The 57,671-nt window shown below is 37.2% G+C and carries 50 protein-coding genes, 1 pseudogene and 1 riboswitch (1 of these 52 running past the window's edge); of the genes and pseudogenes, 35 read left to right on the forward strand and 16 right to left on the reverse strand.

The genetic code is table 11. From position 1 onward, the window contains the following. Positions 1–1,503 precede the first annotated feature (1,503 nt). Entirely contained in the window at positions 1,504–2,310 is an 807-nt protein-coding gene (locus AC3II9_RS13600; RefSeq protein WP_489156247.1) for an SDR family NAD(P)-dependent oxidoreductase, read from the forward strand. Between the two features lie 68 nt (positions 2,311–2,378). Here the strand turns inward: AC3II9_RS13600 and AC3II9_RS13605 are convergent, their stop codons facing one another. Beyond that, positions 2,379–3,317: an SDR family NAD(P)-dependent oxidoreductase gene (locus tag AC3II9_RS13605; RefSeq protein WP_489156249.1), complete on the reverse strand. Its 939-nt coding sequence runs from the start codon at positions 3,315–3,317 to the stop codon at positions 2,379–2,381. A 152-nt stretch (positions 3,318–3,469) separates the two neighbouring features. After that, a complete protein-coding gene (locus AC3II9_RS13610; RefSeq protein WP_489156251.1) occupies positions 3,470–4,303 on the reverse strand; it encodes a TetR family transcriptional regulator in 834 nt (277 codons plus the stop codon). Positions 4,304–4,701: 398 nt separating this feature from the next. Between AC3II9_RS13610 and AC3II9_RS13615 the strand changes: the two genes are divergently transcribed. From AC3II9_RS13615 to AC3II9_RS13645, 7 genes are all read left to right on the forward strand, one after another. Beyond that, positions 4,702–5,508 carry an SDR family NAD(P)-dependent oxidoreductase gene (locus AC3II9_RS13615; protein WP_489156252.1) on the forward strand — a complete coding sequence of 269 codons (807 nt, stop codon included), beginning with the start codon at positions 4,702–4,704 and terminating at the stop codon, positions 5,506–5,508. A gap of 37 nt (positions 5,509–5,545) precedes the next feature. Beyond that, positions 5,546–6,814 carry an MFS transporter gene (locus AC3II9_RS13620; protein WP_489156253.1) on the forward strand — a complete coding sequence of 423 codons (1,269 nt, stop codon included), beginning with the start codon at positions 5,546–5,548 and terminating at the stop codon, positions 6,812–6,814. Positions 6,815–7,174: 360 nt separating this feature from the next. After that, positions 7,175–7,507, forward strand: coding sequence for an aminotransferase yhxA (locus tag AC3II9_RS13625; RefSeq protein ID WP_489156254.1), 333 nt, complete (start codon positions 7,175–7,177; stop codon positions 7,505–7,507). 28 nt (positions 7,508–7,535) lie between these two features. Then, on the forward strand, positions 7,536–7,934 hold the full coding sequence (locus AC3II9_RS13630) for a DUF350 domain-containing protein (RefSeq protein WP_489156256.1): 399 nt from the start codon (positions 7,536–7,538) through the stop codon (positions 7,932–7,934). 18 nt (positions 7,935–7,952) lie between these two features. After that, entirely contained in the window at positions 7,953–8,408 is a 456-nt protein-coding gene (locus AC3II9_RS13635; RefSeq protein WP_489156258.1) for an RNA helicase, read from the forward strand. An 8-nt stretch (positions 8,409–8,416) separates the two neighbouring features. Further along, positions 8,417–9,640: a glutathionylspermidine synthase family protein gene (locus tag AC3II9_RS13640; RefSeq protein WP_489156380.1), complete on the forward strand. Its 1,224-nt coding sequence runs from the start codon at positions 8,417–8,419 to the stop codon at positions 9,638–9,640. Between the two features lie 351 nt (positions 9,641–9,991). After that, positions 9,992–11,692, forward strand: coding sequence for a methyl-accepting chemotaxis protein (locus AC3II9_RS13645; protein WP_489156260.1), 1,701 nt, complete (start codon positions 9,992–9,994; stop codon positions 11,690–11,692). A gap of 355 nt (positions 11,693–12,047) precedes the next feature. Here AC3II9_RS13645 and AC3II9_RS13650 read toward each other — a convergent pair whose 3' ends face one another. The 3 genes from AC3II9_RS13650 to AC3II9_RS13660 all read right to left on the reverse strand — a co-directional run bounded on the left by AC3II9_RS13650 (position 12,048) and on the right by AC3II9_RS13660 (position 13,421). Then, positions 12,048–12,365 (reverse strand): BRCT domain-containing protein, encoded by a 318-nt coding sequence (locus AC3II9_RS13650; protein WP_489156262.1) that lies wholly within the window; start codon positions 12,363–12,365, stop codon positions 12,048–12,050. A gap of 92 nt (positions 12,366–12,457) precedes the next feature. Continuing rightward, positions 12,458–12,820, reverse strand: a complete 363-nt coding sequence (locus AC3II9_RS13655; protein WP_489156264.1) for a DUF1722 domain-containing protein — start codon at positions 12,818–12,820, stop codon at positions 12,458–12,460. A gap of 178 nt (positions 12,821–12,998) precedes the next feature. Beyond that, positions 12,999–13,421, reverse strand: coding sequence for an Ohr family peroxiredoxin (locus AC3II9_RS13660; protein WP_489156265.1), 423 nt, complete (start codon positions 13,419–13,421; stop codon positions 12,999–13,001). A gap of 333 nt (positions 13,422–13,754) precedes the next feature. On the opposite strand from AC3II9_RS13660, the gene AC3II9_RS13665 reads away from it, so the two are divergent. After that, a complete protein-coding gene (locus tag AC3II9_RS13665; protein ID WP_489156267.1) occupies positions 13,755–14,375 on the forward strand; it encodes an NUDIX hydrolase in 621 nt (206 codons plus the stop codon). A 256-nt stretch (positions 14,376–14,631) separates the two neighbouring features. Here the strand turns inward: AC3II9_RS13665 and AC3II9_RS13670 are convergent. Continuing rightward, a pseudogene (locus tag AC3II9_RS13670) lies at positions 14,632–15,952 on the reverse strand (IS1380 family transposase). A gap of 653 nt (positions 15,953–16,605) precedes the next feature. Between AC3II9_RS13670 and AC3II9_RS13675 the strand changes: the two are divergent. The 3 genes from AC3II9_RS13675 (at position 16,606) to AC3II9_RS13685 (ending at position 19,709) form a co-directional block, all read left to right on the forward strand. Beyond that, positions 16,606–17,361 carry an N-acetylmuramoyl-L-alanine amidase family protein gene (locus AC3II9_RS13675; protein ID WP_489156268.1) on the forward strand — a complete coding sequence of 252 codons (756 nt, stop codon included), beginning with the start codon at positions 16,606–16,608 and terminating at the stop codon, positions 17,359–17,361. 1,037 nt (positions 17,362–18,398) lie between these two features. Next, entirely contained in the window at positions 18,399–18,803 is a 405-nt protein-coding gene (locus tag AC3II9_RS13680; RefSeq protein ID WP_489156270.1) for a phage holin family protein, read from the forward strand. Between the two features lie 438 nt (positions 18,804–19,241). Next, complete coding sequence (locus AC3II9_RS13685; protein ID WP_489156272.1) at positions 19,242–19,709, forward strand: hypothetical protein; 468 nt, start codon at positions 19,242–19,244, stop codon at positions 19,707–19,709. A 718-nt stretch (positions 19,710–20,427) separates the two neighbouring features. On the opposite strand, the gene AC3II9_RS13690 is transcribed toward AC3II9_RS13685, so the two are convergent. Both AC3II9_RS13690 and AC3II9_RS13695 read right to left on the reverse strand, forming a co-directional pair. Continuing rightward, complete coding sequence (locus AC3II9_RS13690) at positions 20,428–21,135, reverse strand: class I SAM-dependent methyltransferase (RefSeq protein ID WP_489156273.1); 708 nt, start codon at positions 21,133–21,135, stop codon at positions 20,428–20,430. Between the two features lie 93 nt (positions 21,136–21,228). After that, entirely contained in the window at positions 21,229–22,470 is a 1,242-nt protein-coding gene (locus AC3II9_RS13695) for an NAD(P)/FAD-dependent oxidoreductase (protein ID WP_489156275.1), read from the reverse strand. A gap of 190 nt (positions 22,471–22,660) precedes the next feature. On the opposite strand from AC3II9_RS13695, the gene AC3II9_RS13700 reads away from it, so the two are divergent. Both AC3II9_RS13700 and AC3II9_RS13705 read left to right on the forward strand, forming a co-directional pair. Further along, positions 22,661–23,206: a histidine phosphatase family protein gene (locus tag AC3II9_RS13700; RefSeq protein ID WP_489156277.1), complete on the forward strand. Its 546-nt coding sequence runs from the start codon at positions 22,661–22,663 to the stop codon at positions 23,204–23,206. 154 nt (positions 23,207–23,360) lie between these two features. Next, complete coding sequence (locus AC3II9_RS13705; RefSeq protein ID WP_489156279.1) at positions 23,361–23,645, forward strand: hypothetical protein; 285 nt, start codon at positions 23,361–23,363, stop codon at positions 23,643–23,645. A gap of 82 nt (positions 23,646–23,727) precedes the next feature. Here the strand turns inward: AC3II9_RS13705 and AC3II9_RS13710 are convergent, their stop codons facing one another. Further along, on the reverse strand, positions 23,728–24,219 hold the full coding sequence (locus AC3II9_RS13710; protein ID WP_489156281.1) for a hypothetical protein: 492 nt from the start codon (positions 24,217–24,219) through the stop codon (positions 23,728–23,730). Between the two features lie 665 nt (positions 24,220–24,884). On the opposite strand from AC3II9_RS13710, the gene mqo reads away from it, so the two are divergent. The 12 genes from mqo to AC3II9_RS13770 all read left to right on the forward strand — a co-directional run bounded on the left by mqo (position 24,885) and on the right by AC3II9_RS13770 (position 41,542). Next, positions 24,885–26,441: a malate dehydrogenase (quinone) gene (mqo, locus tag AC3II9_RS13715; protein WP_489156381.1), complete on the forward strand. Its 1,557-nt coding sequence runs from the start codon at positions 24,885–24,887 to the stop codon at positions 26,439–26,441. 778 nt (positions 26,442–27,219) lie between these two features. Next, the gene (locus AC3II9_RS13720) at positions 27,220–27,513 is read left to right on the forward strand and encodes a transposase (RefSeq protein ID WP_489156283.1); all 294 of its coding nucleotides are present in this window, start codon (positions 27,220–27,222) and stop codon (positions 27,511–27,513) included. An 11-nt stretch (positions 27,514–27,524) separates the two neighbouring features. Continuing rightward, entirely contained in the window at positions 27,525–28,280 is a 756-nt protein-coding gene (locus AC3II9_RS13725; RefSeq protein ID WP_489156383.1) for an IS3 family transposase, read from the forward strand. Then, the gene (locus tag AC3II9_RS13730; RefSeq protein WP_489156285.1) at positions 28,235–28,408 is read left to right on the forward strand and encodes an IS3 family transposase; all 174 of its coding nucleotides are present in this window, start codon (positions 28,235–28,237) and stop codon (positions 28,406–28,408) included. Before AC3II9_RS13725 ends, AC3II9_RS13730 begins: the two co-directional genes overlap by 46 nt. Positions 28,409–29,000: 592 nt before the next feature. Continuing rightward, positions 29,001–29,115: riboswitch (TPP riboswitch) on the forward strand. Positions 29,116–29,342: 227 nt separating this feature from the next. After that, entirely contained in the window at positions 29,343–31,118 is a 1,776-nt protein-coding gene (gene thiC / locus AC3II9_RS13735; protein ID WP_489156286.1) for a phosphomethylpyrimidine synthase ThiC, read from the forward strand. 359 nt (positions 31,119–31,477) lie between these two features. After that, positions 31,478–32,830 carry a PepSY-associated TM helix domain-containing protein gene (locus AC3II9_RS13740; RefSeq protein ID WP_489156288.1) on the forward strand — a complete coding sequence of 451 codons (1,353 nt, stop codon included), beginning with the start codon at positions 31,478–31,480 and terminating at the stop codon, positions 32,828–32,830. Positions 32,831–32,857: 27 nt separating this feature from the next. Beyond that, complete coding sequence (locus AC3II9_RS13745; RefSeq protein ID WP_489156290.1) at positions 32,858–33,328, forward strand: FixH family protein; 471 nt, start codon at positions 32,858–32,860, stop codon at positions 33,326–33,328. 547 nt (positions 33,329–33,875) lie between these two features. Further along, entirely contained in the window at positions 33,876–34,568 is a 693-nt protein-coding gene (locus AC3II9_RS13750) for a response regulator transcription factor (protein ID WP_489156292.1), read from the forward strand. Further along, positions 34,555–36,621 (forward strand): HAMP domain-containing sensor histidine kinase, encoded by a 2,067-nt coding sequence (locus AC3II9_RS13755; protein ID WP_489156294.1) that lies wholly within the window; start codon positions 34,555–34,557, stop codon positions 36,619–36,621. The genes AC3II9_RS13750 and AC3II9_RS13755 overlap by 14 nt, the downstream gene beginning before the upstream one ends. 295 nt (positions 36,622–36,916) lie before the next feature. After that, positions 36,917–37,945, forward strand: coding sequence for a spore photoproduct lyase (gene splB, locus AC3II9_RS13760; protein ID WP_489156295.1), 1,029 nt, complete (start codon positions 36,917–36,919; stop codon positions 37,943–37,945). Positions 37,946–38,510: 565 nt separating this feature from the next. After that, on the forward strand, positions 38,511–39,731 hold the full coding sequence (locus AC3II9_RS13765) for a GHKL domain-containing protein (RefSeq protein WP_489156385.1): 1,221 nt from the start codon (positions 38,511–38,513) through the stop codon (positions 39,729–39,731). Positions 39,732–40,228: 497 nt separating this feature from the next. After that, positions 40,229–41,542, forward strand: coding sequence for a sensor histidine kinase (locus AC3II9_RS13770; RefSeq protein WP_489156296.1), 1,314 nt, complete (start codon positions 40,229–40,231; stop codon positions 41,540–41,542). A gap of 50 nt (positions 41,543–41,592) precedes the next feature. Here the strand turns inward: AC3II9_RS13770 and AC3II9_RS13775 are convergent, their stop codons facing one another. Continuing rightward, complete coding sequence (locus tag AC3II9_RS13775) at positions 41,593–43,008, reverse strand: glycoside hydrolase family 18 protein (RefSeq protein WP_489156298.1); 1,416 nt, start codon at positions 43,006–43,008, stop codon at positions 41,593–41,595. A 179-nt stretch (positions 43,009–43,187) separates the two neighbouring features. Between AC3II9_RS13775 and AC3II9_RS13780 the strand changes: the two genes are divergently transcribed. Both AC3II9_RS13780 and AC3II9_RS13785 read left to right on the forward strand, forming a co-directional pair. Further along, positions 43,188–43,826, forward strand: coding sequence for an NAD(P)H-dependent oxidoreductase (locus AC3II9_RS13780; RefSeq protein ID WP_489156300.1), 639 nt, complete (start codon positions 43,188–43,190; stop codon positions 43,824–43,826). A 215-nt stretch (positions 43,827–44,041) separates the two neighbouring features. Further along, positions 44,042–44,266 carry a DUF1540 domain-containing protein gene (locus tag AC3II9_RS13785; protein ID WP_391376490.1) on the forward strand — a complete coding sequence of 75 codons (225 nt, stop codon included), beginning with the start codon at positions 44,042–44,044 and terminating at the stop codon, positions 44,264–44,266. A 150-nt stretch (positions 44,267–44,416) separates the two neighbouring features. Here the strand turns inward: AC3II9_RS13785 and AC3II9_RS13790 are convergent, their stop codons facing one another. Then, positions 44,417–45,049, reverse strand: coding sequence for a hypothetical protein (locus AC3II9_RS13790; RefSeq protein WP_489156301.1), 633 nt, complete (start codon positions 45,047–45,049; stop codon positions 44,417–44,419). A 204-nt stretch (positions 45,050–45,253) separates the two neighbouring features. Here AC3II9_RS13790 and AC3II9_RS13795 point away from each other — a divergent pair, with 204 nt between their 5' ends. The 5 genes from AC3II9_RS13795 (at position 45,254) to AC3II9_RS13815 (ending at position 50,465) form a co-directional block, all read left to right on the forward strand. After that, complete coding sequence (locus AC3II9_RS13795; RefSeq protein ID WP_489156302.1) at positions 45,254–46,069, forward strand: helix-turn-helix domain-containing protein; 816 nt, start codon at positions 45,254–45,256, stop codon at positions 46,067–46,069. Between the two features lie 144 nt (positions 46,070–46,213). Beyond that, positions 46,214–46,816: a CPBP family intramembrane glutamic endopeptidase gene (locus tag AC3II9_RS13800; RefSeq protein WP_489156303.1), complete on the forward strand. Its 603-nt coding sequence runs from the start codon at positions 46,214–46,216 to the stop codon at positions 46,814–46,816. 550 nt (positions 46,817–47,366) lie between these two features. After that, positions 47,367–48,431 carry a glycoside hydrolase family 5 protein gene (locus AC3II9_RS13805; protein WP_489156305.1) on the forward strand — a complete coding sequence of 355 codons (1,065 nt, stop codon included), beginning with the start codon at positions 47,367–47,369 and terminating at the stop codon, positions 48,429–48,431. 475 nt (positions 48,432–48,906) lie between these two features. Beyond that, complete coding sequence (locus tag AC3II9_RS13810; RefSeq protein ID WP_489156307.1) at positions 48,907–49,473, forward strand: sigma-70 family RNA polymerase sigma factor; 567 nt, start codon at positions 48,907–48,909, stop codon at positions 49,471–49,473. Beyond that, entirely contained in the window at positions 49,470–50,465 is a 996-nt protein-coding gene (locus AC3II9_RS13815; protein ID WP_489156309.1) for a DUF4179 domain-containing protein, read from the forward strand. The genes AC3II9_RS13810 and AC3II9_RS13815 overlap by 4 nt, the downstream gene beginning before the upstream one ends. A gap of 119 nt (positions 50,466–50,584) precedes the next feature. On the opposite strand, the gene AC3II9_RS13820 is transcribed toward AC3II9_RS13815, so the two are convergent. The 5 genes from AC3II9_RS13820 to AC3II9_RS13840 all read right to left on the reverse strand — a co-directional run bounded on the left by AC3II9_RS13820 (position 50,585) and on the right by AC3II9_RS13840 (position 56,072). Further along, positions 50,585–51,316, reverse strand: coding sequence for a HEAT repeat domain-containing protein (locus tag AC3II9_RS13820; RefSeq protein ID WP_489156311.1), 732 nt, complete (start codon positions 51,314–51,316; stop codon positions 50,585–50,587). A gap of 297 nt (positions 51,317–51,613) precedes the next feature. Then, on the reverse strand, positions 51,614–53,173 hold the full coding sequence (locus tag AC3II9_RS13825) for a YndJ family protein (protein ID WP_489156313.1): 1,560 nt from the start codon (positions 53,171–53,173) through the stop codon (positions 51,614–51,616). After that, the gene (locus AC3II9_RS13830) at positions 53,142–53,750 is read right to left on the reverse strand and encodes a DUF4166 domain-containing protein (RefSeq protein ID WP_489156315.1); all 609 of its coding nucleotides are present in this window, start codon (positions 53,748–53,750) and stop codon (positions 53,142–53,144) included. The genes AC3II9_RS13825 and AC3II9_RS13830 overlap by 32 nt, the downstream gene beginning before the upstream one ends. 1 nt (position 53,751) lies before the next feature. Next, on the reverse strand, positions 53,752–54,660 hold the full coding sequence (locus AC3II9_RS13835; protein ID WP_489156317.1) for a DoxX-like family protein: 909 nt from the start codon (positions 54,658–54,660) through the stop codon (positions 53,752–53,754). A 251-nt stretch (positions 54,661–54,911) separates the two neighbouring features. Continuing rightward, positions 54,912–56,072, reverse strand: a complete 1,161-nt coding sequence (locus AC3II9_RS13840) for a YhgE/Pip domain-containing protein (RefSeq protein ID WP_489156318.1) — start codon at positions 56,070–56,072, stop codon at positions 54,912–54,914. A 167-nt stretch (positions 56,073–56,239) separates the two neighbouring features. Here AC3II9_RS13840 and AC3II9_RS13845 point away from each other — a divergent pair, with 167 nt between their 5' ends. Next, positions 56,240–56,860, forward strand: coding sequence for a TetR/AcrR family transcriptional regulator (locus AC3II9_RS13845; RefSeq protein ID WP_489156320.1), 621 nt, complete (start codon positions 56,240–56,242; stop codon positions 56,858–56,860). Positions 56,861–57,038: 178 nt separating this feature from the next. After that, a protein-coding gene (locus AC3II9_RS13850) for a helix-turn-helix transcriptional regulator (protein ID WP_489156322.1) crosses the window boundary here: on the forward strand, positions 57,039–57,671 show its 5' portion. Its footprint extends 330 nt past the window's final position; the window shows 633 of its 963 coding nt (coding positions 1–633); the start codon lies at positions 57,039–57,041; the stop codon falls past the right edge of the window.

Genomic DNA, 57,671 nt, shown 5'->3' on the forward strand with positions numbered 1-57,671 from the left:
TTCATCGGTTGATGGGAGAGTAAAGAAGACATCTTTTGTACTTTAGAACCCCACTCATTCATGGGTGGGAGTGTCAGCAAAAGATAAAATGAAGTTTATCGCTGAGTTAAGAAAACGATGCCCTCATGTACAGTTTCCGGACAATCAAGAGTTCGAGTAACTAGCTCTCTTATGAGGGAAGAGAAGAACCCATAAAGATAAACAAATGCGAATGCTAGTAAATTGTAGCATTCGCGTTTTATTTTTCGTTGCACTCAGTTGTCATCTGATTTTTTACCATTGTATATATAAATCAACTTAAAACTGACGATATTCGTAGCGTCCATATCGTAACCTCTGTGCTTCCCAACTACCTACAATAAAGGAAAATCAAATATTTTTACCCCTGCTAATTAAAAAGTTGCTGTATCCGGTCAAAATAACCTGGTACGAGCAAAACCTTATCGTATCCGAGCAAAAGCCCGGGGTATCCGGTCAAAAAGCTACGGTATCCGAGCAAAAAATCGCCGTATCCGGTCAAAACAACCTGGTCCGAGCAAAACACTACGGTATGCGGGCAAAAGCCAGGAGTATCCGGTCAAAAAGCTACGGTATCTGAGCAAAAAATCGCCGTATCCGGTCAAAACAACCTGGTCCGAGCAAAACCTTACCTTATCCGAGCAAAAGCCCGGGGTATCCGGTCAAAAAGCTACGGTATCCGAGCAAAAAGTCGCCGTATCCGGTCAAAACAACCTGGTCCGAGCAAAACCTTGCCTTATCCGAGCAAAAGCCAGGAGTATCCGGTCAAAAAGCTACGGTATCCGAGCAAAAAGTCGCTGCATCCGGTCAAAAATCCCCAGTGCTAACAAGATTGTCCACTGAATAACAAATTGTATGAAATTTTGCGCAAGCTAAAAATATTAAATAATTTCGTTATCCTGATATTTTGAGTTTCTAACAATACAATTAAACTACAAATGTAGTATAATTGCTTTTTGTAAGTTTGAGTTTCTCATTACGTATTAATAATTTTAGATGGAGTTGTTCGAAGTTATTAATAATATGATGGAAATGAAACTTTATGCTTTTGCAGTTCCTCTGTAAATAGTAGGGATGATCCACATAAATCATCAGGGAGCTATTGCCAGTTGTAAAAAGAGACGAACTAGACAGATCAGATATTCCTTCGTATCAGACACCATAAGTATTTCTGTATCCGTTTATCCTATGTTAGGGAAATTATTCAGAATGTCCTGTTGTTTTTAAGGGTGAGTCGATTCGGTCCTATCATTTTTGAATTGGTTAATATACCATCCATTATTTAAGGTGGATGGCGCAGGTCTTTCTAAAAGTTGATTGATCCTGTTTGATGATTTATGCAAAATTCCGAAGAGAGGATGCCCAAAAATGATGCCCATTTCAGAGCACAGATCTAATTCCCATAGAAATGGCATCAGTTGATCGGGGTAATGAAACTAAAATTTGAATGGATGTTTATACATCACAAGAAAGGAGTGCTTATCAATGGGAAGAGTACAAGGTAAAGTAGCATTAGTAACAGGAGGGGCTTCAGGTATTGGATTATCTGCAGCAACATTATTGGCAAAAGAGGGCGCAAAAGTAGTCGTTGCTGATTTCAATGTAGAAGGAGCGAAGGAGGTAGCTGAACAAATTAACGCGCAAGGCGGAGAGGCTATCGGTATGTTCCTTGATGCAGGGAATGAAAATTCAATTAAAGAAGCAATCGAAAATACAGTAGAACATTTTGGTACAATTACAGTTCTATTTAACAATGTTGGTTTAACGAATCTTCAGAAAGATTTAGATGTAGTAAATCTGGATTTAGAAGAGTGGGACCGACTAATGAATGTCAACTTAAAGAGTGTATTAGTTGGTAGTCGCTATGCCATCCCGCATATGGCGAAAGCTGGCGGCGGTTCAATTATTAATACAGCATCGATGGCTGGATTCACAGGCGACGTTGTACGTTCTGCTTACGGCGCTTCAAAGGCGGCTGTAGTGAACTTAACGAAATACATCGCGGCTCAATACGGGAAAGACAAAATCCGCTGTAATGCGATTGCACCTGGTTTAATTTTAACACCAGCTGCAAAGCGCAACATGAGTCAACAAGTATTAGATATTTTCGCGAAGTACAATGCGTTACCATACCATGGTGAAGCAGATGATATCGGCTATACAGCAGTATTCCTAGCCTCCGATGAGTCTAAGTTCATCACTGGCCAAACAATTCAAGTTGAAGGTGGCCATTATATTGCCAATCCAAGTGCCCCTGACTTCCAAGAATTAATGCGTCAGGCACAAAAATAATCTTTCTATAAATAGAGTCCGAGTGAGTATTCAAATCACTCGGGCTTTTTTATATAAAAATTAACATCTTAGTTTTCCGTGAGGGCTATGCTTAACTTCCATATTTGTTCAACGTTTTGAGGATTGATGGCATAACTAGGATAACTAGTTGAACCGAATATATTTTTCAATTGTGTCAAGCCTTTTTCGGATGTGGCTGGTTTTACAATTTCTCTTTTATGATTGATCAGTTGGCCGGTTAGATCTTTAAATTCATCTGAGGTACAAATATGAAAATAGTTATCCGCCATGCCTGCTGGTAAAGGGTTCGTGAGGTTTTGTAAATGGGCAAATACTTTCCAAACGGAATGCATTTTTTCTATCGTTTCTTTTGATAGTTTGACACGGTTAATTTGAATGGCATTCACTTTAATCCCCATGTGTTTATATTCTTCTGCCAGTTTAAAGGTTAGCATTAATAACGCCATTTTCGAGTCTCCGTACATCTTATACGTACTATAAGCCCGCTTGCCTCTATACTCGCCACGCAAATTGTCGAACTCAATTTTTCTTTTTGGGTCAAAGAAGTTTTTAATATTTGTCGTACAAGCATGGAGAATTCTTGGGTCTGGTGATTTTGCTAGATAATCTGCTAATAAGCGAGTCATGAAAAAAGGGCCGAATGTATTCGTCGCAAAAGACAATTCGATACGCTCGGGACTAAGTTTATATTCTTTTTCGCCGTGATTTAAGTATGCGGCGTTATGGATCAGGATGTCCAACCTCGGGTATTTCGCTTTAAAAGCAGCACAAAATGTACGGATCGAATCAAAAGAAGAAACATCCAGTTCCATCAAATCTACATTCGTATTTTTAGTCGTTTCCATAATATCGTGTTGGACCACTGTACTAATGTTCAGATTGCGGCAAGCCATAATGACACGATATCCTTCTGTTGCAAATTTAAGAGCAGCTGCTTTACCAATACCAGAATTTGCGCCTGTAATAATTACAATTTTGTCTTGCATCGAGTACCTCCTGTTCTTTTATCCATATTAGGTCCTTCCACATATAAACATTAAAACAGTATAGGGGTGCTTTGCGTCATTTAGAACAAATCCCACTAGCTAACATAAGCGATTCAAAAGGGAGATTTTTATTTAAGTGAATGTATCGATAATTAACCAGTTTGTTCCTCATATTCTTTCGGATTTATAATTCTATAGACTTTTACATTGTCCTCATGTATTGAGATAAAATGATTGGATTGTCTTGTATTTAATCCTCTAATGCTACCTTTGTTTTTACCTATCAGTTGAGGGCGGCTACTACCGATCTTCCAGCAATATAGCTCGTTGTATCTATTAAAAAAGTATGCAAATTTTCCTCTTACACAAAGAGCATGTGAGCCATATAAGATTTTAGGTACTTTATAAGATGCTATCGTTTTTTTAGTTGGGTTTACGCACAGTAAAGGGAAATCTCTATAAGGAAAAAGCCATAATGAAGAAGACTTTCCTTTGCAGATAGCATAACAGTCAGCGATGGATGGTCTATGTAATAAGTCGCTATGATATCTAAACGTGGGCGTACCACTATATGAAAAAAGTACAAGTCCTTCAATTGAAATGCCACTTCCAAATACACCTTCGTCAAAATAACTAATCCAAATCCCTTCTTTGCTGGTCACTATATCTTCAATAGCATCTCCACAGTAAAAGGAGTTCTGAATTTTACCATCAGTATTTAAAATGTATAGATTGTCTCGTTTACTATTATTACGTGCATCAGCAATTAGAAAATGATTATAGTCAATCCATCTAATGAATGGATAATTACAATTGATATTAACGTGATTAAGAGTTATTTGAGTGTCGCCTATTTTTACTATAAGTTTGCTGTTCGTTTTGAATACTAATAATAATCCATAGTCGTCGTTCCAATCACAATCAATTAATTTCATATCGTGATTACTTGGTGATTTTGAGTACAAAATAGTTTCAATCATGTCCATGAAATCATCCCCTAAAGTATCATATGTAAATATTATACAACAGATAAGAGGGTGTCTCAAAATTCATTTTCAATTACTTTGAACTGCTTCCTGTCAAATAAATAATAAAAGCTGTCTTGTTAGTGAACTTCATTTATTTCATCATTAGAATAATCAGTTTGATATTTTAGTGGAATGATTAGTCAAAGACGACCTAACTCCTGTAGGAAAAGCGAAAGCGAGTTAGTTGTAGCAAAAATCAAGATATTCCAATACACTCGCTTGTCATAAAAGGTAAATCAATACGCGATGTATATTCATCAACTAATAAGAAAATATTGGAATCACAAATTCCGTGGATGTTTAAAAAAATTGGGTAAATTATATAGAGGTTTATTTTTGAAAGGAGTTTTAGAGCAATGGGAAGAGTACAAGATAAGGTTGCACTTATAACAGGTGGAGCGTCAGGTATAGGATTATCGACCGCGCTATTATTAGCGAAAGAAGGCGCAAAAGTAGTCATCGCGGATTTTAATATGGATGGCGCGAAGGAAGCGGCAGAAAGTATAAAAGCCCAAGGTGGAGAGGCTGTTGGGATATTTCTTGATGCGGGAGATGAAAAGTCCATTAAGGAAGCGATTGACTATACCGTTGAATATTTTGGTCACATAACGGTGTTATTTAACAACGTAGGACTAACAAATCTTCAGAAAGATTTAGATGTTGTGAATCTAGATTTAGATGAATGGGACCGGCTCATGAATGTGAATTTAAAGAGTGTGTTGCTTGGCAGTCGGTTTGCTATACCGCACATGATAAAAGCTGGTGGCGGCTCGATTATTAATACGGCATCGATGGCTGGATTTACCGGTGATGCTGTTCGTGCTGCATACGGAGCATCGAAAGCAGCGGTCATCAATCTGACAAAGTATATCGCTACGCAATACGGAAAAGATCATATTCGATGTAATGCAGTAGCGCCGGGGTTAATTTTAACACCTGCTGCCGAACGAAATATGGCGCCTGAGGTGTTGGATATTTTCGCGAAATACAATGCGTTACCGTATCATGGGGAACCAGATGATATAGGCTATACCGTTTTATTTTTAGCTTCGGATGAGTCTAAGTTCATCACGGGACAGACAATCCAAGTAGAAGGCGGCCATTATATTGCCAATCCGAGTATTTCAGATTTTAACGAATGGATGAGGAAGGCACATAACTAAGTTTCATGCAAAATATAAAGCAAATAGGAGAGCCCTCATGAGTCAAAATAAAACGAATGTTCACTATGCCTGGTGGGTTTTAGTAGGACTATGTATTATTGTCGGGTTAGGAAAAGGTGGTCTAAATAATTCCGCAGGGCTTTTTTTAACACCTGTTACAAAAGATCTTGGTGTAGGTATCGGAAGTTTATCGCTATATTTTAGTATATCAGCCATTGTGACGATTATCATTTTACCGATAGCTGGAAAATTAATGATGAAATATAATACGCGTTTACTACTAGTAATTGCTATTATTTTGCAAGCTGGCGCATTCGCCTTATTCGGTTTGATGAACTCGGTTTGGGGCTGGTATGTGTTAGCTATTCCACTGGCAGTTGGTGGAGTGGTCATTACCGTCATTGCAGGTCCTGTTTTAATTAATCAATGGTTTAAAAAGAGCAATGGACTGGCGCTCGGCATTTTAAGTGCTGCAGGCGGGGCACTTGGAGCAGTGGCACAGCCAATCGTGGGGAATTTGATTGCCAATCAAGGCTGGAGAGCATCCTATGTCATTGTGGGTATCGCGATTATTTTAATCGTTGTCCCTGTCGTATTCCTTCTTATCAGAAAATCCCCGAAAGATAAGGGGCTACTGCCATATGGGATAGAGGAAGCAAAAAACACGGGCGATACGAGTGCTAGCGAGGCAAGTAATAAAGGTGTCACGATGGCTGTAGCGAAGAAATCCTCGGCTTTTTATGCATTAGTACTCTTTTTCTTTTTAGTTACCTCAATCGCAAGCTTTTCAGTGCATATCCCCACGTTTTTAATGAACAAAGGATTTGATGTAACATTTGCAGGGAAGGTAATGAGTGGCTATATGATTGGCGTGCTCATTGGGGCACTCATTATTGGCTTTTTAAGTGATAAAATTGGGTCGAAAAATACAACAATGTTCACGATGATTGTCGGATTAGTAGCGGTCAGCTTGTTATTGTTCCTTGCTTCTAGCTCAACGATTATCATGGTAGCTGTTGGGCTTTTCGGGTTTATCTCTTCCTCTATTGGAACATTGGGGCCAGCCCTGACGACAAGCTTGTTTGGCAATAAAGAATACAGTCAAATTTATGCCAATGCTTCCATAGGACTAGCCATCTCGTCGGTCGTTGCATTGCCAGCATATGGCTATGTCTTTGATATTACCGGAAGTTATAGCTTAGTTTTATATGCCATTGTCCTTATGCTAATTATTAATATCGGATGTGTATTCGTTGCATTCAAAGGGAAAAAGAAGTTGGAGCAAGCAGGATTTTGGAATGAATAGATGCATAAAATAAGCATTGCACAAGTGGTTTGTCATAAACAATTCACTTGTGCAATGTTGCGTTATTGTGCATGAAGGATGGAATCTACTATGCTATGTTAATTTACGATATCCGAGCAAAAGCCGGCGGTAAACGGTCAAAAAGTTATGGTATCCGAGCAAAAAATCCCTGTATCTGGTCAAAATCCTGCAAGATGCAGGTCGATTTTTAAAGTCAATCGTTATGCTGGAATATTAAAATGAACTTATATATAACAGGGACTATCTTTGAAATTTTAATTTCCTAAAAATGATATTTCTGAATCTTTTTTACCGTTAGTTCGTAATAGTATGATGTGAATAGAGGAAGGAGGTGAAATAGTGGAGAAAACACGAAAAATAATGCTAGGCGTAACAACGACTGCACTGACAATTGGTCTTGCGGGGTGCGATTCATCAAGCGTCGATCTCCCGCCTCAACCGACTGATGGGAATTGTGACGATTGGGATTGGGACGACGAGCAAGGTGTGTGGGTATGTGATGATGATTCAACTTACCGCGGTCATTACTACTATGGTGGCCGTTATTATAAGGATAAAAATTCATTATTAATAAGTAGTGACTATGAAAAATATAAAAATAGTGCCTCATTTAAAGGGGGGACCCAGTCAAGCTCAGGGTTTGGTAGTGGCTCTAAAAGCTATGGTGGATAAAAGTTGAAAGTGAAAAGGGAGGATTTATGTGAATTTATATATTAATTTTTTAGCGTATTTAGGAGTTGCCTTGCTTCTGCTTGTTGTGGGAGTTGCATTATTTACCATTAGCACGCCAAAGATTAAGGAATTTAAGCTGATCGCTGAGAAAAATGTATCAGCGGCTATGCTGCTAGGTGGAAAAGTGATGGGGTTAGCGCTTGTTTTAGGAGCCGCTGCTGAATATTCCGTATCACTAGTGGATATGGCAATCTGGGGTGTCATCGGGATTGTTTCTCAAATCATTGTGTTTATTCTAGCAGAAGTGATTACGATTCGTTTTAGTATTCAAAAAGCGATTGAAGAAGATAATCGAGCAGTAGGGACGATGCTATTATCGTTATCATTAGCGGTTGGTTGGGTTTTAGCGAAATGTTTATCGTACTAACTTGAGGTGGGAAAGTCATTGAAACAATTAATTTACTATATCGATAAAGGCAATGGGCACTATGAGCCTTTCTATGAATATATGATTCCAAATGTAGGCGTGGATGAATGTTACGCAAGACAGCTATGTACATATTTTATTATGAAAGGAACCCAATATGAGCTAACGGCGAATGAGATGGATGGGGATCAAGAGATTTTAGTAGTGAAAGAGCTAGGAAGAAATTTGTCAGGGGAAGATGAAAGAAGCTTTCGAGGTGAAGGGATACATATTGAGTTTCGCAGCCCGAATGAGCGAGAAAATTATCGGTTATTTTCTCGTATTCCTTGCAACTCTCATTTCGAAGCGTTTCGCTTTCTGTTAAAGGATGTTGTAGATGTGCCAGGCATCGGGCAAAAGCTTGTTACCTCTACAGAAATTGATGAAGACCGCGGCGTATATGTCATATATGTGAAGGATTTAGAAGAGGTTTGACGGAACAAATGTATCATACAAAGAGACAGCGATTTTATGAGAAAATAGAAGGCTTTTGGGCAAATCTTTACGGAGAGGAATATGCACTTTATGATATGGCGCTTTTGACTGAAGCTGAGGTTGCTCATATCCGTCTGGTCAGTGAACGAGTTGGTGCTATATTTTTTAAAATGGGGTCTTTACTTCGAAAGGTGACTGATGAAACCCTACTTGACATGGGCTTTCCAAAAGAAACCCTTTCCTTTATTAGGCTAAAAACGCTTCCGGTCGAGAGTGTAATTTCCCGACTTGACCTGATCCCATATGGGGGTAGCTATAAGTGTATTGAAATAAATGCAGATACACCGACATTTATTAAAGAGCTATTTTCGATCAATGGAATGATATGTAACGAATTTGGCGTGGAAAATCCAAACGAAGGGATGGAGCCGCTTTTAAGAAAAACCGTTCATGACAGCGTATACGGTAGCACGAATAAGCACTCTCCTCATATCGTCTTTACGGCGCACGAGGATCATACCGAGGATTATGAGACGGTGTTGTATCTTCAACAGAGTGTACCATCCGCTAAGTTTACACCTCTTCATCAGCTACATATTCAAAAAGGCGTAGGGCTTTTTGATGAAGAGGGGAAGAAGATAGACATTTTGTACCGACAAACATTCCCAATCGAAAATTTGATACTGGATGAAGATCATGCCGGAAATCCAATTGGTTTATGGTTATTAGAGCTAGTTGAACAGAAAAAACTTGCTATTATCAACCCACCTTCCTCTTTTTTATTACAAAATAAAGTGGTGCAGGCTGTTATTTGGGGATTACATGAAGAGCAGCATCCATTTTTTACGGAGCAAGAGCATCAGTGGATTGATGCCTATTTCCTTCCCACATATCTTGAAGCGGCTGTTTTTTTACAAAAGGGAATGTCTTATGTGAAAAAGCCTGCCTTTGGGAGAGAGGGAGACACAGTAGAAATATTTGATCAAGCTGGTCAGTTAATGCATGCGGATCGTCAAAGGTCTTATTCGGCGTATACCCCTGTCTATCAGCAATACATCGAGCATCCTACCATTTCGTTTAACAGTGAGAAAGGAAAGCAGGCAGGTAACTTGCTGTTAGGAAGCTTTCTGTTAAACGGAAAAGCCTCAGCTATTGGGTACCGAGTTGGGGAGAGGATTACGAATAATCTTTCGTATTACTTGCCTGTCGGTTTAAAAGGAATAATAAGGTAGATCTTTGGTGAAATAATCTGTTTTGTCTACAATGTGAGTCTTATGTTGAAACACTATGATAAACCTTTAAGGAAAGTAGCTTGTTATGTATTACTCAAGTCTAATATTTAACTTATAGCGATCCGCCTATAGTTTTTATTGATGCAAAGATAGCTAGGTTTACTATTAAGAAACGCTCATGAATTTTCAGACATCTAATCGTAACAAGGGAAAAAAATTAATTACGCAGAAAAGGAAGATAGAGAGTATGTAGACGGTTCATACAATGTATTTTTAAATATGTAGCATTTTAGATAAAAATTTTTGAATTTACAATAATAGATTGATTACAAATGAATAAGAGGTAAAAGCATGAATAGCTTAAAAATGAGAATGGTAGTCGTATTTTCTGCGTTAATTTTACTAATGGGAGGTTCTATAGGCTTTTTTATGATGCAGTCCTCTTCTAAACTAGTGGTTCAATCTATTAGTGAGCAAGCGACTAAAATAGGTGAATATACTCTTAGTCAAGTGGATGTCGAAAAACATAGTGAGATTCAAAAAGACCAAAAAGAAAACGATTATTACAAACAATTACTAGAGACGTTTGAAGAAATAAGAGTAGCAAATGGGTTGGAATATCTTTATACCATGAGTAGAGAGAAAAAAGATAATGGATATGAATATTTTTATGTTGTAGGAGGGGACGATGTTGCTATAGGCGATGTTGAAGAGAATGGTGCAGAGTATGACAAAATGGTGCAAGCTTTTGAGACAGGTCAAACAAGTGAACCAGAATTAACCACTGATAAATACGGAGATTTGCTTTCAATCTACATACCTATTAAGGATAAGTCAGGAGAAGTTACTAGTGTAATCGGTGTGGATTACAATGCAACAGATATTTTCAATTTGGAGAAAAAGAATAAGCTGAAAATGGTACTACTTATAAGTGTTTTTTTGATTATTAGTACAATTATTATTTTTGTTTTTTCAAAAATATTAACGAAACCGTTAGAAAGCTTAACAAAACAAGCAAAGAAAATTTCCGAAGGAGACCTAAAAATACAGGTAAAAACGGAAGGTAAGGATGAAATCAGTGCGTTATCACGTTCGTTTGAAAAAATGGTTGTCGATTTGAGAGAGATTATTGCAGATATTAATTCGACAACGATGACAATGAATAGCACTACACAAGAGCTTAGTACATTTGTGAAAACAACTAAAGAAGCTTCGATGAATATTACACAATCGATGGATGAAACTGCCGCAGGAATAGAAAAGCAATCCGAAGAAGTGAATATTATTTTAGAAATGATGTCAAATATGATGAATTTTCTACATGAAGGTGTTGCTCAAGTAAAAAGAACTGTTGAACATGCTAAAATTTCAACGGATACAGCAGAAAAAGGCAAGGCATCAATGCGCGAGGCCACAGTTCAGCTCCATGAGTTAATACAAACTGTTGAATCTGCGACTGAAACGGTTCAAAGTTTAGCCAAGCGTTCTGATGAGGTAGGAGAAATTATTCATGTCATTTCTGATATAGCGAATCAAACCAATTTACTTGCTTTAAATGCGGCAATTGAAGCGGCAAGAGCAGGGGAAAATGGAAAAGGGTTTGCCGTTGTGGCGGATGAAGTTCGGAAGCTTGCTGAGCAATCTCAATCGGCAGCAAATAGAATTGTTGATTTGATAGAAGCTATTCAAAAAGAGACGAATGCGACAGTAGTAAAGATGCAACAAAACTTGAATGCTGTTCAAAAGCAAGAGCAACTGATTAATCAAGGTGACGAAGCTTTAAATGTGATTGTTAATATGGTAGGGCAAACGCAAAAGGATACGAATCAGGTGGAAGGCGTGTTTAATAATCTTCAAGAAAATTCTCAAAAAGTTTTGGAAGCTTTAGAAACCATCTCAGCTGTTATTGAAGAAAATACAGCGGTGACAGAGGAAGTCGCCATAGCTTCAAAAGATCAATCAACTGTAATTAGTCACATTGTCGAAAATATGCATAAAGTCGAAGAAATTTCAGAGGTTCTTAAACATAAAGTTGATAAGTTTAAATTATAAAGCATAGTTGAAATGTTCCTGTTTAGTGCAATATCAATGCCGCTTCGACGTCGTTACTTCCAGGTTTTGAATGGTGTTTGCGCAATCAACTCGCATAGACGGTAGCATGGATACTAAAGGACTTAGGTCGTTTTTGATATAGCGTGATATGTACGGGATGTTGAAAGGAGAGACATAGGTTAAATTTTTTTGCTTCAACAAAAGAATCCGTTTCGTCTAAATATTCTCCGTATTAACTTCTAAACGGTTGTCCTAGTTTTCCAAAATGAAATATGCGAAAAGGTATGTGAACAATGTTGTTTTGCATACCTTTTTGATGAGATGGGTTTTAGGAAGAGAGTGGTATATGTATTGTTTACATAGAAATAAGCCATATAAAATCATCCTCAGTAATCATTTGAATGTCTAAACCAAGGTGAATGAATTGTTCTGCTTTTACTTGTTTTGTACTGATGCTACGGCGTTGCTTGCCAAGAATTACGAAATCGGTTTCCTTTGTAACAGCCCCTTGTACAATCCCGCCACAAGCGCGCACTTTTTTCGCCGCTTCTGAACGTGTCATCGTGGAAAGAGCCCCTGTAAAGACGATTTGTTTATGATAAAAGGGATGTTTTAAGCATTCAGATGGGTCAGAAAGGTAGATGACTTCTGTGTTGTTCTTGTTTTGGTTCATGTTCGTTCTCCTAAAGTTATACGATCTAACTTATAGTCTTCGAGAGGATTAGAATAACAGACGCTAGTACATAAAAGAATATAGAATATGTTTTATTGTCCTTCGCGCTGTAAAATCGTACTTTCTCGTAAATAAGTGACGTTATATTGATTGGCTAATTGTTGTAACAAGGAAAGAAGTGTTGAGAAATCCTTCCTGTGTAGCAGTTGTTCGTATGTTTGCTTTTCTTCGGGTGTAGCTACTTTACGGAAATAGCCCCACATATGCTGGCACGCATTGCGCTTGCTACCTTCCGTTGGCGTTTGTTGTAGTGCAGCGCGGATTAATTGTTCAATTTGTGCATGGTCCTGCTGATCACGCATCGCTTGCCTGATTTGATTGTAATGCTTTTGGCTATGAAACATCACACGATATTTCTCTTCACGCCACAATTTTTCAGTTTGTTGACGGTTCACATAATCACCTCTTGAAAAATAGTTATTTGAAATGGTGTGCTACTTCAATTAAATATAAAACATCAATTAGACTAGTCGTGGACAATCGTATCATAAGTAAGTGAGGTTTTTATAGATATGTACTAAAATACAACATCATCTCGACCAATTTCGGTCGAGATGTGTCTTTCTCCGTTACCTATTGTACCTCTAATGAAAAATCCATATTTTTTCTTTTAGCTTCTGAGTATGGCCACACTTGGCTTGCTTTTTGAACTAAATCTTCTAATTGGCTTTTTTCGATATTGGTACCTGTTACTTGTAAGTGAATGGCTAGTTGATAGCCTTCACCAATGTCATCTTCGGATAAGCTGACAGTAGCTGTGACCTCGGAATCGAACTTAATCTGTTCCTTATTCGCTACAATTTGTAAAGCACTATCAAAGCAAGTGGCATAGGCCGCTGCGAATAATTGCTCAGGGTTTGTAGTATTATCTAATTTCTCTGCACTTGGACTTCCTGGGAGAGCAGTTTTCATATTAATCATGTTATCCGGTGACTGTACTTTTCCTTCTAGTCCGCCAAAAGCTGTTGCATTTGCAGTAAATAAAATATTTGACATCATTTCCATCTCCTTAAATTGAAATTTACAACCATCATTAATTTTTCCAAATGGAAGTATTAATATGTGCAAATTATAAAGATTAAAAAAGGAAATTTTAACGTGATGAGATTGCTTGAATTGTTTCGCTTACATATAAGGTTTTTTAATAGTTCTACAAAGTATTCTCCGTTGTAAGTGAGCCAGCTAATAAAACGAGAGTTCCTCACATATAATAAATCTCACCCAAAAGGAATTGGAAGTACTAAACTGCAGCATGCCGATATTCTTTATCCATTAACCTATTAATGATACGATAAGAAGAATAGAAAACTTTAAGGTGAGGGGAGTTTTATGTTCCTGGATAAATTAAAAAATCAATTACATCAACATCAATCCCTATTTATGGGAGAAGAGACCGCTTTTCGTTCAGCTATTTTGATTCCGTTAGTGCAAGTGGATGGCGAGTGGCATATTCTTTTTGAAGTACGTTCATTGACGATGCGAAAACAGCCGGGAGATATTAGTTTTCCAGGTGGTCGAATCGATGCAACGGATGCATCTCCACTAGCCGCTGCTGTACGAGAAACATCAGAAGAATTAGGTATTGGTCCAGACATGGTGAATGTTGTCGGGCAATTAAGTCCTTATATTGCATCTCCTTCCTTTGTTGTGTACCCATTTGTGGCAACGATTGATTATGATCAAACGATTCATTGTTACAACAAAGAAGAAGTAGAAGAGGTATTTACGGTGCCCGTTAGCTGGTTATTAAATCATGAGCCGTATATGCATTCAGTGGCCATTGAACCAACGCCTTCGTCGGACTTTCCCTTTGATAAAATTATGAACGGTGCGCAATATCAATGGAGAACTCGTGCAATGGAGGAATGGTTTTTTGATTATGGGCAGTATACCATTTGGGGTTTAACAGCTAGGCTTTTAAAGCATTTTATAGATCTTATAGAAAAGTAAGGGTGTTGGATAAGCGTTAGTTCAACATGCGCACCTATATCCACCACAGCGTAAATTAAGTAAAAAGTAAAACAAATAATCTCCAATTATTCATAGGAATCTAAAATCCTGTGAATTTTAGTAGATGTATAATTTGAAAGTTAGTTCTTCAGGGAAAAATAGCCGGATGAGTAAAGAGTTGAAGTGAGCCTAAGGAAAAATTCGATTTTTGGGCAGACTTTTCACTTGGTACGGGTTCGATTTTAAAAAAATGGATTTAGTTGAATTGAAGCTGTTGCACCTTGGTCAGTACATCCCAAAAGAAGTGTTCGTACACAAAACTCGAGTACATTTTAAAATAACAAGAACGTCCAGACTTCACTAATCTAATCGCCACCTTGATCAGGCGCGTACGAATCGTTTGAATTTGGATCCCTTTATGCTTTTTTTAGAAAACTGAGTGTGCGCAGCCAGTTCGTGAAGTTATAGGCCAGCACACACAACATCATGCGCGCTTCATTCACAATAAAATCATGGATTTTCATCTGGGAAAAGCCGAAGCCATCTTTCGCTTCTTTAATGAAGTTTTCCATCGTACCTCGCTGTTTATAGGACTGCACGATGGCTTGTGGTGAGAACGCATCACCGAGATTCGTTACAAAAAAGGAATGTGTAAAGAATAGTTCTCCAGCTGGGCGTGTTGATTGAATTACAATGCGACGAGACTTTGACCATGATTCCGCTTGATAGATTGATTCTTCCACATAGCTTTCTGTCACGGACACATCCAGAATTTCGTAGGCTGGATGATATTCTTAGGCAAGCGCCTTTAACTTGGCGTTCGATTTTAGCCGGATGATGTAGTACACCGATTCCTGTTCGCAAATTTCATACAGCCTAGGTACCGCAAAGCCGCTATTCTCAAGCACGAGCGCCGACGTAGCGGGAAATGTTTCATTGTAGTGTTCGATTAAAGAATGTAGAAAATCCACGACCCCATTGGATGTATAGACATTGCCGGGACGTAACTGAGTCTTAAAAAAATCACCTGTTAGACCGTCAAAGGCAACGAGTGGATGAAACCCCACTGTACCTTAATGGGCATTGTACGAAGCGTGTTCTTGTCTGCCGTAAGTATTGGCATGGGAAGAATCCAAGTGAATCAGGAGTGTGTCAGACTTGCGAATGCGATGAACACGATCAACTACATCCTGATTTGCTACTTGAAGCCGGTCAAGTGATGGGGCGTCAAATCGCTTGAAAAACCGGGATAATGACGGTTGAGAAGCGAGTGCAGATGTACCAAGTACATGTATGGAAACCGGATCATGTGTCAAACGGTCTGCTATGTCATCCTCGTGATAACCCGCAATGAATTAGTGGATTTTTTGGCGGAGTAGCTGTTCATTTTCATTAATATAATAGATGCGCTTATCATTCAATTGGAGATGTTTGGCGATTGTTTGTGATAACCTTAATTTCTCATCAAATTCACGATAAATCAATTCATCGGTATCCGAAGAAAGTGCGCCGCCAACATTCGATAATTTAATAGAACGGTTGAAATGTAGTGTATTTTGCGATAAAGTAGTCGTCATAAGGATTCTTTCTTGAGATGGTTTTGTTTAGTCGCAATAACCTTAAGAGAGAGGGATTCTTTTTTCATCTTTTAAGTGAAAATGAGAATCCCACAGAAAAGCTGACAAAAGTCCGCTTTTCTGTGGGATTTTATGTTTTATCGTGAATAATCTGGGTTACTGTATATTTATGAGTGGTCTTGGTAAAATTAAACTTTTGTAACTGAGCTTATAATGCTTCTTGCAAAAGAAATCTTTGAGTCATTTTTAAGATAAATAGTAGTCTTTTTCATGAAAGATGCCCCTTTTCGTTTATGTTTGTGTCATAACTAACATTGTACAAGTAGCATCTCGTTTTTGAGTTATTTTTTGATAGAACTTAAATGACTAACATGTTTGATTAAGAAGTTGTATAATTAGCGATTTGCTGTAATACAGGTAATGATAGATATAGATATTCTCTATTTAATGCTCATGCTCGCTAATTCAATAGCGGGCATTTTTAATGTAAATATTTCTATAGCTAATAGGCTAGTAACGGCTATTTCAAAAGCCATTATGAATATACTAATTTACTAGTCAATATTATTTATTCAATAACTAGTAGCGTTGCTGATAGTGCTCAAAAGTTAAACTACAACAATAAACATAATGATTAGGAAGGTGATCAGTGGATGATTAAAGTAGGTTACGAGGCAGGTCATGGATATCATACTCCAGGTAAGCGTACACCTGATGGGGAAAGAGAATGGACGTTTAATAATATCGTTGCCCGGGCATTCGCCGATGAACTGGCACGATATGAAGGAGTCATAAGTAAACGCTTTGACGATCCAACAGGGGAACGAGATGTCCCGTTAAAGGAACGTACGGATAACGCGAATAGTTGGGGAGCTAACTATTACATTTCTTTCCATCATAATGCGTTGGCAGGGCAGTGGGGGAATCATACAGGTGTTGAAACGTTCGTTTATATTGGAAATACAAATACAATAAGCGGAAAATTAGCAACAGCTCTTCATCCAGCACTTGTAAAGGCATATGGATTAAAAGATCGCGGGGTTAAGGAGGAGAATTTTCATATTGTCAGAGAGACGAAAATGCCTGCCATTTTAATTGAAGGTGGATTCATGGATAGCACAATCGATATAAAGAAATTACGTGATAAAACCATTTTAGAGAATGTAGGAAGAATGATTGCTCAAGCACTTGCAACGTATTTAAATTTAAAAAAGTTTGTAGAGAAGGAGACATCGAAAGTGTTCTTAAATGAAACCGGACGAGCAGAGATTCGAGCACTATTAAAGAAGGCGCGTAATGAAGGGATTATAGATGCCAATATTCATACGGATGATGCTATTGCAAAATACGATGATATTCAGTTATTAAGCTATCAAGCAGCTGTTATTAATCGTACATGGATGAAATAATTATAAGCTCTTTCCTTTAATTGATAGCAAGTGTATTGTATCAATTTATTCGATGCTATACTCAGACGAGTACCAAATGATTTGGATTTGAATTTAAAAACAGAATATTCAATATTAACTATATTAGCACTTTCAATCAAATTGAAAGTGCTTTTTACGTGTGCTCAGCATGGGTAATAACTAGTCGGTGAAAGTCCGATCCACGCCCGACAGTGGGAAGTGTTAGCTGATGGCAAGGGTGTCCGTGGTGATGTGGAATCTGAAGGAAGCTTAAGGAGAAACTCTGAGCTAACGAACAGAAACTTGATAGAAGGCAAGGCACATGGGTAAGGTTACCTAACAAAATGAAGCTCGAAGACTGTCAAAATAAAGTGTGTCATGTAAATCAAGTGGCTAAATGGAGTGAAAGTGATTACACCTTACCTGGGGAGATCTTGTGAGGGCATCGAAAGAAGATATAACCTAGATGGAGACATATAGCTCAATTACAAGAAGTCAGCAGAGGTCATAGTAGTGAAGAGAACTTGTGAAAGCAAGAAGGAGCGAAGGACTGAACGGTTAACAATGAACTGGAATGAAATAGTAGTCATCCCCCATATTGGACAGAAAATAGCGAAAGTTACTTATCTATAGGATAGAGTAGGGATGTGAAACTGAAAAGACTATAGAGAAGGGTCTAGTGTAAATTGATGAGATGAAACAGAAATGATTAGCGAATGCTAAGTTGACCGAACCGCCGTATATGAGCCCCGTACGTACGGTGGTATGAGAGGCCGGCTAGTCAACTAATGACTAGCCTCCTATTCGATTGTTCATATACGAGTGTGTAAAATCAAATATAGCTATGAAATTTATAATCTATGTATACTCAAAATACTGTTTTTGAAATAAGAAATTGAATAAATAAAAACATCATATGTTCTGTATATGTGCGGAGTCCGTTGTTTTAGTAATTGAATATACTAGACAGAAGTAGTGGCTTAAGAGGGGGAAATGGACTTTATATACTTACATTATAAAATAAGGGAGGTGAGAAAATGGAGACCAATACACTTTGGGTATCGGTTATTGGGGTTTTTACTGCAGGGATTGTATATTTAATTGGTGGAGTTGATGAATTGGTAAAGTCGCTAACAATTATAATGGCAATTGATTTTACCTTAGGTATAATGGTGGCATATTCTATTAAAGATTTAGATTCCCACAAAGCGTTTAAAGGGCTTTTGAAAAAGTCGGCAATGATATTAATGATCGTAGTAGCAGTACAATTGGACATAGCGACAAACAGTGAGGGCTTCCTGAGAAATGCTATGATTTTATTCATAATTGGTATGGAAGGAATTAGTATAGTTGAAAACTTAGGTAAGCTGGGTATCCCTGTTCCGAAAGTTATAGTGAATGCTCTTGCGAAGTTACAAGGAGATAAAGAGGATAAAAAATAAGGGGAGAGACGACTTGTCTTGATGAAGTGGCATTAGAACAAGTAACGTCCGCTATACATTGAATGAAATGTTTGCAAAATTATTTGTACTTTAGCCGAACGTTTCACAGGAATTTTTTGTATAGTACGTTTCTTGTTTTTCTATGTTACTCAATCATTTATCTAAACAAGAGCGCATTGAATAATTTATAGCAAGTGTAGCAGAGTTTGAAAAACAACGGGATAAAAAAGTCACAAACTACCTTTTTCTGATGGCTGAAAACGCAAGGAAGAACCAAAAGAGAACGCTAGGTGAGTAAAAAGTTTCCGGGTGGACAGCCAGTACATGCTGATGTGTAAAAAATATAAAGAAATGGAATATTAGTACGATAAGGTTAATATAGAACTGTTTTTCGATTCATTATTAAAATTCGAGGTGTCCATTCGAAGGAGTGATTAAATGAGAATTGAATCTTTAGGAAGTATGGCAACATCTTATCAATCTAAATCAACTTCAAAAACGAACATAGATTTTAAGGAGGTTGCAGCAACAACAAACTTAAAGGAGCATGAATCAAGTGGCGATATTTACGAGGAACTTTCAAGTAAATATGACGTACGAAATGCGACATTTGAACAAATCGTTGATATTTCTCATGCCTTATACGAAGCTGGTGAGCTTTCATTAGGGGAAGTTGCTATTTTAACATTTGATTATGAGCGAGCGACGGCGTCTATAAAGGCAGCGGCAAAAGGTTCAGTTTCCTCAAGTTTTGATATGTATGAAACAAAAGCAAATGCGATGGGGCAAAGAGATTGGATTGCTGAGTTTGAGGCGCGGGCTACAAAAGATCTACGATATGGTCACTTAATCGGCCATTCACATAAAAAGAAAATACTTCACATTTTGCAACAGTTAGACAGATAAGAGTGGGGTATGCAGCATTTACAGTATAGTAAGAAGTGTATTGTTAGTTTTTGAGAGCGTTTTATATTGTGTAGTGAGAGCAGATTAGGAGGCTCTCTTTTTTGTTTCCCTTACTTACTAGAGTTATGCGCACAGATAATTGAAAAAGTACGAGGAACTACTGTGTTATGTGTCTGCGAAAATTATATAATCACGTTCAATTTGTATAGAAACCTTAATATGTGGACTAAACTTCATTTCCTAAATGTCTAAGCTACTAGAAAATACCAACATATACTATATTAAAGTTTAAGTGTGACAGGTGGTGAAGTGATATGCGATTTTATCCGCCAGATAATAGAAGAAGACCGATCTCGCCCATGTATAGACAAAGATTTGAGCCTCCTACTCAAATGAGAAGACCGGGTAATCCTTTTTTTGCTCCTACTCAAATGAGGGGGCAGCAGCCATTTTTCTATCCCCCTTATCAACAACCTCAATTTTCACAGTTTGGCAGATTACCAGAGCATTTAAATACTCTTATGGGTCATGCGGGAACAATTACAAACGGGGTGAATATGCTGAGGCAAATGGGCGCATTGTTAAGCATGTTTAGGTAGCTTGTCTTTAATCGAAGAAGAGATGGTGCACATCAATGGACCGTAAGTTGATGTGCTTTTTTATGTTGCTCATTTTGACTCCATTTAAAAGGGAATAAGAGGTTTCGTATAGCCAATCGCTATTTCGTACATAAAAAAATGCGGTAATCCCAAATGTCTTTATATTTTACGGTCATCTCAACATGCTGATCCATAATTTCGTAAAGCCCTGGCTCAATATCATTTGAGTAATGAAATTCAAGGGTGGAATGACTTTGGTCGATGGGGCGTTTTTTTACAATACGAATATTCGTAAAGCCAGCTTGTTTCAAACAAGTTAGCCAATGCTGTTCCGTAAACATCGATTCAAATCCGTAAAATTCTTTGATTTCCTTTTCTGTGGCTGCCTCGAACGGTTGTGTAATGATTAGTTCATTAGCAATAAATTGTCCTCCACTCCTTAGTAATCGAAAAATTTCTTTCAGAGCCTGAGGTGTATGGACAAAAGAAAGAACTGATTCCGAAATGATCAAATCAAATGTTTGGTTTTGTAACGGAATTTGTTCGATAGAGCCTTGCATGATATCCACAGGTAAGCATTCTTTTCTCATTCTTTCCTGCGCTTTCGCCACCATGAGCGGGTGAATATCTATGCCAGTCACTTGTGCGCCGTATGTTTTAGCTAAATAGGCGGCTGTTTGACCTGTACCACATCCAACGTCGAGAATGCGAGTCGCATTGTTGATGTTTTCGTTAGTGAAAAGCTCCTGTGTTAACGACAGCCCACCAGGGTGTGCACCGCCAATACCGAATTTTGACAAAAAATTCAGGTATTTAGAATTGCGCATGACAATCACCTTCTTCATTCATAATTATTGGTATCATATGATATGAAAAATAGACTGGTTCCCACAAAAGTTAGAGGTGAGACTTTTTGACTGTTAACCTTGTGTGTCTTTCTTCTTATTAAGCAGCGGACGATGTTGTAAATAGTATTGTAAGTCATGGCTATGACCTTCTGAAATTTCCTCTGCGATTAGTTTCGCTAACAACTGGCTGTATACCGTCCCGTTGTCACCAAAGGCAAAAAGGAAATAGCTTTTTGGATATTGCTCATAAACACCGATGATAGGAAGCCCATCTGCCGTTCCCCCGTAAAAAGCAGTTAGGTAATACGCTAGTTCTGCTTTGATGTTAGGAAATAGATTATTCAATTCTTCAATCAGTTGATTCTTTTTATGCATTAACTTCGAATCTCGATCTTCCGGGTACGTTGTATTGTCGTCAAGACCACCGATAATAATGCGATTGTCTTTCGTTGTACGCAAATATAAATAAGGACGCGCGGTTTCCCAAAGCAGTGTACGGTTATACCAGTCCGAAAAATCATTGACTGCATTTGTCGTGACTGTATAAGTACTAACAAAGGACACCTGTTTCTCTTTTTTGATGTCTACGCCTTCATACCCAGCGGCAAATATAACGTAGCGTGCTTGAATGGTCTGTTTATTTTTAGTAGAAACAATCATTCGCTCTAATTGTTCGTCATAATGATGTCCATTCATTTCCGTGTGTTCATAAATGCGAACCCCCTTTTTAAAAGCATCATCAAATAGTGCATGCGTAAATTTAAAAGGATTGATTTCCGCATCGTTGTATGAGTATATAGCGGCATCTCTACTAAAGGGATAGTTTGCTTCAATATCATCTTTTGACCAAAAGGCAACGTCACAGTTATTTTTTACCAAAAAATCATATTCCTTTTTTAAGCGTGCAACGTCTTCTGGACAGCTAGCAGAATATAACGTATCGCGGCGCGTAAATTCATAGTCGATAGAGACTGTATTGGCTGCTTTTTCAATGTCATCAATAGCTGTTTTTAATAATGCTAAATGTCTTTCAATATAAGCTTCTCCAAAGGTATTCATCAAATCCGTAAACATTTTTTCGCCTGAATATTGGATGAGCGCCGTATTAGCACTTGTACTACCGCTCCCAATCGTTGATTTTTCAATTACAACGATATCTAAATGTGTATTCGCAAAATAATAAGCACATTGCGCGGCGGAGCTTCCACCTCCAACAATGAGCACATCACAAATAATATCTTCTTGTAACTTTTTATAGGTTGGTGCATCGGGAAATGTGGTTGGCCAATAATATGTTCCAGACTGTAAATCCATAAACTTCGTCTCCTTGCAAATGAAAGTGTAAAAGTATTATTTCCCACAGGCATCTGAAAAACACCATTGATTACACAAAAAAAGCGTAAGTTAATGGAACTGTAACTAATTTATCGGTGTTTAACAGGTTTACATACATATTCATACAATAGCGGTAGGCTTAAATATTAGTTGGAGGGAGGCAAGCAAGGTGGAAAAATCGCTCTTAGATTTATTAAGAGAAGGGGGATTGATCTTATATGTTCGGCATGGGGAAGCAACAGTAGGTGAAGATCAGCCATATATACATTTCCAAAACTGCTGTACCCAAAGAAATCTTTCTGAACTAGGAAGAAGACAAGCTATTTGCTACGGGGACATTGTTCGGTATTTACGAATTCCAGTTCGTTTCCCTGTTCAGGCCAGTCCGTTTTGCAGAACAATTGAAACGGCACAATTGGCTTTCGGTTATGTACCTGTTCAAATAAACCCTTTTTGGTTTGAAGTTTATCAATTAGATACAAACCTATTAGGGAAAGAACATACATTAAATGCGCTTCGGTCTATATTAGAAATGAAACCACCTAAAGGAAAAAATCAAGTCATTATTGCCCATGGTTTTCCAGATAATATAGGTTTAGGTCAAATATCAAACATGGGAACAGTTATTGTCAGACCTTTAGGGATAGGGAAAGGTTATGAAGTCGTCAAAAAGTTATCTTTAGAAGATTTGGCGGCGTTAGTAAGTAGCCCGTAGTTGAAAAAATTAACCTAGCTATTCAAGTGATGAAAGACGTCTTGTCTATAAAGGGATTTATTAGCGATTACCTTCCTTGCATAGTTTTCTGACCAATTTATAATACTATGGTCTAGAGCAACTTATTTAATTCGCAGGAAGGGAAGCGACATAATTGGCTAAGCACTCAGATACAAGTTGGAAAAAGGATCATCCAAGTACGTTATTCAGTAACTCTGTCCAAAAGGCAGATCGTGCGGTGAAGCAAGCGATGTCACACCCAGAGGAAATCGCGGTTGAGCATGCGTTCAATTCCATATCCCATGCAGAAAATGCACGTTCAAATGCAGAACAACGAAACGAGCATATGGATTTAGTCGAGCAAAATAAAGAGCATTTAGAGCTGATGAAGCAACAATTACAAGAAGCACAGGAAGTTATAGAAGATCGGGAATATTAAGGTGAGATCATCACAAATGCACGAAATGGATTTTACATTTCGTGCATTTATTTAGTATTGCATGTGTTTTCTATAGCATATTTTAACACCAAACGATGATTTTATAAGGTGTGGTTTGGGCTGGAATACTTCTTGTAGTAGGCCCATAGATGACAATTAAATTTCGATTGGCAGGATTTTTGGAAAAAGGTTGTTCATTTATTAGTGAAATCGGTGTGAAGGGAGCGAGGTTTAACTGTAATTGCCCATCACTACTGACTAATTGGCGATTAAAAAAGTCTACTTTTACATTTTGGAAATTATTTTCCTTTACAATGATCAGTGCGCGGTATTGGGGTGGGTATATTAAAGGGACAGGAGCATCGCCATCGTAATAGCCTGTAATTTGATCACCAATCGCCACAATTTCCTGGTTTACAAAGTAAGTAGTAGGGGAGACGACAAAATTGACGATACCGCCATTTCCATCTTCTACAGTCATGAGCGTATAACAGCCTTCGCTTTCCCCATTTTGCCCAACGAAAAAATCATTAATTTGCGTAACAACGCCACGAAAAGATTGAAAATTTACCATAGCCATTCCTTTCCTTTTTGAAAATCGCCATTTCTCAATGCTAATTGCATTTTCATAAATGCTATAAGTATCAATTTAATTTATGTATCAGGCACAAGATAAGTGACTAAGCTGTAAAACGTATTATTTTAAGTAATGGCAAGATAATTTAGGGAATACAGAGAAACGATATGAAATCGAGCCAATGATGCACCTTTAGGACTAAAAAGTTCTAGGGGTTTTTGTATGAATCATGCCAATAGAATATGTAGTTATTTGAAAAATTATTATATAATAAGTTATCCGCCGAAAGTCGGTGACCAACTAGTAATAAAGGAGATGCTTATCGATTGGAGTGAAGCCGGAACGGGGGGCAAACTTAAGTGATGGTGAGAAACTATAAAGATATAATCGTTTATTATAACTCCAATGAGTAATTAAAACAAGTAATATTTCTAGGTTTCGAGAATGTGACGATATTTTGAACCATCTACAAAAGAGCTAGATATCTTTTTAATGTCTAAAAATTCTCGCTTTTCCCTGATTTTGAATGGCTTATAAATATCCTATAGGTAGTAGATGTTTTAATCTATTAATAATTGTGATAGACTATGATATGGTTATAAATGATACAGAAAAGAAAGGTGTGTTCCTAGGTCGCGCCTTGGCTTGCTATGACGCCTACAATGGGAGCGCTTGCATCCTTTCTGCAAATCTTAAGATATAAAAGGAAGGTAAAAATGAGTAACAGAGAGAATACAACAGACGTTATCTTAATTGGTGCCGGAATTATGAGTGCGACTTTAGGGACACTCATTAAAGAATTAGCACCGGACTGGAATATTAAAGTATTTGAGAAGCTTGAAAAAGCAGGAGAGGAAAGCTCTCACGAATTAAATAATGCTGGTACAGGGCATGCAGCACTGTGCGAGCTTAACTACACTTCTGAAAAACCGGATGGCTCGGTTGACATTAAAAAAGCAATTAATGTTAACGAACAATTCCAAGTTTCAATGCAGTTTTGGTCATATTTAGTAAAACACAATTTAATTCGTAATCCACAAGACTTCATTATGCCGTTACCTCATATGAGTATGGTACAAGGTGAAGAAAATATCAAGTTTTTAAAGAAACGTTTCGAAACAATGTCACAAAATCCATTATTCCAAGGAATGGAGTTTTCTGATGATCCAGAAACATTAAAAGAATGGATTCCGCTAATGATGCAAGACCGTCCAGCGAACGACCGTATCGCGGCGACAAAAATCGACACAGGTACAGACGTTAACTTTGGTGCGTTAACACGTATGCTAGTTAGTCATTTACAAACGCAAAACGTAGATGTTCGCTACAATCATAGTGTTGAGAGCCTTAAACGTACGAAAGACGGTTTATGGGAAGTAAAAGTGTACGATAATGATGCTTGTAAAATGCACTACCACTATGCAAAATTCATCTTCCTTGGCGCAGGTGGAGGCAGCTTAGAGCTATTACAAAAAACAGGTATTCCTGAAGGGAAACATATCGGCGGATTCCCAATTAGTGGATTATTCTTAGCGTGTAACAATCCAGAAATCGTTGAGCAACACAATGCAAAAGTATACGGAAAAGCTAAAGTTGGTGCTCCACCAATGTCAGTTCCTCACCTTGATACACGCTATATTGATAACAAAAAATCATTATTATTCGGACCATTTGCAGGCTTCTCACCGAAGTTCCTAAAAACAGGTTCAAATATGGATTTATTTGCTTCTGTAAAACCGCATAATATTACAACATTATTAGCGGCAGGTGTTAAAGAAATGGCTTTAACAAAGTACTTAATTCAGCAGCTTATGTTATCAAAAGAACAACGTATTGAAGAGTTACGTGATTTTATCCCGAACGCGAAAGCAGATGACTGGGATATTATCGTAGCAGGTCAACGTGTACAAGTTATTAAAGATACTGAAGCGGGCGGTAAAGGAACGCTTCAATTCGGTACAGAGGTTATTACAGGCGCAGATGGTTCAGTTGCAGCGTTACTAGGTGCTTCTCCAGGTGCTTCTACTGCCGTACACGTTATGCTGGAAGTAATCAAACGTTGTTTCCCACAAAATATGAAAGAGTGGGAGCCAAAAATTAAAGAAATGATCCCTTCTTACGGTTTATCATTAATGGATCACCCAGAGCTTCTACGCGAAATTCATGCTTCAACAGCAGAAGCGCTTGAACTAAGCGAAAAAGAGCTAGTGCATAGCTAATTCTTTCGTGTAGAAAATAAAAAACCTTCAATCTATTTTTTAGATTGAAGGTTTTTTCGGTTATTCGACAAATCTTCTAGAGCAAGTGCCCTATGTAAGGCATTTTAAAGCCTCCGACATTTGTAGTAACCGTTGCCTACTCCAAAGGAAGAGCGATTATTTTTACTTCTACTAATTAAAATCAATCATGTTGATGCCTAGATTGTGTTACCTAGCGAAATCGAGATACAACTTAATTTTAAATAAGTGTCAAATTAGGTCTATTTACCTGAATGGCACTTATTCTCAGCTAAGTTGTATATCAAAATTGACTACTGACGTTTTGGACGATTTTTAAAGTGCATGTATGATTTTTTTAGTAAAAAACCGCGCGTCATTGTTTTTTTTTATTGCGATACACAGGAATTTATTGTTTTTGTGTGAATCAAGATAGCATAAAGACACGTATCAACCATTTTAGATGACGATCCATTTTTTCGAAAAAAAGCTTGATTATATTTATTTTTTATCCTAAACGGCGCTTCTTTCTCCTTTCACGTTCCCTTCCTTCTTAGTGAATTTCTATCTTTTTTATCACAGTCATTAGTCGTAGAGTGTTTTATTTTGAATGAAACATTACGGTATCCGGTAGAAACAACGTGGTCTGAGCAGAACTTTGCCGTATCCGAGCAAAAGTTCGTGGTAAACGGTCAAAAATGAGGTTAGTATAAAAAATGGACACGTAAAAGTGAGCGTATGTATGATAATCATAATAAGTACATTAGAGGACGTGTTCAAGATGAGTAAAAGACCAACACCAGAGTATCGAGATTATGTGGTAAAACTTGTAGTAGAAGAAGGAAGAAAAGTAACGCAATTGGCTTATGAACTAGGAATTGGAGAATCTTCTATTCGTCGTTGGGTAAAAGAGTACCGTGATCAAAAAGCAGCTGAAACACAAGGGATCCAGTATGTTACACCCACCGAGTTAAAACGGCTTCAAAACGATTACGAAAAGAAATTGCGTGCCCTTGAGGAGGAAAATGCGATCTTAAAAAAGGCGATGCACATCTTTGCGAAAAACCAGCCGTAATTTATGCCTTTATTCAAGCCCATGTAGGTGAATTTACGATTGTAAAGATGTGTGAGGTCCTTGGCGTCTCTAAAAGTGGCTACTATAATTGGCTTCAAAAACAAGCAGCCCCTTTAACGGAACGCGAAGAAAAAGAAATTGAAATTACCCAAAAGGTGCATCAATCTTTCCATGAAAGCTATGGGACGTATGGTAGTCCTCGTATTCGAAAAGATTTACAAGAGTGGGGATACGTTTTATCTCAAAAGAAAGTAGCTAATTTAATGCGGGAGCTGGGTCTATGTGCGGTGATCCCTAAACAGTATCAACAAACAACTAACTCCAAACACGCTTATTTTGTGTACCCTAATTTAGTCAAACGCCAATTCGATGTGAAGGCACCCAATGTGGTGTGGGTGGCGGATATTACGTATGTACGTACGATGCAGGGCTGGCTTTATTTAGCGACGATTATGGATTTATATTCAAGAAAAATCATTGGTTGGTCCATCGCCGATCACATGAAAGAAGAGCTCATATTAGAAGCGTTGAAGCAGGCACTGCAGATTAGAAAGCCACCAGCCGGCTGCATCCACCATTCGGATCGAGGTGTACAATACTGTTCCAACGCCTATACTAATCTATTAAAAGAACACGACATGAAAATCAGTATGAGTAAAAAGGAGATCCTTACGATAATGCATGTATTGAATCATTCCATTCGACGATTAAAAAAGAATGTATGTATCGTCAACGATTCCAAACCAAGCAAGAAGCCAAAAAAATGATACAAGCGTATATCATCCAGTTTTATAACGAGAAAAGACGCCATTCTACACTGGGGTATGTCTCCCCTAATCAATATGAGCGTATGAACAAAGAAAAAGATATGCCTGTCCGCTCGATATCTGCTTAGAGGGCTTGCGATTGTGCAGCTCCAATTTGGAGGTGCACAATCGCAAGACCAGACCAACCGAAGGGCGGTAGCACAAAAACGCTCGATTTTTTATGTCCATTTTATTGACACAAGACCAAAAAGCAGCGGTATCCGAGCAAAAAGCTACGGTATCCGGTCAAAACAACGTGGTCCGAGCAAAACTTTGCCGTATCCGAGCAAAAGTCCATGGTAAACGGTCAAAAAGCAGCGGTATCCGAGCAAAAAGCTACGGTAACCGGTCAAAACAACGCGGTCCGAGCAAAACTTTGCGGTATCCGAGCAAAAGCCTATGGTAAACGGTCAAAAAGTAGCGGTATCCGAGCAAAAAGCTACGGTATCCGGTCAAAACAACGCGGTTCGAGCAAAACCTTGTCGTATCCGAGCAAAAGCCCATGGTAAACGGTCAAAACGTAGCGGTATCCGAGCAAAACACCGCCCTATCCGGTCAAAACATTGCGCTATCATAGTAGATTAATGAAGAAAGTTCTATCCAAACGCGTTCATCACGAAATAGTTGAAAAGTATCCTTTTATTTTAAATGGAAATAATGTACAATAGCAGTAATTGAATAATGTTTAACTAGGGGAGTCCAATGAGTTGGGCTGAGAGGGAAACGCATAGAAGTTTCTTGACCCTTTGGACCTGATCTGGATCATGCCAGCGTAGGGAAGTTAGAAATCTTTAGTATATGTGCAAATGTCTATATACATATCGTAAGCTGGGTCCGTTTATCTTTATCATAAATGGATTCAGCTTTTTTTTGCGGATAGGAAAGTATATAAAATGTATCTGCAAAACGTAGCATCAGCTTGACCTATTTGAGTTGCGCTGTGCCGTGCCTTTCTAATTTGCCTCACTACTACCCGGTTAATCTAGATCTCGTCCTTTACCAATATAAAGGAGGAGTTTTTTTATGTCATCAACGTCATTAAACAAAGAAAACATTTCGATTATGTCCAATTTTCCGGGGAGTAAAAAAGTATATGTGGTTGGTTCAAGACCAGATATCAAAGTACCGATGCGAGAAATTGCACTAAGCCCTACAACGAGTACAGTTGGTGAAGAGGAAAATCCACCCGTACAAGTTTATGACACAAGTGGACCTTATACCGATCCTCACATTTCCATTGATATTACAAAAGGGTTAACGGCTCTTCGCAGTAAGTGGATTGAGGAACGAGCAGATGTAGAAATGTATGAGGGGCGGCAAGTAAAGCCAGAAGATAACGGCTATAAAAATGAAAATGATCCGCGTGCTCAGCAAGCTATTTTCCCAAACTTAAAACGCCAGCCATTGCGCGCAAAAGAAGGGAGAAATGTAACCCAACTTCATTATGCGAAAAAAGGCATTATTACTCCAGAGATGGAGTTTATTGCGATTAGGGAAAATATGGACCCTGAATTTGTGCGGAGTGAGGTAGCGAGAGGGCGAGCGATTATTCCGTGTAATATTAATCATCCAGAGCTAGAACCGATGATTATTGGACGCAATTTTCACGTTAAAGTGAACGCCAACATTGGGAATTCTGCCGTCTCCTCTTCGATTGAAGAGGAAGTAGAAAAAATGATTTGGGCTACACGCTGGGGCGCCGATACGATTATGGATTTGTCTACAGGAAAAAACATTCATACAACACGCGAATGGATTATCCGGAATGCAGCTGTTCCAGTAGGGACTGTGCCCATTTATCAAGCACTTGAAAAAGTAAATGGGATCGTAGAAAATCTGACATGGGAAATTTACCGTGATACGTTAATCGAACAAGCCGAACAGGGAGTGGATTATTTTACAATTCATGCAGGTGTGCTGTTACGTTATATTCCATTAACTGCTAATCGCTTAACAGGCATCGTGTCACGTGGTGGATCGATTATGGCACAGTGGTGTTTAGCTCACCACCAAGAAAACTTCCTGTATACGCATTTTGAAGAAATTTGTGACATTATGAAAGCATACGATGTGGCCTTTTCCCTTGGCGATGGTTTACGCCCAGGCTCTATTCATGATGCCAATGATGCAGCGCAATTTGCAGAGCTTGAAACGCTTGGTGAATTAACGAAAATTGCTTGGAAGCATGATGTGCAAGTAATGGTAGAAGGCCCAGGCCATGTACCAATGCATCTCATTAAGGAAAATATGGACAAACAATTAGAAATTTGTGAAGAGGCACCGTTTTACACATTAGGACCGCTGACGACAGATATTGCACCAGGCTATGATCATATTACATCTGCCATTGGTGCTGCGATGATTGGTTGGTTTGGCACGGCGATGCTTTGCTATGTGACACCGAAGGAACATTTAGGTTTACCAAATAAAGACGATGTACGTGAAGGGGTTATTACGTATAAAATTGCCGCTCATGCAGCCGATTTAGCGAAGGGCCATCCGGGAGCGCAAAAACGAGATGATGCCTTATCCAAAGCGCGCTTTGAATTCCGTTGGCGAGACCAGTTCAATTTATCATTAGATCCGGAACGAGCAATAGAATATCATGATGAAACATTACCAGCGGAAGGAGCAAAAGTAGCTCATTTTTGTTCGATGTGCGGACCGAAATTTTGCAGCATGAGAATCTCACATGATATTCGCAATAGTGTCAAAGAAAAAGAAACGAAAGTAGTGGAAGAAGGTTTAAAGGAAAAGGCAAAAGAGTTTAAAGAATCTGGTGGCACACTATATCAATAGTTAGCGAAAAGAAGCGCTTCTTTCTATAAAGAAGTGCTTTTTATTTTCACAACGGAAGGAGGTAAGTGTAGCTGGTGGCAGTCGTTTTTTGCTATAGAGCAAATCCCGCGGAAGGCGACCGCCTATAGTGGGGAACGAACAATAAAGCTGATTTAAAATCTTTATTTCCGAGGTAGATTACTTAAAAAGAAAAATGAGGTGTTTTGATCAGTTAACTAGCACGTACCTTATCAATAAAGAATACAAATAACATATTAAAAGTACTGATTTAATCGGAAATTTCATTCTTAATTCACAACTTTTTTTTATAATCAGTTAGCACTAAGAAATATTTTTATAAAAAGGAGTACCTGTTATTGATGATGAATGAAAAAAACAAAAAATCCAGTAGTGCGTTATATAAAACCATGTGGAGATGGCATTTTTATGCAGGTTTAATTATTACACCATTTTTAGTTATTTTAGCTATTACAGGTGGCATTTATCTATTTCAACCACAGATAGAACAGCACTTATATCAAGAATATTATGAAGTAACACCAACAGGAGAAAGAATTTCTGTTGATCAGCAAATTGCAACAGTGAAGGAACTCTATCCAGAAGCAACGGTGACAAGTTATCGCCCAGGGGAAACAGAAGATCGTTCCAGTGAGGTAGGAATTAGTTTAGGCGATGAGTCATTTACAATTTTTATGGATCCTTATACAGGGAAAGAGATTGGTCATTTAAATAATAGTGATCGAATCATGGATAAGATTGAAGAAATACATGGTGAATTAATGATTGGGACAACGGGGGACCGCATTGTAGAATTAGTGACATGTTGGGCGATTCTACTAATCATTACAGGACTATATCTTTGGTTTCCTCGTAAAAATAAAGGAATGGCAGGCATTTTATATCCGCGTTTTAAAAAAGGACAGAAAATCTTCCGAAGAGATTTGCATGCGGTACCTGCGTTTTGGGTAACTGCGGGGATGCTATTTTTAATTATGACAGGATTACCATGGTCAGGGTTTTGGGGGACTAACTTCCAAAATATCGTGACAAATGCTGGTCTGGGATATCCACCATCTATTTGGACAGGAAGTGCACCAGATTCCATTACCAAAACAAAAGAAATTGCGGATGTTCCATGGGCTGCAGAAAATTTAGATGTACCAGAATCAACAATACAGGATTATAAACCATTATCCATTGATGATTTGGTGCAAATTGCAAAGCGTGAAGAGATTGATTCTAGTTATACTATTTATATTCCTCAAACAAAAGAAGGGGTTTATACATTTTCTGCTTTTCCAGCTAAGGCACAAAATGAAGTAACGATGCATATTGATCAATATTCGGGTGCCATATTAGCAGATTATCGCTATGAAAACTATCATTTCATTGGCAAAATGATAGCATGGGGAATTACTTTGCATAAAGGAACTCAATTTGGTATTGTTAATCAGCTAATTGGCTTAGTTGTTTGTTTAGGTATTGTATTAACAGCAGTAAGTGGTTTTTATTTATGGTTGAAACGTAAGCCTAGTAAGCAATTAGGTGCACCAGCAGCGCCGAGTGTCAAAAAGATGAAAGGCTTTTTAGGTATTTTAATTTTACTTGGTCTTATTTTCCCTCTCGTCGGTTTATCCCTAATAGTTGTGTGGTTATTTGATTGGTTAATAATCCAACGCATACCGGCTATGAAGCAATTCTTTAATGCTTAAACAAATGGAGAGAAGGGAGATTATTCAATGAAAAAAATACACTTACTACTTATCGTCTTAGTTACTTGTATTTGTTTAAGTGCTTGCATCGCTGATCCAAACGCAAGTCAACTTTACAAAAAAGAAGTTCCACTTGAAGCTGAGATTATTTTACCGGAACCGTTTGAACCAACAAAAGCTGCAACCATTAACGTAATACTTACACAAGATGGCGAGAAAGTAGAAAATCCGGAATTCGTTCACTTAAAAATTTGGAAAAGAGATGGCACTATCAAATATGAAATGACTGAAGCGCATAATGATGGGAATGGTCAATACAGTCTAAGTAAAGGATTTGAGAGTGAAGGTCTTTATTATGTTCAAGTTCATGCAAGTCATAATGGCTCCATTATTATGCCAACAAAACAGTTCATTGTTGGTGACTTATCAGAAAGCGATAAGAAAGCACTACAATCGGATGCACCTATCTCTGGAGGGAGCTCAGCGAATCATCATTAATGCATTAAATGATTCAATGTCGAAATTGGTTCTTTATTAAAAAGAAACGGATATAAAAGCATTACGGAGCTTATGCTTACCAGCAGAAAGCGTCCACTTGGAATGAGCAGTTCGTTTTTCTTACTTATTATTCTTTTAGTTGATTGATGGACAATAAAACTTTTAAAAGCTTTATTACATTTTCATGTGTAGTAAAGCTTTTTTTATATCGAAATTAAATAATTTTACTATCTTTGTACATTATCATTCCATTAACAAACGTTGATCCTTTACTCATTAGGCCCTTCTTTCTATCATTTTGAATATAGTGGAAAATTGAACTTTATAGTGAAAATTCAATTTTTAATAAAATAGCGATACACCTCAGATATGTTAACTATACAAATACTAGTATATGATAAGGATGCTTTTTAGTGTAATGTACCATATAAAACACTAAGAAAATCTTAAGAATTGGTGTGTGAGTTTGTTAAGATTTACTTAGTATCATGTCCTTATACGAATCCTATAGGGGTGATTAAATGAGCGGGAAGCAATGGAGGAGTGAATGGAATTGAACATTTTGATTTGTGATGATGATAAAGAAATTGTTAGGGCGATTAGCATTTATTTGGAAAATGAAGGGTATCAAGTATTCAAAGCGTACAACGGGGTAGAGGCGATTGATGTTATTCGCGATCACACGATTCACCTCATTATTATGGATATTATGATGCCGAAAATGGATGGTATTACAGCGACGATGAAGATTCGCCAAGAGAATATGATTCCGTTAATTATGCTGTCTGCGAAATCGGAGGATCATGATAAAATACTCGGTTTAAATATTGGCGCAGATGATTATATGGCTAAGCCGTTTAATCCATTAGAACTCGTAGCGAGGGTGAAATCGCAGCTCAGAAGATATACGACATTTGGTAGCCTTGAGGTGAACAGTTCTGTACATCAAACAGGTGGGCTCACGATTGATGACGAACGGAAAATCATTACGGTTGATAAAGAAGAGGTTCATTTGACACCAGTACAGTATAAAATTTTAAAGCTGCTGACCGCAAATGCGGGGAGAGTGTTCACTATTGAAGAAATTTATGAAAAGGTATGGAATGAAAGGGCCATCAATCCAGAAAATACAGTGGCGGTTCATATTCGAAAAATTCGAGAAAAAATCGAAATCAATCCGAAAGAGCCGAAATATTTAAAAGTAGTTTGGGGAGTGGGGTATAAAGTTGAGAAATATTAGTCATGCACTTATTACGAAAGTGTTAGTATTTGTGCTTGCGATCGTTTGTATCACAGGGGCAATAAAGGCTATCATCGACACGGAATATGTAGATGAGGCCGATTTTAGCAGTATATATCATAATCATTATTTTGAAAGCTGGGCATTCGCTGATGAAAGTCAAAGTCTTACTACCGTCCTCACACAATTAATTAGTAAATATAAAAGTGAAGAATATATTTTAAGCGGTAAAGCACTGGCTGAACAAGAGATGAGAGAAATCGAAGAAGAGTTATTTTATGATTACAGTGATTCCTACAGATATAACCCGAAATTAAGTGAAGTGGAAAATAATCGCATTTACGAAGAACAATATGCAGAGAACATCAATCGTAAAAAAGACGCAAAAATAAGAGAACAGGTAAGAGAGTTTTATCGGTTACTTGACAGACTCGAATCACATGAAGGCATCGTGTATTATGCGACTGATGGAGAGCATGTCTTTTCTAATAGTGAACGAACAAAGAAAGAGCAATTTGAATCATTTAATGCGTATATGCTATATGAGGATTATCAACAAAAAATTTATCCAGATGAAGTGAAAGAAAACAGGTACTTTAATTACTTTAGACACGAAGTGGAACAATTAAATCCGCAAACAGATATCATTTATATGGCGTTTACAGACTCTTTCTTACAATCAAAAATAGCGGAATGGGAAAAAGATAAAGAGATTGCTACACGTAATTTTTATGCATTCATTGGATTTTTAGTTGGATTTATTTTATCCTTTGTGTATTTAGTCATTGTAATTGGCAGAACATCATTTCAAGATAAAGAAATTCATTTCCATGTCATTGACAAACTATATAATGACCTTAATATTTTGTTCATTTTTTGTCTAACACCGATGTGGATAGCGGTGATGGATACAATGATTGTTGAAGGTGTGCATGAGCTGTACATGCTTATCACCGTACCAGTTTATATCATTGCGTTACTGCTAATTTTATCGCTCATCAAGCATATGAAAAATAGAACATTGCTGCAGCATACACTCATTTATCAAATTCTCTATAAGGTATTCATCTTGGTGAAAAATGTATTTGATAGTGGGCGTACAGGGAGGAAAATTGCGCTACTTGTTATCGGTTATCCAGTAGTAGTGGCGGCAACAATTTTCATGTTTCCGATTACGATTGGGCTAGCTGTTTGGTTTGCGCTGAAAAAGGTAAAGTCGTTTAATCGCATTAAAGAAGGTGTAGAGCAAATTAAAAACGGCGATCTTCATCACCGAATTGACGTAGAGGGACAAGGAGAGTTTAGCCAACTGGCAGAAAATATTAATCGTATTACCGATGGATTGAAAAAGTCGGTAGATAGTGAAATTAAGAGTGAGCGTTTAAAAACAGAGCTCATTACGAATGTTTCGCATGATATTCGAACACCCTTAACGTCCATTATTACGTATGTCGATTTGTTAAAAATAGAAAAGGACCCTGAAAAAATGGCTGAATATATCGATGTATTAGATCAAAAATCGAAAAGACTGAAGCTGTTAACGGATGATTTATTTGAAGCGGCTAAAGCGTCAAGTGGCAATATGCCTGTGCAGTTAGAGCGAATTGATATCGTGTCGTTACTTACACAAGGCATCGGCGAAATGGATGAACAAATTGAAGCGTCGTCATTAGATTTTAAGTTATCGTATCCAACTGAAAAGATGTATGTGCAGGCGGATGGGAAATTATTATGGCGCTCAATCGAAAACTTATTCTCGAATATTTTTAAATATGCACAGCCTGCATCAAGGGTATATATTGATGTTGAAGATGTAGGGAATGAAATACGCGTGACATTCAAAAATATTTCCGCCTATGAATTGAATATTTCCGCAGAGGAATTAATGGAACGCTTTAAGCGCGGCGATGAATCGAGATCAAGTCAGGGAAGCGGATTAGGATTATCGATTGCTGAAAGCCTCATTGATATACAACATGGAAAGTTTATTGTGCAAGTAGATGGCGATTTATTTAAGGCGATCATTTCTTTACCAAAATTTCTAAATGAATAATTATTAAGGATTGCTGGGGTGTACTGAAAGTTTTTACTTTCTGGACACCCCTTTGATTTTTCTTAATCAGAGGAACTTTTTTTAAATATAAAGAAATATTTGCTTTTACCGTAGCACAAGCTTTGCAATTGAATCTGGCATTTTTAGGAGTACGCACCGAGTTATAAATTCCTCTTTACAAGCCAACCTAAAAGTATTGACATAGAGGAAGGTGACGTTGTGTGAAAGGGAACCAATATGGGCAGTATGTCGACTCAATATGTACAAGGAATACGTATTACAGGGGAGAACGAATATGAATAAACCTTTTATCCCTCAGCTTGTTTATTTTGAGCCGAAAGCGCTGGAGTATCCGCTAGGAAGAGAGCTGAAAGAAAAATTTGAACAGCTAGGTGTTGAGATTCGCTATACGACCTCGCATAACCAAGTCCGAAATCTGCCAGGAGACAATGAATTTCAACAGTATCGGATGGCCAAATCGACACTTGTGGTGGGCATTCGAAAGACGTTGAAGTTTGATACATCGAAGCCATCTGCGGAATATGCGATCCCATTTGCGACTGGCTGTATGGGGCATTGTCATTATTGCTATTTACAAACGACGATGGGAAGCAAGCCTTATATCCGTACATATGTGAATGTGGAGGAGATTTTGGCAGCGGCAGATGCTTATATAGCCGAACGTGCACCTGATATTACGCGATTTGAAGCTTCTTGTACGTCTGATATTGTGGGCATTGACCACTTAACACATACGCTAAAAAGAGCAATTGAACATTTTGGTCAAACGGAACATGGAAGATTACGATTTGTGACGAAATTCCACCATGTCGATCACTTACTTGACGCGAAACATAATGGACATACGCGATTTCGTTTTAGCATCAATGCCGATTATGTCATTAAACACTTTGAGCCAGGCACTTCGCCATTAGCGAAGCGTATTGAGGCAGCTGGAAAAGTCGCAAGAGCAGGGTATCCACTTGGGTTTATCGTCGCCCCGATTTATTTACATGAAGGCTGGAAAGAGGGCTACTATCATATGTTTGAGCGCTTGGACGCGGAGTTACCGCAAGATGCTAGGGATGATATCACCTTTGAATTCATCCAGCACCGATTTACGAAGCCTGCTAAAAAGGTCATTCAAAAAAACTATCCGAAGACGAAACTAACATTAGATGAATCGACAAGACGGTATAAATGGGGGAAATACGGCATCGGTAAATACATTTATCAAAAAGAAGAAGAAGAAGATATTAAAAAGTATTTAAGTGAGTATATGGAAAAATTCTTTCCAAATGCGAAGTTTGAATACTTTACTTGAATAGTTTCTAGACTGTTATCAATCAAAAAGGGGCTAAACATAAGCTTTGGATTAGCCCCTTTTTTAATTATGATGCTTCCTGAGACATTTTCACCATATTTAACGAGATAAAATATATCAAGTTAGGGATAAATTGTTTATTTAAACATTAAAATGAATGTTTTTTACAAATGCTCTCTGCTTGTATGACAGGAGTATATTTATACTTGTTGATATTATGATAGAATAATAACAAAATATTTATTCATGAATAAGTTAATCAGGGGAGAATTTGTAGTACTTAGTGAGGTGGATGAAGAACAGATTAGGTGAAAGGTATCTTATTGGGTCTATAGCATTTAGTATTAGATGTTCTAATTTATATACCCAAAATATTTTGCAAAAGTCCTGAATTAGGTGGATTTTCATAGTTTAATTGTATGATATAAAGGGGATTTGAATATAGAGATAAGGGTGTACAATTTTTATGAAGAGACATAAAATAAGGTTGATTTTTATTTTAGCCGCTGTTTTATTATTAGTTTTTATTAGTATAAGTTTGTATTCCACATCTTTAAGGACGAAGATGACAGTGGAAGAGTCCATTGTAAATCAAAATCTAACGGCAGCGAAATCGATTGCTTCAGCAATGGATATTGATACATATGAACAGTTTTTAAGTAACCGCGCGCGCACGGAACAGTATTGGAAGATTCGAAATTATTTAAATGACGCAAGGGAAAAAACAGGGGCTTTGTATGTGTATACAATGGAAGTGGATAATCCAAAAGTAGCCACATCATTAATAGTAGGACACCCTCCAAGTAAAGTGGGGACTAAAGACAATTTTCCAATTGGTGATGTTTGTAGTGTGCCGGAAGCGCAAGTGAAGGTGGCTTACTTTGAAGGGAAACCGTTTGTGACAGACATCATTGAGGATGCTCGATATGGTACTTATTTGACGGTTGGTGTACCCATTAAAAGTGAAAAGGGTCAGATTATTGGTTATTTGGGGATTGATATAAGTGCAGAGACAATCGAGAGTATTCAAAATACGGTTCAAGAAAATAATGTGAAAATTTTTGAACTTAATGTCGTATTTACTTTAGGTGTAATTGCTTCCTTTTTACTTTTACAAAGCTGGTACCAAAAAGAAGTAGCGACAGAAGTAGGGTATACAGAAGATACATATCAAAATGAAATTAGAGCATTAATTGCCTCTGTTTCTTCCTTAAGACATGATTTTACAAATCATATTCAAGTGATGCATGGGCTTTTAAAAATCGGGGCTGTGGATGAGGCTGAGAAATATGTGAACGCTTTATATAAAGAAGCGCAGGCAATTGAATCGATTAAACTCAATATCGATCATCCGGGTCTTTCCATCTTATTGCAAACAAAAAAGCTAGCTGCACAAAATCATCAGATTGAGATGGATATTACAACTGCTCATCACTCCTTCGATCAACTGAAAACAACGGATTTGATTAAAATATTGTCTAATTTAATTGATAATGCGATGGATGCAGCGCTAGAATTACAAGAGCATGAACGTAAAATAGTGGTTATTTGTGAAGCAAATGACACGCATTATATATTTAAAATTATCAATACCGGACCTAACATTGTCGATAAGGAACGGATTTTCCACCCAGGTTATACGACAAAAAAAGAACAGCCAGGAAAGGAAAGAGGACAAGGGTTGTTTATCGTAAAGGAAATTGTCCATAAATATGACGGTCATATTTCCATTGAATCAACAAATCCTTTAGAGACAACCGCTATTGTAGAAATTCCTTTAAAATAAGCATGAAGGGGCGTCGGATTTAGATAGCCCCTAATTTCAACAAATTTTCTTTAACCTAACATAAATGGACTGCAGTGATGCCACCAACATTTTAAATGGTGTTTCTAACAATCCCCAAAAAAATCATTCCTCTATTGCGAGCCGCGCAGTAAAATCGTAAACGGTACCCACAATGTCCACTCCAATATTCAATAGAATAATCCCTCTATCTTAGTGCTCCTTAAAGTGTTTGAAAATCTGCTTTAGTTAAACATTAAAATAAATGTTTTTTTATAAGTAATCTCTACTTGTATGATAGGAATATTTTTATACTTGCTAATAATATGATAGAATATTAACAACGTAACTTATTCACTAGCGATTTAATGAAGAATGTTTATTTATAGGGCTTAAGGGGCGTATTTTTATTTTCTAACATTCTATAATTACGTACTTACTATAGTCTAATAGTTCGTTATAAAGAGGTTTTTAATATATATAAGGATGTACAACTTTTTATGAAGAGACATAAAATAAAGCGGATTTTTATGTTAGCCGTTGTTTTATTATTAGTTTTTATTAGTACCAGTTTGTATATTACAACGTTAAGGACGAAGGTCATTGTTGAAGAATCAATCGCTAATCAAAGTTTAGCAGCGGCGCAGTCTATTGCTGCTGCGATGGATATTGATACATACGAACAATTTTTAAATAACCCTGTGCGCAATGAACACTATTGGGCAATTAGAAATTATTTAAATGATGCAAGGGAAAAAATAGGCGCCCTATATGTGTATACACTTGAGATTGATAATCCTAAAGTATCGAAATCCATGATTGTCGGTGGACCGAAAGAGGTAGTAGATAAGGTTGCGATAGGGGAAGTTTGTACTGTACCTGAAGAACAGGTGGCTATTGCTTATTATAAAGAAAAGTCCTATGTTACTAAGCTGATAGAAGATTTCAACTATGATAGTACATATTTATCCGTAGGGGCACCGATTAAAAATAAAGATGGACAAGTAATCGGCTATTTAGGTATTGATATTAGTGCAGAAACAATGAATGAAATTAAGCTAGTAGCAATCGAAAATAATTTATTTCTTCTTTTTATCAATAGTATTTTCATCTTCATTGTAATTACTTCCTTTTGGCTTTTACAAAGATGGTATCAAAAAGAAGTGGTGACAGAAGTAGGCTATACAGAAGATACGTATCAAAACGAAATTAAAACATTAATCGCCTCTGTTTCTTCTTTAAGACACGATTTTACGAATCATATTCAGGTGATGCATGGGCTTTTACAAATTGAGGCTGTGGATGAAGCAGAAAAATATGTGAACGCTTTATATAAAGAAGCGCAGGCAATTGAATCGATTAAACTCAATATCGATCATCCAGGTCTATCCATCTTATTACAAACGAAAAAATTAGCTGCACAAAATCATCAGATTGAGATGAATATTACGGCTTTTCATCATTCCTTTGATCAACTGAAAACAACGGATTTGATTAAAATATTGTCCAATTTAATTGATAATGCGATGGATGCAACGCTAGAGTTACCGGAGCATGAGCGTAAAATAGCGGTTATTTGTGAAGCGAATGAGACACATTATATATTCAAAATTATCAATACCGGACCTAATATTGTCGATAAGGAACGTATTTTCCATCAAGGCTATACGACAAAAAAAGAACAGCAAGGAAAGGAAAGAGGACAAGGGTTGTTTATCGTAAAGGAAATTGTCCATAAATATGACGGTCATATTTCGATTGAATCAACAAATCCTTTAGAAACAACTGTTATTGTAGAAATTCCTTTAAAATAAGTGTAAAAGGGGCGTCCGAGAGTTCTTGGACGCCCCTTTTTCTAGTGAGTTCAATACGTTAATTTTCGAATGAGAAAGTTATCGTCTAATAGGACCCAGTTTTGAGGGAATGGGTAGCCTAATACCCAGTAGCTGATGCCTTGTAAGTTATATTCTTTCACTAAATCAAATTTCGCTTGTGCACTTCTGGCGTCTTCAAACCATACTTCATGCTGCTGACCTTGTTCATCTACATAACGGAAAAATGGGGATTGCGCGGTTGTATCGTATTGAATCGTGACATTATATTGATTTGCACGTCGAATAGCTTCTTGGGCACTAATTGTTTCGGCTTCTTGTCCTTTCATGTGTGGTACTTTCCAATCCCTTGCGTAAATTTGAAAACCTAAAAAGAGTTTATTGGCTGGTATGACAGATAAGGCATATTCGACAACACTTCTCATTTGATTGATAGGTGAGATTGCTGTCGGTGGTCCGCCTCTCCACCCCCATTCATAAGTCATTAAGACAACAAAATCAACAATCTTGCCATGCGCCTCGTAGTCATGTGCTTCATATAAAAGACCTTGCTGCGTGGAGCTTGTTTTCGGCGCAACGGCAGTGGAGACAAAATAGTCCTTTGGATGTAGTCGATCTACAGCCAATTGGAGAAAGGTATTATAATGTTCACGATCCTCTGGGAGTACATTTTCAAAATCAACGTTGATCCCTTTATAGCCTTTCGCATCCATCACTTGAAGAATATTGGTCATTAATTTTTCTCGCAAATCAGGACTAGTTAAAACGATATGCGCTAAATTAGATCCAGCTTCCGTTGAAGTGAAGTTTGTAATAGACATCATCGGTATGACACCATGAGCCTTTGCTGCAGCTATCATTAAATCATCGTCAAATGGCTCTAATGTTCCATCTTCTTTTACCATATAAGCAAATGGACTAACATATGTGAATAAAGGACTGAGTGTATTGATGGATTTAGCCCCAGCTTCATCACTTTGATACGTATAGGCATTTACCTCAATCGTTGGTTTTGCTCTCGGAATGATTAATTGTACGCCAGTATAAATAATATTTGGATTTTGAATTTGATTGGCGTCAATAATCATTTGAGTAGAAATACCATACAGTTTGGCGATTTGCCATAGTGTTTCCCCAGGTTGAACGACGTGGATGATAGGTGGAATATACAGTCGCATACCGGGATAGAGAACATCTGGATTTGGCAGTTCGTTTGTAAGGATAATAGCATCTACTGAAACGCCGTACCGCTGTGCAATCGTCCATAACGTTTCTCCTTCCTTCACCGTATGCATAGATCCAGGTACAGGAATTAGGATTGATTGGCCAATCAATAGTTGGTTTGGATCTGGTAGTTGATTGATTTGCTGGATGGCATCTACATGGATGTTGTAACGATTCGCTAATTCCCAAAGTGACTCGCCTTTACGAACAACATGAATAATCACTGTACAGCTCCTTTTGATTGATATGTTACTGCATCATATGCTTGTTCATTCAGGATAAGAAAAAATAATGCTTTTTGCTATGTGTATTAGCGCCTCTTTTCTAAGTAGAAGATTGGATTTACAGAAATGGCACATAATAATGTTGAGTGCGGAAAACTAATGAAGGAAAGAGGATTATGATGAATGTACTAGTCGTAAAAGCAAATAATCGTCCAGATGGCGTTTCAACACGAATGTATGAAGTGTTTATACAACAATTAGAAGAAAAAGAAAACATCCATATGACAACATTTGATGTATTTAAAGAAGATATGCCTTATTTTGGCCAAGATATATATAATGCTTACGGTAAATTAGAACATAATGAAGAATTAACGGAATTAGAGGCGCGTTTAATCACAGCGCAGCAAAAAGCGCAGCAAGCAATCAAAGAGGCTGATGTTGTCGTATTTGCCTTTCCGTTATGGAATTTAACGATTCCAGCGCCATTACACACATTTTTTGATTACACATATGCCGTTAACTTTGGCTTTAAATATAACTCAGAAGGGAAGCTAGTTCAATTATTAACGGACAAAAAATCTATAATATTAAATGCACGTGGCGGTATATACTCTACCCCGGAAAAAGTATCAATGGAAATGGCTGTGAATTATGTACGAAATGTAGTAGTAAACATTTTTGGCATGGCTTTAATCGATGAAGTGATTATTGAAGGGCATCATGCAAAGCCACAGGAAGCCAATGCAATTGTTGCTGCTGGAATTGAAAAAGTAAAGGCGGCAGCCCATAAAGTAGCCGCATTAATGGAAATGTAGTCAGATAGTGAATGGATGAAAGCAGCTGTCATAGCTGCTTTCTTAATATGCTAAAATCGATACCATTTTTGGTACAAAAGTGCAAAAAAGTTATGATAAAAGAAAATAAAAACTCCTCCAAGTGGGCAAGATACATGATGAAGAGTACGAAAAAGGAGTCCATATGTCCCTTTTGTATATTTCTTCAAGTATCACATCCAAGGAGGAGAAGCATTATGCCAACTGTTCAAGTAAACTGTACTGTATCGAATTGTGTATTCCATGCCAAAGGAAATATTTGTGGAGCCGAAAAAATCACCGTTGATATGGACCACCATCCCGATTATAAGAACAAAGCGAATACAGAGTTTGCTGCTGATTTTGACTTCCGTAAAATTACGGAAGAGGCAAGCCATTCTTCTGATACGTGCTGTAAGACGTTCAAACCGAAAGGGAAATAAGAAGGCAAATGAACGAATAGTACACATTTTGCAAAGGGAAGAAGGGCTCTTTTTAGTCCTTCTTCCTTTTCTATTATCAAGATGCCCTAAACATCCATAAAATTAAAACAAGCATGTTTTGCCAATATAGGAAGAGGATGTCCCTATGCATTAAAAGGAGAATGTTTGAAGTTCATAATCTAAGTTTTCAAAGCTATCTACTGTAATCGTACTGAGCTGGAAGTAAGTTTGGATTTCTTCGGTTACACCGTCAAAGTCGTTCTCATCTTCGACTACTAATACATCTAACTGGATCGCTACATCACCAAGATCGGTTTGAAGAAGGCTAGCGATTTCTTGTGCTTTTTCCTCTGTTACCGGTTCGTTTGTAATTAGTTTAATATCCAGTTTTTCGATAGGTGCATTTGCATAAGAGATCGCCTCAGTTACACCTGCTAGATGTGCTTTCGTCATAGCTAATCCATCGATACGTTGTTCAATTAATTTGTTCAGCTCGATATTGACATTTTCGGCATAGTATTCCCCGAAAACTTCTCCGTCTTTTACTTCAAAATCATAGATCGCGCGAGTATTTAATGATTGAACGGTCATTTTAAAATCATTGCTAAATGGATTTTTCGCTGCTGTCGACTGTGCTATTGTAAAGTCTTCGTTATACATTTCGTTTAATGTGTCGATTGCCTCTTGTTCTTTTTTTGAAGCAGTCGTTGTCAGTGTTAAAATCCCTGCGATAATGACTACTAAAATAAGTGATGCTAAAGTGAGTATTTTTTTTCTTGTCATGTTTTAACTTCCTGTTCTTACATATTTTTATTCTATTATTCTCTATCAATTATAAAGTGGCAGTAATGGAAGCGCAATGAAACCGGTGGAGAATGGGGTAGACATGTGATGGATTTTTGAACGGTTCGTTTATTTTATTGAAAAGTTTGTCCCTTTTTCTTTCCTTCATTTCGATAGTAGTTAGTAAAAGGGGAGTGGACTATTATGGCATTTGAGTATTTACGTAAGTATGTGACATTTTCATCTGTAACAGAGATGGATGAACATGTAGCGAAACAGTTAGCTAAACATGAAACGATTTTGACAGAGGCAGAACGGGCTATTGTGTATAAAATTGCGTCCCATGCACTTGCTTATCCAGGTGTAGCGCATTTAAAGGCAGAGACGATTGCGACAAGCTTAAGGTTAAGTACAAAAACGGTTTATCGTGCAGTGAAAAAACTTAGCGAACTAGGCATGATTGAAAAGGTAGCCACAACAAAATTAAATGGTATCAAAGGGGCCAATATTTATCGAATTTTGCCGATTGTCTCATCGGCAATGTCCGAACGGGTAGCAAGAGCGGAAGCAAGTAACCAAGTGGATGAGATGGTAACTTATGAGAATCAATCATCTTTTTCTTTTAATCTTTTAAAAACAAGCTCTATCTATACTATATATAAAGAATTACAAACTGAAATGGAGCACCGAACTGTTTATATGAATGAATTCCAGCAAACACTCTATTATTTACTCATAACACTGCCACTAAAAGACGAGTTAAAGGATGGTCTACATAAAGCGATATTAGCTAGCAGTGTGAACAATAGACACGAGTTTATCCTGGCACGCGATGCATTAATGGGCATCATTCGTGATGTAGAATCAGGGGTGCTTACGATTACCACGACACTTCGAGCGGTTTTCAAGGGTGCTTATGAGAAACACTTTGCTCGTCCAACATGTCCACCAAAACGGATAGAGCCGCAACCGCGAACAAAGGTAGTGTTCTATGATTGGTTAACAGAACGTGAGCAATAGAGGAGGGATTTCACTTTAGTAAAGTTATTGGAAAAATTATGGTAAAACGAATGTCGGTTTGATAAACTTATAGCGTGTTGGAAAATGTTTGAATAATGATATAGTCACTCAAAAGTTACGATACTATATAATGTTGGAGGATGTATGAAACAGAGTGATAAAGAGATTTTTCTTCAATTAATTGTCGGAAATATTATTTTTGCGGTAATAGGAATTGTCTTATTAAATATAACGTCTTCAAAAAATATATTTGTCTCGATTACTCAACTCTTTTCATTACAAGAGGGCGTATTTAGCTTAATCGTCGGTTTAGTTGGTTTCTTCGCTGCTAGTCTTTACACGTTTATTGTAATAAAAGCAGGGAAAGGCTATTTCCCTAACACAAAAGGGTCAAACGTCATTGTGCAACTGGCAAACAATCAAAAATTAAGTTTAATCGGTATTGTTCTTCTCCCTTCTATAGTAGAAGAGTTTTTGTTTAGAGGCGTAGTCCATCCCCTTATGATAGAGATGTTTAATCCATTTTGGGGAGTGATTATAACTGCTTTGCTTTTTATGCTAGTGCACATTTCAGACCAATATAAAGGGCAACCATTTTTATTATTTCATATCTTTTGGTTGGGGCTTATAACGGGGGTAGCTTTTATGATGACTGAAAGCTTGTGGGCACCCATTATCATCCACTTCCTGAATAATTACTGGAGTGTGAAAAAAATTCGAGATGGAACAATTGGCATTAAATCTTAAAATGGTCAATTTGTAAAAATAATCCCATGAATCTAACCTGCTCAAATATTAATAGTAGCAGGTGTGTGAATTTTTCTATAAAATAGAATAATTATTAAAATGATAAATTTGCAAGTGTGTGGATTATCAAATTATTTCCTTTGATAGAAGCGTATGTTTTTAGCAAAATGTAATTAAATATGAATTACCAGTTGATTAAAGCGGAATCGGAGAGTGTAGCTGTCGGCGTGTGCCTTTCACTACAGAGCAATGTTTTTCTGCACCGAAAGTGAAGCGGCAGGTGCAAAGCTACCTACGGGAATAGCAATAAAATAACGAAGGCTAAAACCGTCACGTCCTGTGACAATTTATCTGCGCGACAGCAGCAACACTTTCGTGACCAACTTCATGTTGGTCCAAAGACCCCCACAGGAAATTTATTTGCGACGAAAGCGCAGCGACAGGAGCGCCGAGGTACGAGCTACTAGGTGCTGAGGGTATGCCCGTGGAAAGCGAGCCGAATGGAGCGAAAATCAACATGCTTGTTATTTTTTATACTTTGAGGTGAAATATGAAAAGGAAATTTATTATTACAACATTAATTTTTACTGCGATTACGATAGTAGCATCTATACTACTAGATAAACATTCGATTAATAAAGTTTTAGCTTCCAAACAAAGTAGTCTGTATTCAAATGAAAAAGTTATTTTATCAGGTAAGGATATACAATCTTCAGAAAAGGCAATTACCCCTTGGGAATACGTAGAAGTTTTGGGGAAAGGTTTGAACGTAGATTGGTCCAAAACTACTCAGGGTAGAAAATATTATAATGAGCAAACTGTAAAAGATTTTAAATCGGCCGGAGTAGCTCATGTTCGTATTCGTATTTCTGATAAAGCTACTGAAGAATTGCTACAAGGGTTAGATAGACAAATTAATGATTGTCTTAACAATGGTTTGATACCTATAATTGCTTATCAAGCGGACGAATTTAAAAATGAACCAAGTGAAAAAAATATTCAAAAGGTAGTTAAATGGTGGGGGATTGTTGCAGAAAGATACAAAAATTACTCTGATTTATTAGCATTTGATTTGATAATTGAGCCATCAGATGCTTTAAATAAGCAACCCGAAAAACTAAATGAGATTTACGATAGAATTGTTACTGAAATTAGAAAGACTAATGAAACAAGAATTGTAATTATTGCACCCCGTGTACGTTCAGATGCGGATTATCTAAAAGAACTAAAAATACCATCAAAAAGTAATGATTATCTAATAGCAGAATGGCATTTTTATGCGTCTGGACCGAGTAAAACAAAAGATAGAAAGTTATGGACAAATGGAAATGCAAATGAACAAAAATTAATTACTGATAAAATCAATACTGCCTTAGCGTGGCAAAAAGAGACAGGCATCCCTACCTGGGTAGGGGCATGGATGCCTAGTAATTATAATGATGGTGATGATTATTCAATTAAAGAACAAGTCAAGTTTGCAAAATTTATGGTACAACAACTTGATCAAGCAGGAATCCCATTTGCAGTTAACTCGGATACCAAGTATTATAACAGGGAATCTAATATGTGGATAGAGAACGTAAAACCAGTTTTTAAATCAATATTTAGTAAATAATTTTGTGATTAAAAGAGAATATGAGATGATACGATAATATAGAGTTGAGGTAAAATGAAATATTTTTCTTAAAAAATGTATATATTTTCAACGCTATTCTAAAACCTAACCTTTTATAAAAAGTTGAATTCAGATTTTTAAATCAAGTATGAGAAGGATTGAAATTTATTTTAGATATACGTCGTATTCAATCATTCTCACGAGTTTTTACAATATAGTGGGTGTCCATTTTATCCCCTTTAAGTAGAAAATGTTAAAAAAACTACAGTCCACTGTAGATAACATGTTACTTAAAGGGGATTTTGTATGCCTAAAAAAGAAGGTTCGAAATGTGTTAAAAATGACTACCTTGTTGAGACAGCGAGCTTAATTGAATGACATCTTAATGTATATTTATAAAAAATGAGTTTTTTGATAGAAATCATCTTCTTGTAAACGTAATAAGAGTATAGGGTCCTTAGAGTGGAGGTGTAAAATGAGAATTACAGAAAAAAATGTAGTGGAACAACTTATAGTGAAAAATGAAAAAGCATTATTTTATATAGTGGAGCAATACGGCGGAACTATTAAGTCCATCATTAAGAAATATTTAGGAAGCTTAGAAATTATTCAAGACGAGTGCTTAGACGATGTTCTTCTATTGATTTGGAATAACATTATGTATTATGACGAAAATAAAAATTCCCTAAAAAACTGGATTGCTGCTATTGCTAAGCACAAATCGATTGATTATCAACGACAATATAAAAAATTTCTCCTTCAACAAGAATTTGAAGATCATATGCTTGTCGATTTTAATAGTGTGGAAGCACAAGTGATGGACAATATGTTAAGCAGTCAAATGGAACAGCTGCTTTCGTCTTTAAAAAAAGAGGATCAATTATTATTTATACAACATTATGGTGAACAAAAAAGCATCGAGGAACTTTCACAGGCTCATGGTATACATAGGTCGGTTCTTTATAATCGATTATCTCGTGGGCGTAAAAAATTACGTACAGTATTTAAAAATAAGTTAAATGAAAAGGAGGAATCTACTTGAAAGAATTATTTGAAAAGTTGAATGACGAAAAAATCAATTTTGAAGAATTCGAAGAACACCCCTTAACAACTATTGAAAAAAAAACTATTAAGAAAAGAATAAAAAAGAAATTAAATAGACGTCGTTCGATTCCGGTCAAAACATTTTCAGCAGTTGCCTCATTTGCCCTTGTTTCGATTATTGCTGTAAACTCTAATTTTGTATTAGCGAATATCCCGATTGTTGGAGAAAAATTAGAAGCTTTTGTTTATTCAAGAGCAGGCGCACTTACGGATTTTAAAACAATTATTGGTGATTCCGTCGAAGATAACGGTGTAAAAGTCACTTTAAATGAGGTTATTTTAGATGAGGGGCAACTTCTTATTAGTAGTACATTCCATACAAATTTAAAAGGGGATGATTTAGCTTATAATTGGTTTTCGCATATTGATGTATATATTGACGGTCAAAAAATAGAAATGGGTGGCGGCGGTGGCCCACGAGAAATCACAAAATCATACATTAATTACTTTTGGACTGCAGATATTGGACAGATTGATTTACAAAAAGAAAAAGCGATTCGCATCGTATTTAATGATTTAGAAAGAAGCGATTCTGATAAAATGTTGAAGGGGAAATGGTCGTTTAAATTTAATGCTTCTGGAGAGAACTTAATTGCTAATTCAAAAAAAATCCCGATTCATCATAGCTTTACTTTAGAAAATGGTCAATATATTGAAATAGAGGAATTAGTTTTAACACCTGTTTCTTCAAAATTAGTTTATAAAATGAGTAACATTCATGATGATGTCTATTTTAAAATAGAGAACGACCGTGGAGAAGTAATACAAAAGACAATGGCGCAACAATTCCACTTTGAAAACTATAATCGTTTTGTGGCGTTAGAAGGTGATAAAATTAAAATTATACCAGTGGTTGCAAAGGAAGATCGCTCCGAAGAATACATTCTTACTAATGAAATAATCGAACTCGATTTAGGTGAAGGTTATTAATAGATTAAAATATCTTTGCCAGTCCACTATTAATTGAAATGATAATGGACTGGCTGTCTTGATAGTTCACCAATAATCCCGCTAAAGTTTCGCAAAAATGACTTCTCTTCTTGAGTAAGTCATTTTCTACTTTTCATACGGTTAGTTACAATCCTTAGCGATCTATGAGCTTCCCTTCTTATAATGGGTTGCTTATCATGTTGTTCAATCCTCATAAGCGTGTTAATCACATTACTATCGTTAAAGCTTTCAAACGATCTCACCAATTTCCAGCGGGTAATGTCATCATTGCCATGGTCCTTTAAACAGAACATCAGTGCATCGATTATTGGAGAATGGTCATGTAGTTTATAGTAAAAACAAATAAATCCTATTGCGTCAATGACTTCTCTTATTGCAATGAGATTGTCTGTTTTTAGTACAGCCATTAATACGGGGAGAATTTCTTCATCCATATGAGCTAAAGTTCTAGCAATAATGTCCCTAGGCAAAGGATAGCTATTCTTATTGAAGCCATGAGTAGGTAATACGTTATGTTGGTTAGTACCGATCTTCCCTAAATAGTCGACCATAACTTTCGCGGATGTAACATTCCCTTTTGAGAGTGCATGACATAATTCTATTTTTGTATAAAGTTTTTTTTCGTGTGTAAGTGTATAAAGAAATAAATGAATCAATTCATCGCTTAGATCATATTTCTCTGATAGTAATTTTACAGCGATTGTTCTTTTATATGCTTCTTTGGATTGCATCATTTCTAACAGTTCTATTTTGGTATGATTATTGTAGTATTGCAAATCTTGCATTGTCATCTTTCCGCGATTTTTCAACTGAGCATTAGAACTTTTCATTTATTTCTCCCCAATCTGTCAACGTTAATTATCTAAAGTTATGTATGTTATATTCGTTTGTTCGTTAGGATTTCTTGTATATAAATCTTCCTAAAATTTCCGCTATTTTTAGCGTTCATATTGTTACTACCGTGCATCGCAGTATCCGGTCAAAAGAATCCATAGTTTATTTAAGATAAAAGAACAACGCTTATTTTAATTTATTCAAACACATAAAGTAGCCCTGCTCAAATTAATGTTCGAGCAGGGCTGTGGATTTGTCTATAAAACGGTAGATAAATAGATTTACGGACTATTTTAGAAATTGTCTTTTCGTCGAATCGTGTAGTCGATATGTAAAAATGCTTTACCAAACAGCGTCATATCATGTGTAGCGATTAGTCTATCTTGTTCCTCTCGCATTACAAAATATTCATGTAAGGGCAGTTTAAAAATAGATTTACCCATGGCTAAATAAGTGCCAGCATCACCTTGTGCATCACTCGTTAAATACAGGTGATTATTTTCTGCTGAGAGCTGTAAGATGCCATGCATGGATGAGAAGGGGAGTGGTAGGGCGATGTTCATATACCGCTGATTCTCATATTGATGCTGTGAATAAATGGCATTAAAAACGGGTTGCCCTTGAATGGATCGTTGCCATAGACGAGGCTTTTCACGACCATCGAGCATCGCGTTCACTTTCCATATTTGTCCGTCCATCACAGCAGACTGTGACGAGTACGGTAAATTGAGTTGGCCCATACGCTGGCTAATCAATTGATAAATAAATGCCATTGGTTTAAACCATGTTGCCCATTGGACAGACGCCGTTAAATGAAAATGAGTTGTTTGTTCATAAAAATCACATATTAAAGCAGGTATCTTTTCTTTATCAATGAAATCAGCCATATCATCTACTAAACCTGGGTGAGGCTCATTAGAAGCAATTAGTCTTCCACGGATTTGACTAACAGGGAACAGGTAGTCCTGTTGCTTTGTTGGTGGAATAGAAAGACTCCAAGCAAGTACAATGACGAGGCCAAATCCTAAACAATTGAATATGCCATGGAAATCGAGCATAGTAGGAATGTCTACAAGCACTATTCCCGTTAAATTACTAAAAGCATATAAGAGTGACCAAATAATGGTGAAGCACAATGTTAAAAAGGCGAGGCGGATAAACAATCCTTGCCACCTAGGCAGCTTCCATTTCATCACCAAATAACTAATACTAAAAATCGCTATGACATATAAACTGACGGCTAATATTTCAACGATTCGAGAAAATGTAATCCCAATTGCCACTAACATCGGTCCTGCCGCAATGACAGTACAGCAAAAACGGTAATAGCGCGTCATGTACAGGCGACCAATTAACCCAACGGAAATACATAGTAAAAACGCAGAGTAGTGAAAATGAATCGCGGTTAACCAAGTAATGATTGGACTGAAGCCTGTATCCATTTGTAAGTGGAAGGCTAAAAACCATAGCCCACCCATCACGAGGTAGATGAATCCAATATCAATCATGATTTCAGCCGTATTGACAAAGCCACGTCTTAAAAATCGTTCAATGCCAAGTGATGCAATAGTAAGTGTACTTATTAAATAAGCGAGGACGCACAATAGTATGACGCCTTCATGCTGTGAAAAATAGAGTATGGTGACACTGAATTGCCCAATGCCAATAACGATTTTTTGCCATCCTTTCAACAGCACTAGCTGCTCTACGACAATCGGCACAAATACTAACTGTGCTACTGTTAAAAAATAGTATATAGAAGTTGGTCCATTGAAAAGGATAAGAGACATCATGCAAACGATACCGACCATAGTTAAAGGTCTAAGGAGCACACGGCGTAAACTGTCCAGCATACATCATCATCCTTCCAATGAAGTCATTAAAGATGGATACATGAATGGTATAGACGTCAAGTGCATCATCATAGCCTTCTGTCACCACGACTCGTCCCATCAACTTTTTAGGTAATGGCAACTCTTTTTGACCAACAACGATTCGTTGTTGCTCGGAGCGAATCATTAAAAACCCATCCTTCGTGACATCAAACTTTAAATCTGAATAAAATAATGCCGGATCACCCAAATAATCCTTTACGATTTGCCGATCTAAATCGACAGTCATGGTAGCATTAAATTTCCGAACCGCATTTGGAAAGAAAAAAGTCCGTTCCCAGTAAACTTCTGCTTCGTTTTGATTGTTCAGGTGGCATGTATTTGCAATCGTAAAAGGAATCATTTCACCGTCTTCGGGAAATAAAAAACGATTTTTCGTAAATAATCCATACATCGGACGTAAAATGGACGGTCCAGAACGAATCACGTGCATCGTACCTTCCGCATAAAAGGGCTCTTGTAAAGGAAGACGATACCTTTCTTGTAGCTTCGGATGTAGACGCTGAAAATCGTCTGCTAAAAGTGTTTCATAAATCATGTTAAGCACCTCTTTTTCGTTTACAAGTTTTCGCTGTTGGCAACTCTGTTCTTAATAGCCAGGCGACGACTGATAATACCCAAAGTGCGAGGTTAAATGTGATGACATTGAACGGCGCTATCGCAACATGAGGCGCTGCGAACACCGCACTAGCTGACAATATGGGGAAAAGTATGATCTGCGTCATCAACAAATATTTATGCCATTTAGGAATAAGGAACAATATGCCGAGTATCATTTCGAAAATACCTATCCAAAAAACGGCCGTAGTCGCTTGTTGTGCTGACAGCGGGGAAAGGTTCATGAGCATCTCAATTTCAAGTGGATGTTGACCAATCGCTTTTGGGACAAGTCCTTGGTATAGCCAAACAAAACAAAATAATAGACAAATAAAATAATAGCTGAAAAAACGGCGATACTGTGTAGCAGGTCCTTCTCCCGTTTGAAGCCATCTAGCCAATACATCAAAGCTAAGCGCTGTAGCCCATCCCATCACCGGTCGAAATAGCTGATCAAATAATCTTCCCATAATACCGAATCGGACGTCGTAGTCATATTGCGTTAAAAATGTGACACGCTCACCGTTCGGGATATACTGCCAATAGCCGCGCCCCTCCTTAATAGGAGAAATAAGCTGCGGTGTGCCAAAATGGAGGGAAGATGTTTTAACACCACTTTCTTTTTCATGTGTCCCTTTACTTTCACCCCAGCCAGAGACAGCAATCCCAGGCATAACCTTCGTTGTATACGTGAATGTTTGAGGGGCATCTTCATATTCTTTTTCATTATAGGAAATCTTTGTGAAACGCAAATCCCATTGTTCGTGTAAATGCGGCTGCTGTGTATAGTGCCAAACGTGATCGATGGTACTGTCTATATCGATTTCTACGTAGATCGGGTTCTTTTTCATCGCTTCAGCCCCTTTGTGTAATATGTATACATATTCATTAGACTTTTTAGTATTTTTATGATGGTAATTATACCATTTGTTGTATTAATTACCTTGTATTTATTCTAAATTTAGGGGAAGTTAACAAAAAATATAATTTTGAATGTATAAAAGCAATCGAAATGAGCTACTTTTCGATTGCTTTCAGTGTTTCTTTTTTATTGAAATAATGAGAGTTTATGTTATTGCTTATCGGATACCTCTCTTAATAACTAACCATTCACTGGCTGACTATTTTCAACCAAACTTTCTTCTTTCCGTGGTTTCCAAATGACAGCCAGTATGATCATCACACTCACAATAGCGATGGAGCTAAGTACGATGGCGGATTTATTCCACACAGCGCCATCATAGAACAATAATTCGCGTAAACCATCGATCATATAGCGCATTGGCAGCCATGGATATACCCAATCTTTATAAAATACCGGCATGACTTCTGGTGTCATTTGTAGTAACGGTAATCCAAAAAATAATAATAAAACAAATAGCGGGACCCCAGGCATACCAATCCATGTCACAACGGCTAAAATGAGTAATAGAAAACTCGTACATGTGATGGATAAGAATAGTGCAGTATGAGTAAAGCTAGGAAACTTGTAATTTAAAATACTTGTAGCTAGCCATGTTAGGCCGAAGCCGACGACAATACCGATGATGAAACTAACACCGATTTGAAGGAATCTAGCTTTCAGTTGTTCCATCTTACTATTAAATGTTCGGTTTCTCAGTGAAAACCATAGGAACATCGCGCCGAACAAACTGCCCATCCAAATCGGTTGAAATAACGATAATGGTACATTCCCCATTGAACCAGTAGGGTGAAGCATTGTTGTAGAAGATGTAATAGGCGATGTATAAAGTAATGCTTGATCCACTGATAATGAGACATTTTGAGCTTGGAATGTCGTCAGCAGTTCACGACTGATTTTTTCATTTATGCCATTAACGATGCTATTTAAAGCTTGATTGACGTTATTTGCTACTGTAGCATTTTTCCCTTGATTGATGTACAGGTTGATTTCAGGTGATAGCGGGGTAGCCGTTTGTAACGATGTATAGTTCACACTGAAATTATCGGGAATAACAATTGCGCCGTAATAGCTTTGGTCATCCATTCCTTGTTGCATTTCTTCTAAATTAACAATCTTCCACGCAATCATTGATTCTTCACTTATTGGATTTTGCGCGGTTAATTGCTGGATGATGTTATTCCCTATGTTGATTTCGCCTACACCCAAATCTTCATTGACAATAGCGATGGGCAGGTTTTTTGCTGATTGATTGGCAATCGGAATTTGCGTACAAACAAAAATAAATAGCATGATAAAGGACACAATTGGTGCTAAGATTAAAAACTTATTCTTTTTCATCATTTCATCTCCTTATTTTTAGATAATGAACAGACTGTTGATTAATGTGCACAATGTATATTATATTCAATCTATAAAAGAAAACCATCAACAATAAAAGGCACACTGTTGATTTCTCAACATAGTCGTACAAATTGTTCATTAAAATATGAAAAGAGGGGATTTTTTTGACATCTTCAAAACAAGATCGCAGAGTTATAAAGACGAAAAAAGAAATTAGGCAAGCCTTTACAACTTTACTCGAGGAAAAGAGCTTTGATGCAATCACCGTGCAAGACTTGACGGAAAGAGCAAATATTAATCGGGGGACATTTTATCTGCATTATCAAGATAAATATGATTTACTAGAGCAATGTGAAAATGAAATCCTAGAGCAATTAAGGGAAATTGGGAAGAATCTATCAGTCTCCGATTTGCGTTCTTTATTAAAAGAAGAAATGTATTTTCCACTTTTCGTCCGATTTTTTGAGTGTTTTCAAGAAAATGCACCGTTTATGCGTGCCGTCTTAGGACCAAATGGCGATCCCTCTTTCCACGGAAAAATGAAGCAAGTCATGTTAGATAACTTATGGAGTCACTTTATTTCTAAAATGGATACGTCCAAGTTTGCTGTTCCAATCGATATTGTGACGACTTATGTTAGTTCGGCACATTTAGGGGTCATTCAGCATTGGCTAAATGAAGGCATGAAGCAATCGCCAGAAGAAATAACGGCTATTTTACTTAAAATCATTACGAAAGGCCCGTTAGAAGCAGTTGGATTACCAAGTCATCATGATGCTAAATGATTGGTATGGACTGATTAATTGGAGTTTGTAATTACAGGTGGGTTATCTAAATGAGAGGATGGACGACTATACGTGTAAAATTAGAGAAATGATTTTTTAGTATGAATCAGTAGCTACTTTTATTCTAGTACGCCGTAGTAATAGGATGTAATTAAATTTCATAATGAGGTGACTGTATATGCCGAAAATGGACAATGTACTAGCGATTTTCTGGATGCTTAGTTCAGGTGAAAAAATTACTGCTAAACAAATTTCAGAAAAGTTAGAGATGAATATAAGGACTGTGTATCGTTATATTGATACACTTTCGACAAGTGGTGTACCTATCGTTTCAGATACAGGTCATAACGGTGGCTATACTTTATTGAATCATTTTATTGAATCGCCTCTTTTTTTTGATTTTGAAGAGCAAACATCGTTAGTTCACGCTGCTATTTTTGCAAAAGAAGCTGGATATTACGGAGGAGAAGCATTAAATCGTGCTATTTCGAAGCTAAGCAACTATTCAAACCAAGAGCAAGAAACAAAGGTAAATCAACATGTAACTAGTCTTGAAGTCATCAGTCGAATAAGTCCCTCCTCACTGGAACCTATTTTGAAGGAGCTAGAACAGGCAATAGTTGCCGGATATTCTATAAAAATTTTGTACCACAAAAGTGGCAAAGAGCAATCAGAATGTAGGTTGGTTAATCCATACAGAATGATTTATTGGCGTAATAAGTGGTATGTCATTGGATTTTGTCATCTTAGGGATGATATCCGTAGTTTTAAAGTAGAGCGAATTGAAAGTCTCATGGTAACCGAAAACAAG

Source organism: Lysinibacillus sp. RU7 (assembly GCF_057837305.1).

Bases quoted from the DNA above. Each gene is read 5' to 3' on its own strand.
- AC3II9_RS13840 (WP_489156318.1), bottom strand. From the start codon at position 56,072: ATGAAAAAGAATAAGTTTTTAATCTTAGCACCAATTGTGTCCTTTATC.
- AC3II9_RS13785 (WP_391376490.1), top strand. From the start codon at position 44,042: ATGCCAACTGTTCAAGTAAACTGTACTGTATCGAATTGTGTATTCCAT.
- AC3II9_RS13720 (WP_489156283.1), top strand. From the start codon at position 27,220: ATGAGTAAAAGACCAACACCAGAGTATCGAGATTATGTGGTAAAACTT.
- AC3II9_RS13640 (WP_489156380.1), top strand. From the start codon at position 8,417: ATGTATCATACAAAGAGACAGCGATTTTATGAGAAAATAGAAGGCTTT.
- AC3II9_RS13730 (WP_489156285.1), top strand. From the start codon at position 28,235: ATGTATCGTCAACGATTCCAAACCAAGCAAGAAGCCAAAAAAATGATA.
- AC3II9_RS13675 (WP_489156268.1), top strand. From the start codon at position 16,606: ATGATTAAAGTAGGTTACGAGGCAGGTCATGGATATCATACTCCAGGT.
- AC3II9_RS13810 (WP_489156307.1), top strand. From the start codon at position 48,907: ATGAGAATTACAGAAAAAAATGTAGTGGAACAACTTATAGTGAAAAAT.
- AC3II9_RS13690 (WP_489156273.1), bottom strand. From the start codon at position 21,135: ATGCGCAATTCTAAATACCTGAATTTTTTGTCAAAATTCGGTATTGGC.
- thiC (WP_489156286.1), top strand. From the start codon at position 29,343: ATGTCATCAACGTCATTAAACAAAGAAAACATTTCGATTATGTCCAAT.
- splB (WP_489156295.1), top strand. From the start codon at position 36,917: ATGAATAAACCTTTTATCCCTCAGCTTGTTTATTTTGAGCCGAAAGCG.
- AC3II9_RS13665 (WP_489156267.1), top strand. From the start codon at position 13,755: ATGTTCCTGGATAAATTAAAAAATCAATTACATCAACATCAATCCCTA.
- AC3II9_RS13790 (WP_489156301.1), bottom strand. From the start codon at position 45,049: ATGACAAGAAAAAAAATACTCACTTTAGCATCACTTATTTTAGTAGTC.
- AC3II9_RS13645 (WP_489156260.1), top strand. From the start codon at position 9,992: ATGAATAGCTTAAAAATGAGAATGGTAGTCGTATTTTCTGCGTTAATT.
- mqo (WP_489156381.1), top strand. From the start codon at position 24,885: ATGGGAGCGCTTGCATCCTTTCTGCAAATCTTAAGATATAAAAGGAAG.
- AC3II9_RS13820 (WP_489156311.1), bottom strand. From the start codon at position 51,316: ATGAAAAGTTCTAATGCTCAGTTGAAAAATCGCGGAAAGATGACAATG.
- AC3II9_RS13825 (WP_489156313.1), bottom strand. From the start codon at position 53,173: ATGCTGGACAGTTTACGCCGTGTGCTCCTTAGACCTTTAACTATGGTC.
- AC3II9_RS13660 (WP_489156265.1), bottom strand. From the start codon at position 13,421: ATGTCAAATATTTTATTTACTGCAAATGCAACAGCTTTTGGCGGACTA.
- AC3II9_RS13615 (WP_489156252.1), top strand. From the start codon at position 4,702: ATGGGAAGAGTACAAGATAAGGTTGCACTTATAACAGGTGGAGCGTCA.
- AC3II9_RS13600 (WP_489156247.1), top strand. From the start codon at position 1,504: ATGGGAAGAGTACAAGGTAAAGTAGCATTAGTAACAGGAGGGGCTTCA.
- AC3II9_RS13770 (WP_489156296.1), top strand. From the start codon at position 40,229: ATGAAGAGACATAAAATAAAGCGGATTTTTATGTTAGCCGTTGTTTTA.
- AC3II9_RS13710 (WP_489156281.1), bottom strand. From the start codon at position 24,219: ATGGTAAATTTTCAATCTTTTCGTGGCGTTGTTACGCAAATTAATGAT.
- AC3II9_RS13835 (WP_489156317.1), bottom strand. From the start codon at position 54,660: ATGAAAAAGAACCCGATCTACGTAGAAATCGATATAGACAGTACCATC.
- AC3II9_RS13610 (WP_489156251.1), bottom strand. From the start codon at position 4,303: ATGGACATGATTGAAACTATTTTGTACTCAAAATCACCAAGTAATCAC.
- AC3II9_RS13685 (WP_489156272.1), top strand. From the start codon at position 19,242: ATGAGAATTGAATCTTTAGGAAGTATGGCAACATCTTATCAATCTAAA.
- AC3II9_RS13800 (WP_489156303.1), top strand. From the start codon at position 46,214: ATGAAACAGAGTGATAAAGAGATTTTTCTTCAATTAATTGTCGGAAAT.
- AC3II9_RS13780 (WP_489156300.1), top strand. From the start codon at position 43,188: ATGAATGTACTAGTCGTAAAAGCAAATAATCGTCCAGATGGCGTTTCA.
- AC3II9_RS13695 (WP_489156275.1), bottom strand. From the start codon at position 22,470: ATGGATTTACAGTCTGGAACATATTATTGGCCAACCACATTTCCCGAT.
- AC3II9_RS13620 (WP_489156253.1), top strand. From the start codon at position 5,546: ATGAGTCAAAATAAAACGAATGTTCACTATGCCTGGTGGGTTTTAGTA.
- AC3II9_RS13605 (WP_489156249.1), bottom strand. From the start codon at position 3,317: ATGCAAGACAAAATTGTAATTATTACAGGCGCAAATTCTGGTATTGGT.
- AC3II9_RS13805 (WP_489156305.1), top strand. From the start codon at position 47,367: ATGAAAAGGAAATTTATTATTACAACATTAATTTTTACTGCGATTACG.
- AC3II9_RS13750 (WP_489156292.1), top strand. From the start codon at position 33,876: ATGGAATTGAACATTTTGATTTGTGATGATGATAAAGAAATTGTTAGG.
- AC3II9_RS13745 (WP_489156290.1), top strand. From the start codon at position 32,858: ATGAAAAAAATACACTTACTACTTATCGTCTTAGTTACTTGTATTTGT.
- AC3II9_RS13650 (WP_489156262.1), bottom strand. From the start codon at position 12,365: ATGAACCAAAACAAGAACAACACAGAAGTCATCTACCTTTCTGACCCA.
- AC3II9_RS13795 (WP_489156302.1), top strand. From the start codon at position 45,254: ATGGCATTTGAGTATTTACGTAAGTATGTGACATTTTCATCTGTAACA.
- AC3II9_RS13740 (WP_489156288.1), top strand. From the start codon at position 31,478: ATGATGAATGAAAAAAACAAAAAATCCAGTAGTGCGTTATATAAAACC.
- AC3II9_RS13765 (WP_489156385.1), top strand. From the start codon at position 38,511: ATGACAGTGGAAGAGTCCATTGTAAATCAAAATCTAACGGCAGCGAAA.
- AC3II9_RS13680 (WP_489156270.1), top strand. From the start codon at position 18,399: ATGGAGACCAATACACTTTGGGTATCGGTTATTGGGGTTTTTACTGCA.
- AC3II9_RS13830 (WP_489156315.1), bottom strand. From the start codon at position 53,750: ATGATTTATGAAACACTTTTAGCAGACGATTTTCAGCGTCTACATCCG.